This window comes from Actinoplanes sp. NPDC024001, from assembly GCF_040638955.1.
Classification (GTDB): Bacteria; Actinomycetota; Actinomycetes; order Mycobacteriales; family Micromonosporaceae; genus Actinoplanes.
Genome location: NZ_JBEZZB010000029.1, coordinates 1 through 55,817, shown reverse-complemented (window position 1 = coordinate 55,817; position 55,817 = coordinate 1). Strand labels below are relative to the sequence as shown.

Genomic DNA, 55,817 nt, shown 5'->3' with positions numbered 1-55,817 from the left:
CCCTAGCCACGAAAGCAGCCTACTGGGAGGGGTTCAGCGGGCCAGCCATCCGCCGTCGACGGCCAGGACGTGACCGTTGACGTAGTCCGACGCCGGGGAGGCGAGGAAGACCACCGCGCCGGCCACGTCGTCGGGCCGGCCCCACCGGCCGGCCGGGATGCGGGAGCGGATCTCCGGCTCCCGGACCGGGTCGGCCTGCAGGGCGGCGGTGTTGTCGGTGGTGATGTAACCCGGAGCGACAGCATTGACCTGCACCCCCTCCGCGGCCCATTCGCAGGCCAGCGCCTTGGTCAGCCCGGCGATGCCGTGCTTGGCGGCGGTGTAGCCGGGCACCTGCACGCCGCCCTGGAAGGACAGCATCGAGGCCACCGAGATGATCTTTCCGCGGCGGCGGGCCAGCATGCGGACGCCGATGGCACGGCTGAGCTGGAACACCGCGTCCAGGTTGACGTCGAGCACCGAGCGCCAGTCGTGGAAGGTGTGCTCGGCGGCCGGCGCCCGCCGGATGATGCCGGCGTTGTTGACCAGGATGTCGATCTCCGGCAGCACGGCTGCCGCCTCCGGGATGGCGGTCGTGTCGGCCAGGTCGAAGATCCACCGGCGGGCCTGGCCACCCACCCTGCGCACGTCCTTCTCGACGTCGTCCAGATCATCGGTACGGCCGTGCAGCACCAGATCGGCGCCGGCCCGGGCGAGGGCCACCGCCACGGCCCGGCCGATGCCGCCGCGTGAGCCGGTGACCAGCGCCGTCCTGCCGTGCAGGTCGAACATCGAGGTCACCGCAGCTCGCCGATCGCGACCGGCTCCATGTCGTCGTACGCCTGGTTCTCGCCGCCCATGGCCCAGACGAACGCGTAGCTGCGGGTGCCGAACCCGCAGTGCACCGACCAGTAGGGCGAGATCACCGCCTGCTCGGGCGCCACGATCAGGTTGCGGGTCGCGTCCGGCCGGCCCATCAGGTGCACCACCCGCTCGGACTCGGGCAGGTCGAAGTAGAAGTAGACCTCGGTGCGCCGCTCGTGGGTGTGGCACGGCATGGTGTTCCACATGCTGCCCGGCTCCAGCACGGTCACGCCGAGCACGAGCTGGCAGCTCTGGATGCCCTTGAGGTGGATGAACTTGTAGATCGTACGGTCGTTGGAGCCGTCCTGGGAGCCGAGCCGGACCGGCTCCGCGTCGTCCAGGGTCGCCTTGACCGTGGGGTGACTGGTGTGCGCGGGCGTGGAGACCAGGTAGAACCGGCCGTCGAAGCGCACCTCGCGGGCGCCGCGCCCGACGTAGAGGACCTCCTTGGGCGCCAGGTCGAACCGTTCGCCGTCAACGGTCACCGCGCCCGGGCCGCCGACGTTGACCACACCCAGCTCGCGGCGCTCCAGGAAGAACTCCGAGCGCAGCTCCCCGGGGCAGGGCAGGTCGACGGCGCCGTCCGCGCCGCCCACCACGATGCGGTCCTCGTGGGAGTAGGTGAGGCGCACCTCGCCGGGACGGAACAGGTCCTCCACGAGGAACCGCTCGCGCAGTCTCGCGGTGTCCATGCTCGCCAGTTGATCCGGGGCCGTGGCGGGTCGTGATTCCATCAGCGCTCCTCGTTGCGTCGAACTGCTTGTCGTCGGGGATGGGTGCGGCGGGACCCGGCGATCCCGCCGCACCTGCGTGGTCAGGTGGTGGGTACGGGCTTCGCCTCCTCCGCCGGGTCGGTGTCGAGGGAGTCGATCATGTCGTCGCGGTCCGCCGTGCGCTCCGGCTTGAGCAGGCCGATCGCCACGTAGAGGACCAGCGAGGTGACCAGCGGGACACCGACCACCATGGTCTGGCTGGTCTCCTCCAGCACCCACTTGACCACGACCCAGACGCTGAGGCCAGCCGCCCAGGAGACGATCGCCGCGGTCGGCCCGCTGCGCCGGAACCAGGGGAGCAGGCCGAGCATCAGCGGGATCGAGATCGGCCCCATGGTGGCCGCGACCAGATCGACCACGATCTTCAGGACCACGCCCTGGCCCTCGGTGCTGATCGCGATGATCATGCTGATCGCCACGAACGCGAACGTGGTGATCCGGGCGAAGGTCAGCGCCGCCTGATCGCTGAAGTTACGCACCGCCCGCACCAGCACCGGGGCGATGTCCCGGGTGACCACCGACGAGATCACGTTGGCGTCCGACGACACCATCGCCATCGTGTGCGAGAAGAAGCCGGCCAGCACCAGGCCGATGACGCCCGGCGGCAGCAGGGTCTTGGCCAGCTCGACGTACGCCTGCTCGGGGTTGTCGAGGCCGGGCACGATCAGCGGGGCGGCGAACATCGGCAGGAACAGGATCAGCGGCCAGACCAGCCACAGCCCGCTGGACAGCAGCGCGGACCGCTTGGCGGCCGAACCCGACGGGGCGGCCATGTAGCGCTGGGCCAGGTTCCACATGCCGCCGTTGTACTCGAACGTCTTGATGAACAGCAGCGCGAGGAAGAAGGTCAGCGTGTACGGCCCGTTGAACGGGTCGCTGTGTCCCTCCGGCAGGTCGTCCCACATGGTCCACAGCGCGGAGAAGCCGCCGAGGTGGGACAGGAAGGCGAAGAACATGGCCACCCCGGCCACGCCCTGGATGACGAACTGGCCGAAGTCGGTGAGCACGTCGGCCCAGAGGCCGCCGGCGGTGATGTAGACGAGCGTGACCGCGCCGGTGATCAGGATGCCCCAGAGGATGGGCACGCCGGCGAAGCCGCGCAGCAGGACGGCGATCGCCACCCACTTGGCCGCGATGTCGACGACCTTGAGCAGCGCGCCGCTGTAGGCCAGCACCTGCTGGGTGGGCAGGTTGTAGCGGCGGGCCAGGTACTCCAGCGGGGAGGCCACCCCGTGCTTGGAGCGCAGCCGGTTCCACCGGGCCGCGAAGACGAAGGCGCCGATCCCGACGCCGAGGCCGATCGTGAGGGCCCACCAGACGTACATGGCGAGGCCGTAGTTGTAGGCCACCGCCGCGAAGGCGACGAACATGATGGCGCTGTAACCGGACATGTGATGCGAGATCCCGGACAGCCACCAGGGGATCATGCCCCTCGCGGTGAAGAAGTCGGCGACGCTGTGGACGCGGCTCTTGGCCCACAGGCCGATGCCGACCATTACCAGGAAGTACCCACTGAGTACTAACCAATCGAGCGTGGTCATGTGCCCTCCCTCCGGTGCCGGGTTGCTTCGTGTCGAGCATGTTTCGTTACATGGAACGTGTTGTCAATACATGGAACACAAAGAAGCTCGTCCATGCCAAGGGCTTGACCTTGTTCCGTGTTACGGGACAATGTTCCTGCCTATGGAAAACAGGAGGGTCGATGCCCAACATCACCGTTGAACTGCTGTCCGGCCGCACGCTCGACCAGCGGCGCGAGTTCGCCGAGGCGGTCACCGCCGCGGCGGTCGACATCCTCAAGGCGCGCCGGGCCGCGGTGCGCATCCGCTTCGACGAGATCGAGCGGGCGGACGTCGCCAACGGCGGCACCTTGGAGTCCGACCGGACCTGAGACGCCCGGCGGGGGCCGCCGTTGGCGGCAGCCCCCGCCGCCGCCGATGTGGCAGCATGCGGCCATGGCGTACGACGAGAAACTCGCCACCCGGGTCAGGGAACTGGCCGGCGACCGCCCTGACATGACCCAGGTCCGGATGTTCGGTGGCCTGGCCTGGCTGATCAACGGCAACATGGCCGTGGTCGTGCGCGGCAAGGGCGGCCTGCTGGTCCGCGTCGACCCGGCCGACCACGACGACCTGCTCGCCGAGGACGGCGCCGACACGATGGTCATGCGCGGCCGCCCGATGCGCGGCTGGCTCACCGTGACCGCACCGGCCTGCGACGACCCCGCCACCCTCGCCACCTGGGTGCATCGCGGCGTCGATTACGCGGCCACGCTCCCGCCCAAGTGACGAAAGACCCTGGATCGCGGCGGCGTCAGGGGTCGGTGAGTTCGCGGCTGATGTCGAGGTGGCCCGCGTGCCGGGCGGTCTCCTGCAGCAGGTGCAGCAGCACCCACGCCGGCGTGGGCCGGACGCCGGTGCCGTAATCGCGCGCCGCGACGTCCTCGGGCCGGGCCCGGCGCAGCACCTCCAGCGCGTGCGCGTGCTCGTCGCGGAAGAAGCGAATGATCCGCTCGGCGGTGTCGTCGCCGGTCACCCGCCACTCCAGCTCGGGCGAGCCGGGCCAGTGGAAGGGCATGGTCGCAGCCTGCCCCCATCCGCCCGCTCGCCGCAACGACAATGGTCGTCCGGCGCGACGTCCTGCGCCGGCACAACCGTGAGGAGTTTCGTGTCCCGGATCCTTTCCCTGCTTCTGTTGCTGGGCGCGGTGCTGGCGCCGGCGTCGCCCGCCCGGGCCGCTGAGAGCACGCCCGGCACGCTGCCCAGCGTTCGCGTGCTCAGCTACAACGTCTGCGCCGTGAACGAACCCTGCAGCTACATGACCGGGCGGACGGGCCAGGAGGCGCAGGCCCGCGCCGCGTTCGCGAGCGCGGTGAGCGCGGCGGTGGACGCCTGGGACGCCGACGTGCTGATGCTGCAGGAGCTCTGCTCGCCGCAGTACGACCTGCTCACCGCGACGCTGAGCGCCCGCGGTTACGTCGGTGCCTTCCACGGGACGCTGAACCTGCTGCGCTGCGACGCCTGGGGCGGAGGCTCGGGTAACCGCGCGTTCGGCAACGGCGTCTTCGTGCGGTCCGCCTCGCTGCAGAAGTACGCCTACGACCTGACCGTTCCGGCCGGCGAGCAGCCGCGGAACCTGCTGTGCGCGCGGGCCGCCATCGACGGGCGCTCGACGCTGGCCTGCAACACGCACCTCGCGCGTTACCAGAACCCGGACGGCAACGGCGACTCCGGCGCGGGCGAGGCCATGCGGCACGTCAACAGCCTGGCCGGCACCGGCCCGGTGATCCTCGGTGGAGACTTCAACGAGCGGACCCCGTCGGCCACGATGCGGACCGTACGCAACGGAAAGTTCGTCGCGCCGGAGGCCGACTGCACGACCGGCGGATCGTGCCCGTTCACCGAGCTGGACGCGACGGTCGACACCTTCGATCACATCCTGGTCTCCACCGGCCACTTCCAGACCGGAACCGCTGACGAGGTCACCGAGGTGGTGACGGACCCCACCGGGACCGCCTTCTCGGATCACCCGTTGCTCATCGGCGGGGTGCAGCCCGGCCACGCCAGGGCGACGCCGACCGTGCCGGGCGACATGACCGGGGACGGCCGTACCGACCTGCTCGCGGTGCAGAACTCGGAGACCGGCAACCTGCGGCTCTACGCGGGCCTCGGCGACGGCCGGCTGGCCACCGCCCGGCAGATCGGCACCGGCGGGTGGGATCCGGCGGTGATCGGGCACCGCGGTGACTGGACCGGCGACGGCTGGGAGGACCTGGTCGCCAAGATCGGCGACAACCTCTGGGTGTATCCGAACAACGGCACCGGCGGTCTGGGCACGCGGATTCCGATGAAGAACCGGGCGACCGGCTGGGCGGCGGTCGAGCACCTGGCCTTTCCCGGCGACGTCACCGGCGACAAGATTCCCGATCTGCTGGTGCAGAGCGCCAAGACGAAACAGTGGTGGCTGTGGCGGGGCGACCCGGTCCGCCGGCCTGGGCTGCAGCCGTCCCCGACCGAGTTCGGCGGGGCCGACTTCGCCGACGCGGACCTGCTGCCGGTCGGTGACGTCAACCAGGACGGCCGGGACGACCTGTGGGCGCGCAACCGTGCCACCGGAGCTCTGGCGCTGTGGCACAGCAACGGGCAGAACAACGTGGTGAAGGCGGGCGCCGTCACCGGCGGCAGCTGGCCGGCCGCCGGCTATCCGCTGGTGGCGGCGCTCAGCGACCGGGCCCCGGGCCTCTGGGCCGCGGCGGTGCCGGCGAACGCCACCAGTTCGCTGCTGTTCCACGCGGGCATCGCCGAGGCCACCGGCGCGCAGCGCGGACGTGCGGTGAGCGGGACGCCGGCGGTGATCGGCTCCGGTGGCTGGGAGTGGATCCTGGCCCTGGCCTGACCCGGTCGTCCCCACGCTCCGGGTTCGCTGCCGGCCGGCTCAGCCGGCCGGCAGCGTTCCGGCGCCGTCAGAGCGTGGGGACGACCGGCTGGATGGTGCCGTCGGCGTTGAAGCGCAGCGGGTCGATCGTGACCTCGCGGTTGGTGCCGTTGCCCGCCGGGATCGCGAACCGGTGGTAGGCGATGTACCAGGTGTCCGAGGCCGGGGCCTTGACCACCGACTGGTGCGCCGGGCCCTTGATGCCGAGGCTCAGGTTCTTGGCGAGGATCGTGCCGCGGTGGGTCCACGGGCCGAACGGTGACGTGCCGGTGGCGTACTCGACGTGGTAGTTCTCCGAGCGGGTGTCGTCCACCGAGTAGGTCAGGTAGTAGGTGCCGCCGCGCTGGAACACGAACGGCGCCTCCCGGAAGTTGGGCAGGCTGAGCGTGCGCACCTGGGTGGCGTCGAAGGAGATCATGTCGGCGTTCAGGCGCACCGCGTACGCAGACCCGTTGCCCCAGTACAGGTAGGACTGCCCGTCCGTGTCGTTGAAGACATGCGGGTCGATCATCTGCCCGCTGCGGAACCCGGCCGGCACCAGCGGCCGTCCGAGCGGATCGGTGAACGGGCCGGCCGGGCTGCTCGAGACGGCGACGCCGATGCTGGTCGCCGCGCTGAAGTAGAAGTAGTAGCGGCCGTCGCGGTGGGCGATCGTCGGCGCCCACGCCCGGTCGTCGGCCCAGCTGATCTGCGGTCCGAGGTCGAGGATCGTGCCGTGGTCGGTCCAGGTGGTCAGGTCGGCGGAGGAGAACGCCTTGAACCGGCTCCCGCTCCAGCCGTTGTAGCCGTCGGTCGTCGGATACAGGTAGTAGCGGCCGTTGAGGTAGGCGATGTTCGGGTCGGCGTAGAGGCCCTTGATCACCGGGCTGCGGCGGCCGGCGGCCCACGGCGCGGTGACGCGGAACGAGCTGTCCGCGGCGAAGGTTCCCGGGTTCGTCGTCGACGGGTCCAGCCACAGCTGGTTGTCCCGGTGCCGCAGGAAACGGCCGGGATAGTTGAACGACTCCAGACGCACCGAGCCGGTGGCGGAGCCGTCCCGTACGCAGAAGGTGGCGTCCGCGAGGAAGACCGGCGTGCCGGCGTTGGCCTCCAGCCGGATCCGGTAATCGCGGTGGCGCAGCCACATGCCGTTCGCGGCCTGGAACGACACGCAGCCGGCGCCGCCGGCCAGACCGGGAGTCACGGTGAAGGTCGCGTCGCTGCGAGCCTGGGCGGAACTGCCCGAGCTGACCGCCGCGATGCTGCCGAGGTAATCGGCGTGCCGCAGGTAGGCGCCGGGCACGTTGACCGACTGCAGCGACCGCGCGCCGGTGGGTATCTCCGCCGCGTAGGCGGGTGGTGCGGCGACGGCCGTGACCAGACCGGCGCCGAGAACGACGGTCGAGGCCCGGGCCACCAGTGTGCGGCCGCTGCGAGTCGGGGTCATCGGTCGATCACTCTCCGGACGGTGCGGTCAGGGTGACGCCGAGGCGCACCGGGGTGCCGAAGTTGGGGGTGCCGTCCGCGTTCCAGGTGAACTTCTGGGCGCGGGTGGACCGGTTCATGTCGCAGCCGCCACCGGCCGAGTCGTTGGCGTGGTAGACGATCCAGTCCTCGGTGCCGTCGGGGCTCTTGAAGAACCCGTTGTGGCCGGGGGCGAAGACCCCGTTGGCGTCGTTGCGCTGGAACACCGGGTTGGGGCTCTTGGTCCAGTGCGCCGGGTTCAGCGGGTCGGTGCCGGTCAGCGTGAGCAGGCCCAGCTTGTAGTCGGGGCCCCAGCAGGCGGACGCCGAGTAGACGACCATGACCTTGCCGTTGCGGTACAGCGGCTCGGGTCCCTCGTTGACCGGGTGGGTCTGCCGTTCCCAGGACAGGGTCGGCGAGCTGAGCCGGACCCGGGAGCCGGTGAGCGTCCACGGGTTGGTCAGGCGCTGGATGAAGTTGCTCTGCCCGTAGGAGCCGCCGGCGTTGTAGGTGCCCATCAGGTAGAGGTTGCTGCCGACCTTGAGCACGCTGGCGTCGAGCGCCCACTCGCTGCCCAGGTCGGCCTTGAACGTGTACGGGCCCATCGGGTCACTGCCGGCCGACTCCAGCACGTGCAGCCGCTGGGTGGGGTTGTAGTCGGAGACGTTCTGCCCGGCGGTGTAGTAGAAGTACCAGCGGCCGTTGATCAGATGGAACTCCGGCGCCCACATGTTGCAGCAGCCGTTCGGCCGCCCGGACAGGTTGAAGATCACCTGGTCGGGAGCGGTGGCGAGCCCGGCCAGCGTGGCCGACCGGCGCATCGTGATGGTCGAGTTCCACGTGGTGGTCGCCAGGTAGTAGTAGCCGTTGTGAACCTGCAGCCACGGGTCCGGGCCACCCCGCTTGATCGGGTTGGTGAAGGTGCCCGCCGCGCTGGTCAGCGGGATCAGCTGCCACTGCTGGTTCGCGCCGTCCAGGTCCTGATACTGCGAGACCCGGGCGCCGTCGGCGGTCGACCACTCCCAGACCTCCACGGCCTTGCCGCTGTTGCGGTTGATCAGCCGGACCAGGCCGCCGGCCGAGTCGGCGAGGCGGAACTGCTGCCGGGCGTCATTGCGGTCGGTGTTCTGCACGAGCTGGATGCCGTCGGCGGTGGTGGGCAGGTCGAGGACCTTGCCGCTGTGCACCGACTGCACCCGGTACCACCCACCGCCGGAGTCGAGGAACTTCCACTGCTGCCAGGCGCCGTCGTTACGGGTGTACTGGTTGATCGCGGCGCCGTCGCCGGTGGCCAGGTTGTAGACGTCCAGGGCCTTGCCGCTGTTGCGGTTGACCAGCACGTACGGGGTGCCGGGCGTGACCGTGGCGGCCTCGGCGGCGACCGGCACCGCGAGTATGCCGACGGTCATGAGCAGGGCCGCCGCCATCTTGGTGAAGCGCATGGTTCAGTCCCCTCAGTAGACGAACGGCCAGCCGGCGCTGTCGTACCCGATCAGATTGATGCCGAGCAGCGAGGCGCCGTTGTCGGCGTAGTAGTGGTAGACGAGCGCGTCGGCGTCGGAGTCGGCGAGCACGGCCTGATGGCCGGGGCCGTGGATGCTGCCGTGCCCGGCGAGGACCTGGGTGCCGCCGCCGGAGTTCATCGCGGTGCCGTTGCGGGCGACGTACGGTCCGGTGACGCTGGTGGAGCGGCCCACCATGACCCGGTAGGTGCTCGACGCGCCCTGGCAGCACCGGTCGAAGGACACCCACAGGTAGTAGTAGGAGCCGCGCTTGACGATGACCGGCGCCTCGATCGCGCCGCCGCCGCGCCCGGCGATGCTGTGCATCGTGCTGCCGGAGCGCTTGCCGGTCGCCGGGTCGAGCGGGATCAGCTTGATCCCGGACCAGAACGAGCCGAAGCTCAGCCACCACCGGCCGTCGGAGTCGACGAACAGGTTCGGGTCGATGGCGTTGAAGTTGTCCGAGGTGCGCGACTCGATCACCAGGCCCTGGTTGGTCCAGCTCCCGGAGGCGCCGGTGGTGCTGGTGGCCAGGAAGATCGCCGACCGGTTCGAGCCGAAGGTGGAGGCCGAGTAGTACAGCCAGTAGCGCCCGTCGCGGTAGGTGAGGTCCGGCGCCCACAGGTTGCGGCTGCCGGCGGTGTACGTGGTGGTCCAGGGCGCGCCGTTGGGGAAGACGGCGCCGGCGTTGCGGAACGCGGTGCGGTCGGTGGAGGTCTTCAGGGCGATGTTGTTGCCGGTGTGCGCCAGCAGATAGCCGCCGGTGGGGCGGCGCACGATCGTCGGGTCGTGCACGCCGACGTCACCGGTCACCACGCCCGGGTTCGGGTAGGCGGCCGGCGGGGTGGTGGGGGTCGCCGCCACGAGCGGGACGGCGGCCTGCGAGGTGCCGGTCGCCGACACCAGGCCGGTGGCCGCGACGAGCGCGAACCCGGCGGCCAGGACGGCCAGCCGGGTTCGCGATCGGGTGGGGGAAGCGGACGAGATCATGACGATCCTTCCGTGGGTGGCACTGCTGTGATCCGTCGCCGGTCGGGCTCAGGGGGATGACCGGCGTGTTACGGATCTGGGGACCCATCGATGTTCTCGTTAACAAATCGACGCGTCAAGATGTCGAAAACGATTTCTGTAACGGGTTTTAAGCGCCATTCTCATCGCCGACCGACGATGTTAGCGCAACCAGCCAATGCGGCAGCGATGAGTTTCGGCCGGATGGCGAGTCACTGCTGGTGGACTCGACACCCTACGGAGGACAACCATGACCACCGCACCGCAGAACCGCCCGCCCGTCGTGGACCTGGCCACCTGGCAGGCCGCCCGCGACGAGCTGCTGATCCGGGAGAAGGCGCACACCCGCGAGGGCGACGCCATCGCCGCCGCCCGCCGCCGGCTGCCGATGGTCGAGTTCGACGGGACCCTCCCGGTCGTCGGGCCGGACGGCCCGGTTCCGTTCATCGACCTGTTCCAGGGCCGCGACGAGCTCATCGTCTACAAGCACATGTGGTACGACGGCGCCCCGCACCAGGGCCAGTGCGAGGGCTGCACCACCGCGGCCTGGCATCTGCGGGACGCGGTCTACCTCAACGCCCGCGGCGTCTCGTTCGCCATCCTGACCACCGGCGCGTGGCCGGAGGTCGCCGCCTTCGTCGAGTTCATGGGCTACACCCAGCCGTGGTACTCGGTGCGCGGCGTGGACGCGCCGGTCGGCAACGACATGGGCCACCTCACCAGCTATCTGCGCGACGGTGACCGCACGTTCCTCACCTACTCCACGACCGGCCGCGGCAACGAGGTGATCAACCCGACCTTCGGCCTGCTCGACATGACACCGTACGGCCGCGGCGAGGCGTGGGAGGACAAGCCCGAGGGCTGGCCGAAGGGCGGCAACGCCTGCTGGTACTGGCGCTCGGACGCGGACGGCAACCCCACCTGGGGCCCGGACAGCCGCCCGGTGCCGCAGTGGACCCGCCCCGGCGCGACCCCGGAGGAGACCCTCGGCCGCACGGGCGCCCACCACTGATGAGCGGAGGCCGGTTGCCCGTCGCGGGCAACCGGCCGCTCACCGGCCCGCGTGGTCCCGCGCGTAGTGGGCGCGGAGCAGGTCCGTGCCCCAGTCGTCGCGCAGGTGCCGCCACACCGAGTGCGCGTGGTTCGCGTCGTCCTGGGTGTTGTCGTACTCGATCAGGAAGTCCGGGCCGCGCACGCAGTAGTAGTGGCCGAGACCGACCTCGGTCGGCCCGGCCCAGGCGAAACTGATCAGATCGAGGCCGGCGGCCTCGGCGTCGTGCCAGCACCTTTCGGCGTACGGGGCGGGCGCACGATCCAGGTAGCGGCGCACCAGCCGGTCCAGAGTCTTCTGCTGTGCCGGCCGCAGCAGACCACGGCTGATGCCCTCGGGCAGCAGCGCCGGGTCAGCGACCGGGTCGTAACGGGTGAGGATGTCGTCGGGCGCGACGTCGGCGCTGACACCGAGGGTCCGCTGGTCCTCGTCGAAGCTCTCCGCGAGTTCACGTGCCAGGTCCTCCTCGGGTCCGAGGATGCGCCGCCCGGCCATCGGCCCGCGGTGGATCAGGGCCGGCTCGGAGCCGATGAAGTGCGGCGTGTACGTCACCCCGCCCGAGGCGACGATGACGTGCACCGCCAGGTGGTGGCCGTTGATCCGCCAGCCCCACGGCTCGCCGCTCTCCGGATCGCCGAGCAGCCGCAGCCAGTACCGGTCCCCGGTCGGCGGCGAGCCGGTCACCAGTTCCCGCCGCACCCGCTCCACCTCGATCGCGCCGACCGCGAGATCGCCGCCGTCCGGCGAGTGCGCGGACCGCAGCAGCTCCACGGCCAGGCCGTGCTGGGCCGCGCTGAAGTCCTCCATCGGCAGCCCGGGACGGTCGCCCGGCAGATAGGTCCACTGCCGCAGGTCCGGATCGGCGAGGTCGCCGCGCACCAGTTCCCGCTGCCGGCTGTCCAGCGCCGCCAGCAGCGCCAGGGCACACCGGGCGGCCTCGCTTCCGGGTTTCGTCATCGTCGCTCCCTCGAAGAGTCGCTACCCCGATCTTCCCCCTCCGGCGAGGCGGAGCTCTCGGCTGGTCAGGGGAATGCGGTGAGGAGCAGGTAGGCGGCGGACGCGGCGCCGGCGGCCGCGGCGCCGTAGCACACGGTGGCTATCGCCGGGTCGTACCGGCGCAGGCGCAAGGCGTGCTCGACGGTGAAACGCAGCCGGTGGGCGGCGTGCACCAGCGCGAGCGCGCAGACCCCGAACAGGGCGAGCCGGGTCAGCGGGTGGCGCAGCACGGCGAACAGGTGGTCGTGGTCGGGCGGCGCCACCCAGCCCAGCGGGACGGCCACCCCGAAGAGCACCAGCAGCACCGGCAGGATCAGCGCGGCCACCACGCCGCCCGCGCTGAACATCAGCCAGACGAACGGCTCCGGCGTGACCCGGTGCGGCGCGGTCATGACAGCACCAGCCAGGCGAGGAACGCGGTCACGGCCAGCCAGCCGAGGTAGACGCCGGCCAGGATCAGGCGCGACGGGACCCGCCGGCCGCGCAGCCGCACGACCATGGCGCGCGGCGTCAGGTTGGCGAAGGTGACGGCGTGCAACAGCACGAAGGCGAGCGCGACCAGGTTCACCGCGATCACGGCGGGGCGGGCCAGGGCGTCGAGGAAGCTGTCGTACGCGGCCGGGCCGCGCGCCACCGCCCGTACCAGAAGGAGCAGTTCCACGACGAACAGCGCTACGAACGCGCTGGAGAGCTCGCGCACCAGGAAGATCGCGTACGAGCGCCGGTGCGCCCACCAGAGCAGGGGCATCCGACGGCGGTAGTACCTCGCCTCCAGCGGGGAGATCATCGCGACCGCCAGGGCAGGAGCAGGTTCTTCACCGCTTCCTGGGCGGCGGCCAGTTTCGCCTGCTGGATCGCGCCGGCCGGGTCGACGCCCTTGGGGCAGGCCGTGGAGCACTCGCCGACGAACGTGCAGTCCCAGACGCCGTCCGGCTGGGCCAGGATGGTGAGCCGTTCCCGGTCGCCCTCGTCGCGCGAGTCGAGGTCGTAACGGTGCGCCAGCGCGATCGCCGCCGGGCCGACGAACGAGCCGTCCAGTCCGTAGACCGGGCAGGCCGCGTAGCAGAGCATGCAGTTGATACACATGCTGAACTGCTTGAACTCGTCGAGCTGGGCCGGCGTCTGCAGGTACTCGCCGTCCTCGACCGGCTTCTCGACCTCGCGGATCAGCCACGGCTTGACGCTGCCCAGCTTGTGCATGAAGTCGGTCAGGTCGACGACCAGGTCGCGGATCACCGGGAAGTTGGCGAGCGGTTCGATCCGGACCGGGCCCGGCGCCAGGTCGGACAGGAAGGTCGCGCAGCTCAGCTTCGGCTCGCCGTCGACCATCATGCCGCAGCTGCCGCAGATGCCCATCCGGCACGACCACCGGTACGACAGCGTGCCGTCCAGCTCGTCCTTGATGTAGTTCAGCCCGTCCAGGACCGCCCAATCGGGGCGCAGCGGCACGTCGTAGTCGACGAGCGCCGGTTCGGTCTCCTCGTCGTCCGGCCGGTACCGGGCCACCCGCAGCGTGATCTGCTCCATGTCACCTCCCGTAGACCCGTTTGCCGGGCGGCCAGCGGGTGATGGTCACCGGCAGGTACGACACCCGCGGCGACCCGTCGGCCTCGCGGTGCGCCAGCGAATGGGCGAGGAACCGGCGGTCGTCACGTTCGGGAAAGTCCGTGCGCTGGTGCGCGCCCCGCGACTCCTCCCGGCGCAGCGCGCTGTGCACGATGCACTCGGCCAGCTCCAGCATCCCGGCGAGTTCCAGGCCGGCCACCCGTTCGGTGTTGAAACGGTGACTGGTGTCGTCGACCGCCGCGGTGACCGCGCGTTCCTTGAGTTCCCGCAGCTCGTCGGCCGCCTTGGTGAGGCTGTCGCCGTCCCGGTAGATCCCGGCCGCGTCCTCCAGGATCGCCTGCATCCGGGTGCGGATGCCGGAGATCCGGTCCGGGCCGTCGATGCGGCGCAGCAGGTCCTCGTCGAGGCGGCGGCGTTCGTCGTCGCCCTGCAACTCCACGATCGGCGGCGGGGGCGGGGCGTCCACGGCGTACTCCGCGGCGGCGCGCCCGGCGCGGGCGCCGAACACCAGGCATTCCGGCAGCGAGTTGGAGCCGAGCCGGTTCGCGCCGTTGATGCTCACGCAGGCGGTCTCACCGGCGGCGAACAGGCCGTCCAGGCCGGTCGCGCCCTCCGGATCGGTGTGGATGCCGCCCATCATGTAGTGCACGACCGGCCGCACCGGGACCAGCTCGTGGACCGGGTCGATGCGCTCGTAGCCGCGGCACAGCTCGCGCACCATCGGCAGTTTCGCGTCGATCGTGCGCTCGCCGAGGTGGCGCAGGTCCAGGTGCACCACCGGCCCGTACGGTGAGCTGATCGTGCGGCCCCGCTCCATCTCGTGCACGAACGCCTGCGACAGCCGGTCCCGCGGGCCCAGCTCCATGCTGCGCAGCACCGGGCCGGGCTCGGGTCTGCCGAGGTCGTAGTCCTGCAGGTAGCGGTAGCCGTCCTTGTTGAGCAGCCAGCCGCCCTCGGCACGGGCGGCCTCGGTGATCAGGATGCCGGTGAACGGCAGTCCGGTCGGGTGGTACTGGACGAACTCCATGTCCTTGAGCGGCGCGCCGGCCCGGTAGGCCAGGGCCATCCCGTCGCCGGTCTTGATGGCGGCGTTCGTGGTGAAGGGAAAGACCCGCCCGCCGCCGCCGGTGGCGATCACCACGGCCCGGCCGGTGATGGTCTCGATCAGGCCGGACATCAGCTCCAGCGCGACCACCCCGCAGACCCGGCCGTCGTCGACGAGCAGGCGGCTGGCGTACCACTCGTCGTACCTGGTGATGGTGGGGTGTTTCAGGGAGGTCTGGAAGAGCGTGTGCAGCAGGTGGAAGCCGGTCTTGTCGGCGGCGAACCAGGTGCGCTTCTTCTTCATGCCGCCGAAGGCGCGCACCGCGACGTGCCCGTCCGGTTCGCGGCTCCACGGGCAGCCCCAGTGCTCCAGGCGCAGCAGTTCGCGCGGGGCCTCGGCGACGAAGGTCTCCACCGCGTCCTGGTCGCAGAGCCAGTCGCCGCCGGAGATCGTGTCGTAGGCGTGCTCGTCGAGACTGTCCTCGACGCTGATCGCACCGGCGGCGCCGCCCTCGGCCGAGACGGTGTGGCTGCGCATCGGGTAGACCTTGGACACGAGCGCGATGTCGAGGCCGGGCGCGCTCTCCGCCACGGCGATGGCAGCACGCAGCCCGGCTCCGCCCGCACCGACGATGACGACGTCGTGAGACAGGCTCATCGGCTCTCCTCCCGCTGCGGCGTCAGACGGGGTGTTCGGAGTGCTCGTCGGAGAGCACCCGGTGCCGGCGGCCGTGCCGGATCGCCTGGGTGGTGACCGTGCCGTCGTGGTATTCGTGCCGGGTGCGCCGGCAGCCGCAGGAGTAGGAGAGGTCGTAGACGACGAGGCCCTCGCCGTCGCTGTCGCGGTAGCAGTCACCCCCGACGAACTTGCCGCACGGGGCCTGCTCGGGCTCGAACGAGGACCGGGAACCGACTATGTCGACCTCCATCGAGGGACTCGGTCAGTCCAGACTCCCACCACGCGAACATGAACAGAAGACGCGCGCAGACCTGATCGCATGCACAACCTTGCATAGCGTAGCCGCGCGACCACGTTCGGGTCATGATCCTCTTGGTCGAGGCCCGTCCATGGATTACGTTGGGGTGGGCCGGCGAGGTCGGCACCGAGCACGACACGTCTCGGAGGAGGTTCCGCATTCTCGGCGACTCGGAGAGTGTGATGACGCCTTACCTGCAGCCGCGCGTCGACGGTGATCTGCGGTCCCTTGTGGAGGACCACGCCTGGCTCCACCAGCTCGTCGACGCGCTCGGCTCACCGGTGAACGTGGTGCTGCCCGACCAGCTGGTGCGCAACGTGCAGCGGTTCCGCGAGGTCTACCGGACGCACCACCTGAGCGGGGGCATCTTCTTCGCGCACAAGGCGAACCGGTCGCACGCCCTGGTCCGGGCCCTCGCCGCCGTGGACGCGGGCATCGACGTGGCCTCACTCGGTGAGCTGCAGCACGCTCTCGCGTCGGGTTTCGGCCCGTCGCGGATCATGGCGACCGGTCCCAAGAGCCGCGAGTTCCTGTGGCTGGCGGCTCGGACCGGGGTGACCGTCAACGTCGACTCGGTGGCCGAGCTGACCGAGCTCGCCGGCATCATCGCCGCCCACCGGCTGCCCCGGGTCACCGTGCTGGCCCGGCTCTCCGGCTTCGTCGCGGCCGGGGCGAACGTGATGACCCGCACCAGCCGCTTCGGCATCCCGGCCGGCAACCTCGGCATGCTCTGGGAGACCCTCGCCAAGCACCGCGACGAGCTGGACTTCGCCGGCGTGGCCTACCACCTCGACACGGTCGGCCTGCCGGAGAAGGCCGCCGCGCTGGAGAGCTGCCTGCAGGCGATGGACGAGGCCGGCGCGCAGGGGCTGCGGCCGCGCGCGGTGGACGTCGGCGGCGGCTTCGGCGTCAGCTATCTGGCCGACGAGCGGCAGTGGGACGCCTGGACCACCGAGCTGACCGGCGCCGTGCTCGGCAAGCGGCCGCCGATGACCTGGAACAACCATGGGTACGGCCTGCGCAACGAGGGCGGCAAGATCCGCGGCACGCTCAGCGCCTACCCGGGCTACCGGCCGACCGCCGGACCGGCCTATCTGGACCGGTTGCTCACCACCGCGTCCACGGCGCACCGGCGACCGTTGGGCACCCTCCTGCTGGACAGCCTCTACGACCTGCACGTCGAACCGGGCCGGGCACTGCTCGACCAGTGCGGCGCCGTCGTGATGCGGGTGGCCGAGGTCCGCGACGACGGCTACGGCGAGACCCTGGTCCGGCTCGCGGGCAACGGCGGCGACGTCGCGCTGGAGCAGCACGGCGTACTGATGGACCCGGTGCTGCTCAGCCGGGGGCGGCCCGCCGAGGCCGTACCGATCGGGGTCTTCCTGACCGGGAATCTCTGCCTGGAGGCCGACCTGCTCACCCGGCGCAAGGTCTTCCTGCCGCACCGGCCGAGCCCCGGCGACCTGCTGGTCTTCGTCAACACCGGCGGCTATCTCATGGACTTCAGCGCGGGACAGGCGCTGATGCAACCCAGCGCCCGCACCGTGGCCGCCCACCGGCGGCACGGCGGCTGGCGGTGGTGCCTGGACGAGCAGTTCTGGCCCGTCGAGGACCGGGAGGAGACCCAGTGAGGTACGACAACGTCACCGACGTCATCGGCAACACGCCACTGGTGCGCATCGACGCGGCTGTGCACGGCCTTCGCAACATCGACCTGTACGCCAAGATGGAGCTGTTCAACCCGTTCGGCTCGGTCAAGGACCGGGCCGCCTGGAACATGGTCCGCGACCGGATCGCCGGAGCCGCCGAGCGCGACGAGACGGTGGTCGAGCTCTCCAGCGGCAACACCGCCAAGGCGCTCGCCGTGATCGCCGGGATGTACGGCCTGCCGTTCCGCAGCGTCACCAACCGGATGAAGGTGCCCGAGGTCAAGGACCTGCTGCTCCTGCTCGGCGCGCAGATCGACGAGCTGCCGGGGCAGTCGGAGTGCCTGGACCCGACCGACACCGACGACCCGCTCACCCGGATGTACCACACGGTGTCCGCGGCCGGCGGCGGCTACCTGCACACCGACCAGTACTTCAACGACCTCAACGTCGAGGCGCACGCGACCGGCACCGGCCCGGAGATCATCGCCGACCTGGACGGCCGGGCCCCCGACTACTTCATCGCGTGCGTCGGCACCGCCGGCTCGTCCACCGGGGTGGCCCGGGTACTGCGCCGCCACGACCCGGGCGTGACGGTGGTCGGTCTGGTCGCCGAGAAGTCCGACCTCATCCCGGGCATCCGCAACATCGACGAGGTGCACGAGGTCGGGCTCTTCGACCCCGGCGTCTACGACGCCATCGAAGCGGTCAGCTCGGACGAGGCGATCGACGGCCTGCTCACTCTGGTACGCCGGTGCGGAACCCTCGCCGGCCCCACCGGCGGAGGCGCGTACCAGGGTGCCGTCCGCTACCTGCGCAGGATCGACGCCGAGCTGACCGAACGCCGCACCGCGGTGTTCATCGTCTGCGACCGCGTCGAGATCTACCTGAGCTATCTGAAGGAGCGCCGGCCCGAGCTGTTCGCCCAGCCGGCCCGCGCCCACTCGCTGCGCACCCTCACCGGCGACGACCTCGCGGCGGCCCGCACCATCGGCGTCGACGACGCGCAGGAGTGGATCGACAAGGAGGATCCCCTGGTCGTGGACCTGCGCAGCCCGTTCGCCTACCGGGCGCTGCACATCGACCGGTCGATCAACATCGTCGACGACCTGTTCGGCGAGATGCTGCACGGCGGCCTGCCGTTCGGCCGGCAGCGCCCGGTCCTGCTGGTCTGCCCGGTGGGGGAGAAGTCGGCCCGCTACGCCGCCCTGCTCACCCGGATGGGCCACCAGGACGCCCGCTCGCTGGATGGCGGCGTCATCGCCTGGCGTGACGCCGGAGCTCCGCTGGTGAGGGACTGATCATGACGGTGCTGTCCGTGCTCCCCGACGAGTTGCGGGTCTGGCAGGCGCCGCTGCGCGACGAGTTCCCGATCATCGCGGCGAACCCGGGCCTGGCCTACCTGGACAGCGCGGCGACCGCACAGAAACCGCAGGCCGTGCTGGACGCCGTGCAGACCTACCTGACCACCGGCAACGCGAACGCCGGGCGCGGCACCTACCCGTGGGCCAACCGGACGACCGCGCTCATCGAGCACGCCCGGGACCGGCTGCGCGCCTTCCTCGGCGATCCGGAGCCGGACCGCTCGGGCGTGCACTTCGTCAGCGGGACGACCGAGGGGCTGCGCGCGATCGCCCGGGATTGGCTGGCCGGGGTGCTGCGCGACGGCGACGAGATCATCGTGCCGTTCGCCGACCACGCCGCGAACACCGAACCGTGGCAGGAGGCGGTGCGGTTGCTCGCCGGCCGGGGTGTGCGGGTGCATATCCGGTCGATGCCGTACGACCCGGCACACGACTACGACAACGCCCGGCTGGCCGCGATGATCACCGAGCGGACCCGGTTCATCGCCACCACCCACGTGCACCACGTCTACGGCGGGGACATGAACGTGTCCCGGATCCGGGCGGTGGCCGGCCCGGACGTGGTGATCTGCCTCGACGCCGCGCAGGGGGTCGGGCACCTGCCCCTGTCGGTGGCCGAGCTCGACGTCGACTTCGTGGTCTTCTCCGGGCACAAGGCGATGGCGCTGCCCGGCACCGGCGCGGTCTGGGCGCGCAACCGGCGCGGCCCGCGGTTCGAGCCGGCCGGCTGGAGCGGTACGCCGAACACCGCCGGGATCGTCAGCCTGACCGCGGCGCTGGACTGGCTGGAAAGGGCCGGCGTGGACCGGATCGAGCGGTGGACCGTCGCGCTCGGCGCCCGGCTCACCGACGGGCTGCGGCGGCTCCCGGCATATGAGGTGCTCGGCTGTCAGCGCAGCCTGGCCGCCGACTCGGTGGTGCAGCAGCGGCACGGCATCGTCACCTTCCGGCACCGCCGGATCGGGTCGAACGATCTCGGGTTCATCCTGGCCGCGGAGGGCTTCATGGTTCGCGCCGACGGGCACTGCCAGGCGGAGCAGGGCGAGGAGACCGCTTCGGTACGGGTCAGCGTGCACGTGTACAACACGGTGGAGGAGATCGACCGCCTGCTGGAGTTGCTGGAGCGACTCGACGCCGAAGCCTGAGTTGCTGAAAACGAATTCCGTTACAGTGTGGTCCGTGGCGTCCCGATCTTCTGCTGTGCCGGCCCTCGACCGGGTGATCGTCGACCGCTGGCGCGGCTCCTGGGACGAGGTGATGGCCGGCTTCCTGCCCGGCGCGCAGAGCTGCGAGGCCGCGCTGCTGGCCGTGGCCGAGGCCGTCTGCGGCGGCGCGCCCGCCCGGGTGCTCGACCTCGGCGGCGGTCCCGGCGTCTTCGCCGAGCGGATGGCCGCCCGGTGGCCGAACGCCGGCGTCGGCATGGTCGACCTCGACCCGGTGCTGCTCGCCCTCGCCGCCACCGGCGCCGGCGGCCGGATCAGCGTGCATCGCGCCGACCTGCAGAGCGGCTGGCCGGACGTGGTCGCCGCCGGCGGGCCCTACGACCTGCTGACCGCGGTGATGACCATCCACTACCTCGCCGCCGACCGGGCGCTCGCCCTCTACCGGGCCGCCCGCCGGCTGCTGCGCCCCGGCGGCCTGCTGCTGGTCGCCGACCTGATGCCGGAGCCCGGCCTGGACGGCGTGACGGGCCGGCTGCACCCGGCCGCGGACGAGGCCGCCGCCGGCCTGGCCTGGACGCGCTGGTGGGACGACCTGCGCGCCGACGGCGCGCTGCGGGCCCTGATGCGGGAACGGCAGACGGTCTTCGGCGACCGGATCCCCGCCGAGTTCACCCCGAGTGTGAGCTGGCACCGCGACGCGGCCCGCGAGGCCGGATTCGCCGAGGCCGGCGTCGTGTGGCGATGGGGCGCGCACGCCGCGCTGGCCGCCGTGGCGTGACGGCACGCAGTGAGCACATGCTCACCCATGCATAATTGCCGGGACCGCCGCGGCGCCCGCGCCGCCCAACCCGTGACGGAGCCGCACCCGTGAAGCCAACACCGCCCGCGACCCGCAGCACCCGCCAGCGAGGCGAGGTCATGGCACTGCTGCAGGAGATGGACGGGGCGCGCAGCGCTCAGCAGCTGCACATGATGCTGCGCGAGCGCGGCGCCAAGGTGGGCCTGACCACGGTGTACCGCACGTTGCAGCTGCTGGTCGACGCCGGCGACGCCGACGCCACCCGGCTGCCCGGCGGCGAGCAGCTGTTCCGGCTGTGCAGCCGGACCCATCATCACCACCTGGTCTGCCGCGACTGCGGCAAGACCGTCGAGGTGGCCGGCCCGGCGGTCGAGCGGTGGGCCGACCAGGTCGCCACCGACAACGGTTTCACCGACGTCAGCCACACCATCGAGATCTTCGGCACCTGCCGGGACTGCGCCGCACGCTGAGGGCCCGCCCCGATCGGAAACCGGAGCGGGCCCTCTGCGTCGTTGCTACTGAACGGCGCCGATCAGCACGGAGCCGTTGCCGACGACCGCACCCTGGTCGGTGACCAGGCTCATCCGGCCGAACAGGTTACGACCCTCCTGCGGCGCGGCGGCCGCCGTGACCGAGCCGGTCACCGTGGTGCTCTGCCCGGCGTTCAGGACCACCGGGGTGGCCGGAACCGCGACGTTGCCCAGCGAGCCGCTGAAGAAGACGTCCAGGTAGTCGTACTCCGTGGTGCCGCTCGGCACGGCGTAACCGTCGACCACGACCGTGTAGGTGCCGGCCGCCGGGTTGACGATGGAGACCGACTCCTCCGAGTCGCCGTCGGCGTCCTGCCCGACGACCGCGCCGTTGAGCTGCACGGTCAGGTCCAGGTCGGCGGCCGGGTCGCTGACGTTGCCGATCGACACGTCGAGCCGCTGCGCGCCGGCCGGGACCGCGACCTCGTACTGCTGCGAGGCGCCGTTGGCGATGGTGGGCCGCTTGCTGGCCGCGCTGCCCAGCGCGCCGCCCTTCGGGATCACCGTGACCGGGCCGAACTTGTTGGTGACCGTCCAGCTCACCGGGGTCGGCTGACCCGCGGTGACGCTCGGCAGCTCCACCGTCGCCGGCTCCACGGCCACGCCCTGGACGCGGGCGGTCACCTGGAACGGGTTGTTCAGCACCGGCGAGGTCCGCCGCGACTCCACCTCGAGCTCCCACACACCGGGGATCGGGTTCTCGTAGGACCGCTCCGACGGCTTGCACGCCGAGGTGTCCGACGGGTCCGAGAAGTTGGTGTAGCAGAGCGGGGTCGAGGTCGGGTCGGCCGGGACACCCCACGGGTTGATCGCGATGAAGCGGGTCTGCGAGCCCGTCGCGATGCCGGACAGGTTGACCTGCAGCGCCGCCGCGCCCTCCGGCACGGTCACGAAGAACGACGTGGTCGAGTTGCGGTCCACGGTGCCCTCGAACGTCGACGCGAACGACGGCTTCGCCGGCACCGTCGAGGTGATCACGGTGTTCATCACCTCGAAGTCGACCGTGCTGGTCGCCGGGTCGTCGACCCGCAGCATCGCGCTGTTGAGACCGGTCTTCGCGGCGACGGTGACCGGGATGGTGACGGCCTTGTTCAGCGGCAGCGAGACGCTGCCCGCGGAGCGGAAGGAGCTGTCACCGGTCCAGGTCAGCCGGTGCGTGACGTTGCGGTCCGGCCCGGACGTACGCGTGATCTTGACGTTGTAGACCTTGCTGGTGCCGGCGCGCTGGCCGCCCTCACCCGCCGCGCACCGGTTGTAGATGCCGGTGCCCCGGTTCGGCGTGGCGAACAGCTCGGAGAACGGCGTGCAGACCGGCGCCGACGCGGTGTAGTTGCGGGTCTGCACGTTCTTCGACAGCAGGTCCCACGCGCCGTTGACGTCCATCAGGCCGTTGCCCTGCCCGGTGACGGGGACGCCGGGGATCCGGTCGGCCGAGGTGTACAGCGCCCGGCGCAGCTGCGCCGGGGTGACACCCCGGTCGGTGGCGAACGCGGCCGACAGCAGCAGCGCCGCCGCGCCGGCGGCCTGCGGCGAGGCCATCGACGTGCCGTTGAACATGGCCAGGCCGATCGGCAGGGTGTAGCCCGCCTCGGCCAGGTCGGGCTCCTTGATCCAGGTGTTCACCGTGGAGATCGCCGAGCCGGGGGCGGAGATGTTCGGCTTGAAGCCGCCGTCCTCACGCGGGCCCCGCGAGGAGAACGGGAACAGCGACATCGGCGTGCGCACCACCGAGCCGTAGTTCGCCAGCCAGGTGTCCTTGCTGACGCTGGCGGCGACGCTGACCACGTCGGAGGCGACCGACGGGTCACCGATGGTGTTCACACCCGGGCCGGAGTTGCCGGCCGAGATGAACATCTGCACGCCGTAGTCGTTGATCAGGCGGTTGTAGAGCTGCGCCCGCGCGTTGCTGCCGTCGTTGAGCGCGGGCAGGCCACCGATCGACATGTTGATCACGTCGACGCCCCGGTTGACCACCAGGTCGACCATGCCGGTGGTCAGCGCGGCCGCGGTGCAGCCACCGCCCCACGAGCAGGCGCGCGCGGAGACCAGCTTGGCGCCCGGCGCCTGGCCGTCGAACGCGGCGTTGCCGAGCATGTCGTTCGCGGCGGTGATGCCGGCGACGTGCGAGCCGTGCGTGCTCTCCGAGATGCCGATGTTGACGAAGTCGGCGACCTGGTCGAGGCCGGCCGGCGTCAGGTCGACGTCCTCGCGGAACTCGACCACGAACGGCATGCGCTCGGCGATCGGCGTCTCCGGGTTGTCGGTGCCGAAGTGGCCGACGTCGAACTTCTCCTTGTACGGCCGCATCACGGCGTCGTCGGTGAAGTTGCGGTTCTGGTTGGTGTCGACCCGGATGTCGTGGCTGGCCGGGTCGTACAGGATGCCGAAGACGTCGGTGGTGTCGCCGTCGCGGTTCACGTCACCGGCCGGGTCGCTGGCCGCGGTGATCGACTCGGAGAACGTGTTGAACAGGTACGTTCCGGCCGGCACCTGGTAGGTGGCCGGCGGCGCGCTGAGCATCGGGCGCCAGGTCCGGTCGTTCTCCAGCAGCGGGTCGGTGGCGGTCACCCAGTCGACGATCTTGCGCTCGCCGGTCGAGGTCGTCTTCAGCGCCGGGTTCTCCAGGTCCACACCGGAGTCCATGATGCCGATCGTGACGCCGCGCCCGTCCCAGGTGGGGTGCTTGCGCTTGAACTCCACCGAGCCGATCTCGGAGGTCGGCATGTACGGGTTCGCCGCCGGCGTGCTCGGGTCCGGCCCGGGCAGCGTCGCCGCCTGCCGGGCCGCGGCACGCGTGCCGCGGTCGGCCGCCGGGTCGGGCAGCTTGATCGTCTCGTCCAGGTCGATCGCGGCGACACCGGGCAGGGCGGCGGTGCGCTCCACATTGGTGGTCGGCACCTGCGCCAGAACGTACCCGACCTTGTCGAATCGGCGGGCGACCGTGCCGCCGAGCCGCTCGACGTCGTCAGCCACGTCATCCGCCTGACCGGAATCGGTCGCGATGATGACGGTGACGTTGCGCTTGCCGCCCTGCCGGGCCTCGGCCAGCAGGTCGGCGTCGTGCGCGCCGAGCGTCTCGGACGGGGTGTCCTTGGGCGTATCGCCTGGCTCGGCGACCGGGCTCGGCGCCGCCGGCTCGGCCACCGCCGGGGTGGCGGCGCCGAGAACGGCGAGGCCCAGGACGGAGACGGCGGCCAAAGACCGCCGTCTCCAGGTGAGTCGGTGCTTCACGGTGGGGTCCTCCGCGGGAACGGCGCCCGCAAGGGTGGCGGGCGCATTGTGCGGATCTTCTCCGGACCGTGATGATGCAGTCACTACAGTCGATGCTTTCGATACCTTGCTGTTATATATGTAGATGGCCCGATTGGGCCATCCGGGCGTCAGGCGCCCTTGACCCAGTCGAGGCTGAAGCGGCTGAAATAGATGCCGCCGGTGTTGCCGACCTCGTAAAGGTTGCCGATCTGCCCGTTGCCGAGCACCGCCATGGTCGAGTAACCGGCACCGCCCGGTTTGATCAGCGCCCGGGCCGGCCAGCTCGCCCCGTCGTCGGTGGACAGCCGGACGGTGAGGTCGCTGCGCCCGTTCGGGTTCGCGTTGTTGCTGAACAGCGCCGTACGGCTGCGGGACGGCGCCCCGTTCGCCCCGACGTCGGCCGGGCGCAGGTAGGAGATCTCGTCGGCGTTGCACAGTGGATCGGGCAGCGCGGCGCTGGCCGTGGCCGCTCCGAACGTGGCCGCGCCGTCGGTGGACGTGGCGTAGTACCGGCTGCGGACGGAGTTGTGCCGCATGTTCTGCACGACGGCACCGGTGCCCCGCTCGACGGCCTTGCTCTCGTTGATGTTCGCGCCGGCCGACCCGCCGCGCCGCCAGGTCACGCCGTGGTCGTCGCTGTAGATGTCGGCGGCGTGGCTGGTGCCCGCCGCGTCGCGGTAGGCGATCGGCTGGATCAGGCGGCCGGTGCTGGTCTGGATGCCGTGCCCGGAGGAGAAGAACACCTGCTGCCAGGCCGGGTCCTTGACGGCCGGGTTCAGCTCCACCGGGGCGCTCCAGGTGGCGCCGTGGTCACGGCTGCTGATGTATTGCAGGCGCAGGCTGTTCGGGTCGGTGGCGGAGTTGCTGCCCGAGGACCCGGACCAGAAGCTGATGCCGGGCCGGTTGGAGTAGGTGAAGAAGCAGTAGACGGTGCCGGTGACCCGGTCCACCAGCAGGCTCGGGTCGCCCGCGCCCTCCCGGGTGGTGGCCGGGGCGTGGATGACGCGCGGTGACTCGAAGGTGCGGCCCCCGTCGGTGCTGCGCAGCATGGCGATCTGGATGTTGTTGGTGCCGCCGCCCAGGTCGTAGGAGCCGTCGACCCGGGCGTCCGCGACCGCGATGACGGTGCCGTTGTTGGTGACCGCCATGCCGGGGATGCGCACCGAGGCCACCGTGCCGTCGTAGCGGCCGTTCGGGCCGTTGAGGCCGCGGATGACGGTCTGCGTGGTCAGCAGCGTCGTGGTGTTCAGCTGCGGGGTTCCGGTGGCCAGGCCGCATCCGGCGGTGCCGCGCTGGGTGGTGTCGAAGCCGGGAGCGGTGATCCGCAGCGAGTACGGCGTACCGGCCGGGACCGTCCAGTGGTGCAGGTGGTTGCCGCCCGCCGCCACCGTCGTGGTCCACGGCGAGTTGGTGCGGCCCGGCCAGGTCACGGTGAAGGCGCGGGCCGTCGTGGTGCGGTTCTCCAGGGTCAGCTGCAGCCGCCCGGCCGTGCAGTCGTAACCGGTCAGTGCCGACATGCCGGTGCCGCAGTGGAAGATGCCGGCGGCGGTGTCGTCCAGCCCCGTCGCGGTGGTGGTGCGCAGGCTGTAGGCGGTGCCGGCGGCCAGTGTCCAGTACAGCTGGGCGCTGCTGCCGGCGGCGACGGTCCGGGTCCACGGTGAGCCGGTGCGCCCGGCCCAGCTGACGGTGAAGGTCTGGGTGCTGGTGCTGCGGTTGTCGAGCAGCAGGGTGAGCCGGCCGGTGGTGCAGTCGGCGCCGGCGGTCGCCGTCACGCCGGCGGGCGCGGCGGCTTGAGCGGGCGTAGCCGGGGAGATCGCGGCGAGGCCGAGAACGGCCGCCAACACGGTCATGGCGCGAAGCACGAGGGTCCTTTCGCGGGGGAATGACGTCAGACGTCTGACAACCACCGACCGTAGAGTGGCGCGCTTCGAGCCGTCAAGAGAGCGATCGATGCGACCCTCCTCGATCGCCGGGCCGGCCCGGGTGCGGACGCAAGCGGCGGGCCGCCGCGCGCAGGCGCGGCCAGCGGTCGCTCGGCGGGACGACCTCGGCGTGGGGCAGCGCTGACTCCATGTCGCGCCGGGCCAGTCGGATGGCCAGCACCACTGCCAACATGTCCATGATGTCCTCCTCTGTCTGCCGTTAACGGTCACGTGACCGTTAACGGCAGTCTCGGGCATGTGCCGGGGGAAGGGCAACCGGTAAACGGATTACGATGCGGAGATCGTGGAAACCGAACCTCAGGACACCGCTGCGAACGCCGCCAAGCGGGTGACGCTGCGCGACGTGGCGCGTCTGGCGGGCGTCTCCCACCAGACCGTGTCCCGGGCCATCAACGACAAGGGCGAGATCGACCCCGAGACCCGCCGCCGGGTGCTCGACGCGGCCCGGCAGTTGCGCTACCGGCCCTCCAGGTTCGCCCGCGGTCTGGTCCGGCCGGACACCACCACCGTCGGCCTGATCGTGGGTGACGTGGTGAACCCGTTCTTCCCCGAGCTGATCGCCGGAGTCATCGACGCGGCCGAGCAGCGCGGCTGGAAGACCCTGATCAGTACGACGCAGTACGACACCGCCCGCGAACCCGACCTGCTGCGCTCACTCGCCGGCCAGGTGGACGCCTTGATCGGCTACCTGTTCCAGCCCGAGGACGTGATCGCGACCGCGGTCGAGGGCACCCCGCTGGTCGTGATGAGCCGGCGACCGCGCGATCCGGCCTTCGGCGGTGTCGACATCGACGTGCGGACCGGCGTGCGGGCTGCCGTCGAGCACCTGGTGTCGCGCGGGCACCGCCGGGTCGCGATGATCGACTGCCCGGCCGCCTCGGATCCGGCGCGCCGGGAGTCCTTCGCCGCCGCGGCCGGCGACCTCGGCGTCGCGATCATCGACGTCGAGCAGTCCATGGCGGGCGGGGAGGCCGGCCTCGCCGAGCTGCGGCGGGCACATCCCGAGGTCACCGCCGTCTTCGCCTTCAACGACATGGTCGCGACGGGCGTGCACCGCGCCGCCCGCCGCGCCGGTCTGTCCGTCCCGGAGGATCTCGCGCTGGTCGGCTTCGACGGGCTCAGCCTCGGCGAGCTGCTCGAACCGCCGCTGACCACGGTCGCCATCGACAAACGCCAGATGGGCGAACTGGCTGTCGCGCAGGTGCAGCGGCTGCTGGCGGGGGAGACCCCGCCCCTGGCGCTGGTGCGGGCCGGGCTGCTGGTCCGAGGGACCACCTGACCGGCCCGCACCGGGCCTTTCAGAAGAGCGGTTCGCCGGTGGGCGCGCTGCCGATCTGGGTACGGGTGGCGTAGCCGCCCGTACCGTTGCCGCGATAGAACCAGAGCGCCCCGGCGGCGTCGCGCCCGAGGAAGTCCTGGTTGCCGTCGCCGTCCACGTCGCCGGTCGCCGCCATGGCCGAATAGACCTGCCAGTTCGTGCCGATCTTCGTCGCCGGGCCGTATCCGCCCCGGCCGTCGCCGCGGTGCAGCCACAGGCCACCGTCCGCCGTGCGCCCGAGCAGATCGGGGGCGTTCGCGGCGTCACGGGCGAAGTCACCCGGGGCGAGCAGCAGGTCGTACGTGCTCCAGGCGGTGCCCGCCGCCGCCACCGTGACCGGCGCGCCGTAGCCGCCGTCGGCGGTGCCCGGGTAGCGCCGCAGCACACCCTGCGTGTCCCGCACGACGAGGTCGGGCAGGCCGTCGCTGTCGACGTCGCCGGGCGTCAGCAGCGCGTTCGCCGACCCGAACCCGGTGCCGGCCCGCACCCGGGTGCCGCCGGAGTAGCGGCCGTTGACCGGGTCGGCGGGGTAGCGCCAGAGGACGCCGTCCGGGTCGATCGCCACCAGGGTGGTGTCCTGGCGGGCGATGTGGCGCAGATAGCCCCAGCCGTATCCGCGTTTGCACGCCGGGCCCAGGGCGCCACCGGAGCGGCCCGTGTAGTGGAAGAGCATGCCGGCCGAGTCGACGCGGAACATGCCGGCCGCGCCGGGGCCCACCGGACCGCAGTCCGCCCAGGCTGCGGCGCCGCGCAGCAGCCGGTGGTCGGAGACCGTCGCGTCCTGCGGGAGCGAGTCGCCGACGACCTCCCGGACGAAGCGGGACGTGGCGAAGAGGTAGTCGAGCTTGCGGCCGTCGTGGAAGGTCGGCTCACCGGCGCGGCACGGACCGGTGGGGCAGTAGTCCGAATCGGACTCGTCGACCTCGGTCATGGTGCCGGCACCCTGCTGTGTGCCCGGGGTGTAGAAGGGCAGCGTGGTGGTCGTCCCGGGCTGGCCGTTGAAGTCGCCGCCGAGCACCACCGGGATGCCGGCGTCCTCCCACGCCCTGGTCTGCGCGGCCAGGGTCCGCCCGTTCGCCTCGTTGTAGACGCGCTCGTTCCAGTACAGGTGCACGGAGCAGGCCCAGGTGCGCCGGTTCTGCACCCAGCTCTGGATGCAGGGGCTCTTGATCTGCTCGGACTCGCCACCCGCGGTCAGCGTCAGAACGGTGCTGGAGACCGGGGTGCCGCGTACGAAGACCGCCTCACCGAACGCGGAGCCCTTGCAGACCTTCTTGCCGCCCCGGCTCTCACCCGCCGCGATCAGCTCGGCGAACAGGCCGGTGAAGCCGGCCGGCAGCTTCGCCTTGATGTCGTCGAACTGGTACTTGCAGACCTCCTGCAGGAAGATGTAATCCGCCCGCCAGCCGCTGTTGGCGGCCTCCGCGACGACCGTGGCCGTCCGGTGGGCGTCGTCGGGGCCGGTGCCGTTGACGACACACACGTGCCCGCAGATGTTGTAGGTGACGAAGCGCAGCGGCGGCGCGGTGCCGGGCGCCGGGGCATCGGCGTACGCGGGCGGCGCCGCGACCGCGATGCCCAGCAGCAGCAGGAGACTTCCCAGCAGGGTGGTCAGCCGTCTCATTCGACTCCTTCGGATCGGGGTCCGCACCATACACGGACGACGATGTTCCGAGATCGTCCGGAGTGGCCGGTTCAGGCGACGGCGAGCCGGCCCGCCCGGTTGACCAGATAGCCGCAGGCGATCAGCGAGGACGCGATGACCCCGGCGGCCAGCGGGTTGGCGATCTGGTTGCCGAGCGGGTACATGAAGTCGGCGGCGAGCAGCACGCCGGCGGTGTGCGGGTTCGGAACCATGCTGAGCACGTTGTCCAGGGTGTTGACGCCGCAGGCGATCAGCGCGGGCAGGCCCAGCAGCAGGACCAGCCGCCGGGTCGGCGGCGGGGTCCGGGCGGCCCGGTGGGCCAGCCAGGTCATCGCCTGCCACACCGCGATGCCACCGACGGCGAAGGCCGCGAGCGCGGCGGCGAGCACACCGGCCGGCTCGACCGGGTACGCGCTGACGGTGAGGCCGGTCTGGTCGTCGTACGCGGACACCCGCAGCAGCATCCCGTCGCGGTGGGCCCAGAGCACCCCGTTCGGGCCGTCCGGACCGGCCTGGCTGTTGATGCCGCCCCGGCTCAGCGGGCCGGTCTGCCAGCCGGCGCCCGTCAGGCGCTCGCGGGCCTCGGCCAGGACGGCCGGCGCGGCGGGAACCCGCTCATAGATGCGATGCCGTCCCATCGGCGCGGGCAGCACGCCCTCCCAGCCCTCCTCGGCGTACGACTGGAAGTTGCCGGCGGTCTGATGGGCGTAACCCATGTCGAGCAGGCTGGCGGCCTCGTCGTCGTAGGCGAACGTGGGCTGCCGGCCGGCCAGGCTGTCGCTCAGCGTGGCAAGCTCGGGCGTCTGAGGGTCGTCGACCGCCCAGACGGCGAGGGCGCCGGCGCCACTGAGCACCACGGCGGCCCAGATCGTCACCAGGCCGGCGGCCACCTTGCCGATCCAGGTGGGCGGCACGAAGCGGAACCGCAGGCCCATCACCAGCAGGTGGGCAGCTTCCCCGTACGACGGCCGGACCTGCCCGGGCTCGGCTGCGTCGAGCAGCGTGGTGAGCATCTCCAGCCCGCGTTCGCGCCGGTAGAAGGCGGGGTAGGCGAGGAGCAGGCGGCGGTAGGAACGCTCCAGCTCAGACATGCTGAACTCCCCCGATGAAGCCGAACGCCTCACGCAGCCGGGTGGCGGCCACCTGCGCGTTCGACTGGAGACGCTCCACCGCGGTCTCGAGCACCGCCCGGCCCTCGTCGGACAGCACGTAGTAGCGGCGCAGCCGCCCACTCACCGCCTCTTCCCGGTCGACGACGATGAGGCCGTCCGCGGCGAGCCGGTCGAGCGCCGCATACAGCGTCCCGGCCTTGAGCATCACCCGCCCGCCGGACAACTCCTCGACGGCCTTGATGATCCCGTAGCCGTGCAGGGGTGTTCGCACCAGCGCGGTCAGGATGAAGAACGTCGGTTCCTGCATCGTCATGGCTGCAACTATAGACCATCTGTATATGCAGTCGATCTGAGCATGGCAGTCCGGCTCGGGCGGTCACTCGCAGTAGATGCGCACGGTGGAATCAGGGGAGTCGATGTCCATGGTCAGGTCGTCGAGGGCCTCCACCAGGTCCTCCAGTTGCTCGGGCTTGAGCTGGCCGAGGTCGAACGGCACACCCGCCCTGCTCAGTTCGGCGTTGGCGCGGTCGATCGCCACCGGCGGGATCAGGGCCGCCAGTTTCACGCCGGCTCGCAGCAGTTGCAGCGGCACGCGGATGTTGACCGCGACCGGCTCGCCGTCATCGTTGGAGTCGATCATCACGCGCAGATATTTCGGCCGGCCCTTCGCCCGGGTGTCGACGGCCGTCGCCACCCGCGACTGACCCCGCTCGAGCGCGGAGAGCAACTGCTCCGCCTCGGCTGCGGTGATCTTGCCGGCGGCCAGCATGTCGAGGATGTCCTTGCGCTCTTCGTTCATGGCAGCTTCCTTCTGCTAGCGGATGATGACGAGCACGGCGGTGCGGCCCTCGTCGAGGCTGAACCGGGTGCCCGGCAGGGCGGCGACGACGCGCCAGAGGGTGGCGAGCGCGCGGACGGCATCAACGCGATAGATGACGCAGGCCACGACCACGCCCAGGGTGACGAGCGGCGCGAGCAGGAGCGCCACCGGCAGCACGGGGATCCAGAGCCGGATGGTGCGGCCGGCCGAGCGCTTGACCCGGACGGTCACCAGCTGGGGAATCATGTGCGGCCCTCCAGCTCGGACACGGCCTGCTGTGCGGTGATCTCGCCGCGGCGGAGCCGGTCGATGACGTCGCTGCGCGGCGGCGCCGGGTCGGTCTCGACGAAGTCGAGCATCTGAGTGATCCGGTTCAGCCGGGATTTGATCGTCGGGTAGCTCACCCCGAAGATCCGCTCCATCTCCTTGATGGAGCCGTGGCACCGCACGAAGGCCGTGACGAAGACCTGGTCCTCGACGTTGAGCTGAGCCAGCTGGGGCAGCTCGAACTCGCCCTCGATCGCGACGCCGTTGCCGGCCAGCCGGACCCGCTCGACGACGAACGGCCGGCCGCGGGTCAGGTTCGTCAGTTCCTGCCAGTCCAGCGGCTGATCTGTCATATGTAAATGTATACCCGGACAGATATTAACTTTCTAGATGTCGGCCTTAACTTTCTCAAGATTGTCCAGCCAGTCGGCGATGACCTGGGCAAGCACCGCCAGCGGCGGCACTGGGGCGCGCAGCCGCCGCTCCAGCGAAGGGAAGCCCACCAGCTCACCGAACAACCGCACGGCGTTGACCGGGGACGTCGAGGATCTCCAGCAGGGCCCAGGCCAGCGACGGACGTGCACGAGCGGCGTCGAGCCGGGCACCGCCGGACCCAGCCGTACGAAGATCGGCCGCCCGTGCACCGTGATCCGCAGCTTCCGCCAGCCCATGCGCCCGCCCTGGCCGGACGGCGGGTCCGCGGATCACCCGCAGCGGAGGAGCGGTCTCCAGGCACGCGACGGTGTCAGCGGCCGTGTCAGGGCCGTGGCGGTGCGGTGTCAGGGTGGCCCGTGACCGTGGACCTCGTGATCAAATCATTGGCGAAACGAACGACAGTCATCGCGCTGACGGCCACGCTGGTGGCCGGAGCGTCCGCTCCCGCCACGGCGCACCCGCCGCAGCGCCCCGACTATCAGGCCGCCATCCAGGCGTTCGTCGACGCCGGGTTCGCCGGCATGCACATGCGGGTGCACGACGAGCGCGGCGAGTGGGCCGGCAGCGCCGGGGTCCGCCGGCTGGGCACGGCCGCGAAGCCGCCGGTGAACGGGCACTTCCGGATCGGCAGCACCACCAAGACCTTCACCGCGACGATGGTGCTGCAACTGGTGAACGAGGGCCGGATCGGGCTGGACGACCCGGTCGCCGACCACCTGACCCGGTTCGGCCTGGACCGGCGGATCACGGTGCGGATGCTGCTGCAGCACACGAGCGGGCTGTTCAACTACACCGGCGAGTTCTATCCGGACGGAACGTTCGTGCCGGGGGTTCCCGCCGGCGGCAAGGACTGGGTGGACCACCGGCTCCGCACCTATCAGCCCGACGAGCTGGTCCGGCTCGCGCTCGCCAAGCCCGCGCGCTACGCGCCCGGCACCACCTTCCACTACACCAACACCAACTACACCCTCGCCGGGCTTCTGGTCGAGCAGGTCAGCGGTCATTCGTACGCCGAGGAGCTGCGCCGGCGGATCCTGCGGCCGCTCGAGCTGCGGGGCACGGTGGCGCCGGGCGCCTGGTCCGGGCTGCCCGCGCCGTACGCCCACGGCTACTACCGTTATCAGGACGCCAGTGAGTGGCGGACGATCGACGTCACCCGGCAGAACCCGTCGCTGCTCTTCGCCGCCGGCGACATGATCTCGACCACCGAGGATCTGCACCGGTTCTTCTCCGCGCTGATGAGCGGCAAGCTGCTGCCGGCCTCGCTGCTCGCCGAGATGCGCACCCCGAACCCGGTGCTCGGTTACGGGCTCGGCGTGTTCGTGCAGAACCTCAGCCCGGCCTGCGACGTCACGGTCATCCACCACAACGGCAGCCCGCCCGGCGGCTACGGCGCGCTGATGTACAGCACGCCCGACGGTCGCAAGACCCTCACCGCCTCGGTGACCACCGGCGACGCCGCGATCGACCCGGGCACGGCGTTCAACCGGTCGCTGCCGGGGCTCCTCCGGACGGTGTTCTGCGGCGGCTCGGGCCCGCGGGGGATCAGCCGCTGACAGTGGCTTCCCGCCGGGTGCGGGGTGGGCAAGTCCACCACCATCCGCCCGCTCCTCGGCCTGGCCCGGCCCACCGCTGGGCGGGCCGGGGTGTTCGGCGCCGACGTCGCCGGCTATCGCCGGCGGGATCTGGGCTCGTGAGCGATGTCGGTGGGCTCACCCATCCGGCGTTGGCGGCGGGATCTGCGTTCGTGAGCGACGGCGGCGAGCTCACCCGCCCGGCGTTCGTGCTGGGCCCCGGAATGCCCGGCGTGCTCCGTAGGCGAGGGCGCCGGCGGCCAGGACCGAGGCTCCGGCGATGACCGACGGCAGGGGCAGGGCGAAAGCCAGGACGAGGCAGCCGGTCAGGCCGAGCGCCGGGATGAGCCGGACCGGCCGGCCCTCGCCGGGGCGCAGGGTCCAGGCGCTGGCGTTGGCGACCGCGTAGTAGACCAGCACGGCGAACGAGGAGAAGCCGATGGCGGAGCGCACGTCGGCGACGGCCGCGACGGTGGCGACCACCGCGCCGACGGCGAGTTCCGCGTGGTGGGGGACCTGGAACCGGGGATGGACCGCGGCGAGGGTGTGGGGCAGGTGCCGGTCGCGGGCCATCGCCAGGGTGGTGCGGGAGACGCCGAGGATCGCGGCGAGCAGGGAACCCGCCGCGGCGACGGCGGCCCCGACGCGGACCAGGGGCGACAGCTGCGGCCAGCCGGCGGCGCGGACGGCGTCGGCCAGCGGGGCGGCTGAACCGGCCAGCCGGTCGCCGAGGACGGTGAGGACGGCGACGGCCACGAGCGCGTAGACGGCGAGGGTGATGCCCAGGGCGATCGGGACGGCCCGGGGGATGGTGCGGGCCGGGTCCCGCACCTCCTCGCCGAGGGTGGCGATGCGCGCGTACCCCGCGAAGGCGAAGAAGAGCAGGCCGGCGGCCTGCAGCACGCCGGCCGGGGTGGCGTCGCCGCCGGCGGTGAGCCGGGCGGCCGCGGCGGACGGGGAGGTCAGGCAGGCCACCACGACGCCGGCCAGGACGGCCAGCACGATCGCGACGATGACCCGGGTCAGCCACGCCGACTTCTGGATGCCGGCGTAGTTGACCGCGGTCAGGGCGACGACCGCGGCGACCGCCACCGCGTGGGCGTGCTGCGGCCAGGCGTACAGCCCGACGGTCAGGGCCATGGCCGCGCAGGAGGCGGTCTTGCCGATGACGAAACCCCAGCCGGCCAGGTAGCCCCAGAACGGGCCGAGGCGTTCGCGGCCGTACACATAGGTGCCGCCGGAGGCCGGATAGCGGGCCGCGAGGCGCGCCGAGGACGTGGCGTTGCAGTAGGCCACCACCGCGGCGAGGGCCAGCCCGAGCAGCAGGCCGGGCCCGGCCGCCGCGGCGGCCGGGGCGAGGGCGGCGAAGATGCCGGCGCCGATCATCGAGCCCAGCCCGATGACGACCGCGTCGAACAGCCCCAGCCGCCGGGCCAGCTGCCCGCCGGTTGCTGCGGGAACGCTCACCGAGCACCCTTCGCGGCGTTCAGGTCGGCGAGCAGGGCTTCAACGCGGGTCTTGATCTCGTCACGGATCGGGCGGACGGCCTCGACGCCCTGGCCGGCCGGGTCCTCGAGCTTCCAGTCCTCGTAGCGCTTGCCGGGGAAGACCGGGCAGGCGTCGCCGCAGCCCATCGTGATGATGACGTCGGACTCCTGCGCGGCGTCCCAGGTGAGTTTGGTGGGGGTCTGGTCGGTGATGTCGATCCCGGCCTCCTTCATCGCCTCGACCGCGGCCGGGTTGATCGTCTCGGCGGGGGCGGAGCCGGCGGAGCGGACCTCGATCGTGTCGCCGGCGAGGTGGCGCAGCCAGCCGGCGGCCATCTGGGAACGGCCGGCGTTGTGGACGCAGACGAACAGGACGGTGGGCTTGGAGTCGCTCATGGTCGGGCTTCCTTGCTGGTCGTGAGGGTGTGGTGGTCAGACGGCGCGGCTGGGTTCGACGACGATGTCGTCCGCGGTCTCGCCCGCGGTGGGGTAGAGGGCGAGCAGCACCTCGACGCCGAGGATCAGGCCGGCGATCTGGGCGATGACGAAGCCCGGCACCGACGCCGGGGCGATGCCGGCGAAGGTGTCGGTGAAGGCGCGGCCGACGGTGACGGCCGGGTTCGCGAAGCTGGTGCTGGAGGTGAACCAGTAGGCGGCGCCGATGTAGGCGCCGACCGCGGCGGGCGCGACCGAGGCGCGCCTGGACCGGCCCAGCGCGAAGATGAGCAGGAGCAGGCCGACGACGGCGACGATCTCGCCGAGCCACAGGTGCCCCGCGGCGCGGTCCTTGGTGGAGAGGGTGACCGGCGCGAGGTCGAACATCAGGTTCGCCAGGATCGAACCGGCGATGGCGCCGGTGGTTTGCGCTACGGCGTACCCCGCCAGGTCTTTGATCGTGAGGCCGGTGCCGAGGCGGCGGCCGAGGAACCAGTCGGCGGCCGACACCAGCGGGTTGAAGTGGGCGCCGGAGACCGGGCCGAAGGTGAGGATGAGCGCGCCGAGCGCGAACGCGGTGGCGACCGAGTTCTGCAGCAGCTGCAGGCCGATGTCGTTCGGCGACAGCGTCGCCGCCATGATGCCGGAGCCGACGACGGCGGTGACCAGCAGTGCGGTGCCGAGGAACTCGGCGAGCAGCCGCCGCCAGAGGGTGATCGTGGGCATGAAAGGTGACTCCGGTGGGTCAGCGGGTGGGTGTGATGCGGTCGATGCGGTCGGCCAGGTCGGTGAAGGTGGCTTCGAACGCCTCGTCGGTGTCGATGCGGCCGGGGTCGGGCACCGACCAGTGCAGCCGGGGCCGGACGCGGGCGGTGAGGTCCTCGTGGGCGCTGTCGCAGACCGCGATGATCAGGTCACCGTCGCCGACCACGTCGTCGACGTGGTGGGTGCCGGCCGGGTCGAGGGCCAGGCCGTGCTCGTGCGCGACCCGGACCGCGCGCGGGTGCACCCGCGGCGCCGGGTGGGTGCCGGCCGAGGCGACGTCGCCGCCGACGCGGTCACGCCAGAGGGCGGCGGCGAGCTGGGAGCGGGCGGAGTTGCGGGTGCAGACGAAGACGACCCGGTCGGTGGCGTCGAGGCGGGGCGCGGTCAGCGACGACAGGACGCCCGGCACCAGGCGCAGGTAGGTGCGGCGGCGGTCGCCCTCGGACCGGGTGCGGGTCAGCAGGCCGGCCTGCTGCAGCACGTTGACGTGGTGGGCGACCAGGTTGGTGGGCATGCCGAGCTCGGCGGAGATCTCGCCGGGGGAGGCGTCGCCGAGGGTGAGCGCGTCGACGATCGCGAGGCGGGCCGGGTCGCCGAGCGCGGCGTGGACCCGGGCCCGCGCCTGCAGCGACGAAGCTTCAGCCGTCATTGACTCAATCTATGCTGAGCTTTCTCGTCGGAGCAAGCGAACAGTGGGTGAACGGTGACCGTGCCGGCGGTCCCGTCGACGGTGATCCGCTGGCCGGTGCGCAGCCGGTGGGTGGCGTCACCGGTGCCGACGACGGCGGGGATGCCGTACTCGCGGGCGATCAGCGAGGCGTGCGCGGCCAGGCTGCCGGTGTCCGTGACCACCGCGGCGGCCCGGGCGAACAGCGGGGTCCAGGCCGGGGTGGTGGCCTTGGCGACGAGCACCTCCCCGTCGCGCAGGGCGGCGAACTCGGCCGGCCCGGTCAGGATCCGGGCCGGGCCGGTGGCCCGGCCGGCGGAGGCGGGGTGCCCGGCGATCATCCCGGCCGGGATCGGGGCCGGGCCGCGGGCGCGGGTCACCGTGCGTTCGATGACGTCGCCCACCAGCCGGGGTGGCCGGCCCAGCGTCAACGGTGCGGCGAGGCGCCGCTGTCGCTGCCAGCGCTCGCGGCGCTCAGCGACCGGCGGCGCGGGAGACCCGGCCGTCAGCTCGTCGCGCGTGCAGAAGTAGGCGTCGTCGCCGAGGTGCTCGCCGAGGCGGCGGACGCAGGCGCGCAGCACCGGCCAGGCGAGCGTGAGCAGGCGGGCCTGCTCCTCGCGGATCACCGCGTAACGCTGGGTCACCGCCAGCAGCTCCCGGAAGGCGGCGAGCAGGCGGGGACGCGCGGCCAGGGCGGCGGCGCACTCGCGCTCGGCGCGCTCACGCTGGGCGGTCAGTTCGGCACCGCGGCGTACGGCGACGTCCGGGTCGACAGCCGGCCGCGGCGACTCACCGGCGGTCGGATGGAACCAGTCCAGCGTGTACACCTCGTGGCCGGCGGCCGGCCGCATCGTGCCGGGCAGGCCGCGCAGCAGCACCTGCGCCCCGCCGTCGTAGCGGTCCAGCACGGCGGGCAGGTGCCGGCGGCAGAACCGGGTCAGGCAGGCCTCCATCTTCCAGGCGGAGCCGCCCACGATCGCCAGGAACCACAGGGCAGCCCCGGCCTCCCGGGCCAGCGCGTCAATCAGAGCGGGCAGCTGCGGCACCGCGACGGACTCCTCCCGCGCCCCGGCGACCAGCCGCCGGTAGCGCGGCAACTGCTCGTCACGCCACTGCCGGTGCAGGCCGGTCAGGACCGCGCGGTCGGCGGCGACCGGGTCCCGGCCGACCCCGATCAGCGCGTGATAGAGGATCCGCACGGTTCGGCCGCGCCGCAGCACACCGGCCAGCAGCCGGGCGTCCGGTATCGGCGTGGCGTTGTAGTACCAGCCGTTGACCAGCGCATACCGGAACGGCGCCACCACACCGATGCTCTGCCGCATGCCGTCGAGAAAACCGGCCTCCAGGGCCGGCAGCAGCCAGGTCGCGAACAGCGGCGTGACCGCCTCGGGCAGCCACTCGCCGAGCCGGAAGTTGCGCATCCAGAGCCCGGGCCCCGGGGCGTCCCAGGCGGCCGGCTCGGGAACCGCGGTCATCGGCCGCGCCTGCAGCAGCCAGAGCCGGCCGTCCCGGTCGAAGGCCCACTCGACGTCCTGCGGGCCGCCGCAGTGCTCCTCGACCCGGCGGGCCAGCGCGGCGACCGCCGTGGCCCGCTCCCGGGTGAGGACCGGCGTGCCGTCGGCGGCGGGCCGGGTCAGGGCCGTGCCGGTGGCGGTGGCGGCCCACTCCTCGCCGCCGGTCTCGCCGGAGACCAGCGGCTCGCCGAGCCCGGCGACGGCGGTCACCACCGTGCGCTGCCGGTCGCCGGTGACCGGGTCGGCGGTGAACGCCACGCCGGCCGCCGCGGCGTCGACCATCACCTGGATCAGCACCGTCATGCCGGCCGGGCCGCCGGCTCGGGAACCCCGGTAGGCCCGCACCCGGTCGGCGGTGGCCGCGGCGAAGCAGCGCCGCACCGCCCCGGGCAGCTCGTCGGCACCGACATCGAGATACGTCTCGTAGAGGCCCGCGAACGAGGCGTCCGGCAGATCCTCGGCGAGCGCGGAGGACCGCACCGCGAACGGGCCGCTGCCCAGCCGGCGGGCAGCGTCGCGGACGGTCGTGTCGAATGCCGGATCGTCCAGCTCAGCGGGGCGGATGGTGACGGCGGGCGGGACGGCGAGGCCGGCGGCGGACAGCCGGGCGAGGGTGGCGGCCTTGCCGCCGGAGATCTGCTCCATCACGGCTCCTCGGTCGAGGTCCGGTCTGATAGGTAGCGTCACAAAGTATTGCGTCACTACGCTACGCCTGCTGGGTTGAGAAGGGCAACGCCGCGAAAGGGAGGCTGGCTCGTGGTGCCGATACGGCCGGAGGTGCTCAAAGGGCACCTCGACGCCCTGCTGCTCGCCGCGCTGGAGGACGAGCCGCGCCACGGTTACGCGGTCATCGAGGCGCTGCGCACCGGCAGCGGCGGGACGCTGGACCTGCCCACCGGCACGGTCTATCCGGCGTTGCACCGGTTGCAGAGCGCCGGGCTGATCAGCAGCGAGTGGCACACGGTGGGCGGGCGGCGCCGCCGGGCCTATCAGCTCACCGCGTCCGGCCGGGCCGCGCTGGCCCAGCACCGCGACGTCTGGGACCGCTTCTCCGCCGCCGTGACCGCCCTGCTCGCCCGGCCCGCGCCCGGATGAGGCAGCCGTGGACGGCTGGGGTGATCCCCGGATCGACGCCTACCTCGCCGAGGTCGCGGGGCATCTGAGCGGGCCTCGCCGCCGCCGCGAGCGCATTCTCGACGAGTTGCGCGACGGCCTCCACGAGGCCGCCGCCGGATTCCCCGGCGAGCGGGCCGTCGACGCGGCCATCGCGGAGTTCGGCCCGCCACGGCGCGTCGCGGAGGCGTTCGCCGGTGAGCTCGCCATCGCGTACGGGCGCCGCACGCTGACCGGGCTCCTGGTGACCGGACCGCTGATCGGTGCGCTCTGGCTGCTCGCGCTGCGCCTGCCGCCGTGGCGCACCGGCCTCGTGGTGCTTCTGGTGGCCCTGCCCGTGCTGCCGCTGGTCGCCGTCGCGGTGGTGGTGGCGGTCCGGGCGGTGGCCACGACCGGTTCGCTGATGCGGTGGCTCCCGGAGACCGGGCCGCGTCAGGCCCTGCTCGCCACGGCCGTGGTGGCCGCCCTGGCCGTGGTCGCCGACGCGGTGCTGATCGCCCGATACGCCGGGCGCGGCTCAGCCCTGACGGCGCTGGCCGTCACGGTGAGCGCGGCGCGCCTGCTGGCCGGCCTCGCCGTCCTCCACCGGCTCGCCACCTGGCCGAGCCGGCTCGAGAAGTAGGGCCGGCGCAACTCTCCCCTGGTCCCGTCCGTCCTGGCTCGCCTCGCCGCGCGTGCTGCGTACCGAGGTGCTGGCCGGGCTGGTGGTGGCGCTGGCGCTGATCCCGGAAGCGATCTCGTTCTCCATCCTGGCCGGCGTCGACCCGCGGGTCGGCCTGTTCGCGTCCTTCACCATGGCCGTCACGATCGCCTTCACCGGCGGCCGCCCGGCCATGATCAGCGCGGCCACCGGAGCGATCGCGCTGGTCGTCGCGCCGCTGGTCGCGTCGCACGGTCTGGACCATCTGATCGGCGCGGTCGTCCTCGGCGGCCTGCTGCAGGTGGTGCTGGCCCTGCTCGGGGTGGTCAGGCTGATGCGGTTCATCCCGCGCAGCGTCATGATCGGGTTCGTCAACGCGCTGGCGATCCTGATCTTCACGGCCCAGGTGCCGCACCTGATCGGGGTGCCGTGGCTGGTCTACCCGCTGGTCGCGGTCGCTCTCGCGATCATGGTGTTCCTGCCGCGGGTCACCACCGTGGTGCCCGCGCCGCTGGTCGCCATCGTCCTGCTGACCGCCTTCACCGTGCTCGCCCACGTCGCGGTGCCGACTGTCGGTGACGAGGGGACGCTGCCCGACAGCCTGCCCACCCTCGGCCTTCCCGACATCCCGTTCACGCTGGACACGTTGCGGGTCATCGCCCCGTACGCGCTGGGGGTCGCCCTGGTCGGCCTGATGGAGTCGCTGATGACCGCGAAGCTGGTCGACGACATCACCGACACGCACTCCGACAAGACCCGGGAGTCGTGGGGGCAGGGCGTGGCGAACATCGTCACCGGCTTCTTCGGCGGCATGGGCGGCTGCGCGATGATCGGGCAGACGATGATCAACGTGAAGGCGTCCGGCGCCCGTACCCGGCTGTCCACCTTCCTGGCCGGCGCGTTCCTGCTGGTGCTGGTCGTCGTGCTCGGCGACGTGGTCGCCATGATCCCGATGGCCGCCCTGGTCGCCGTCATGATCATCGTGTCGGTGAGCACGTTCGACTGGCACAGCGTCGCCCCGGCGACGCTCAAGCGGATGCCCTGGGGCGAGCTGATCGTCATGGCCGTCACCGTCGCCGGAACCCTGGCCACCCACAACCTCGCCGTCGGTGTCGTCCTCGGCGTGCTCGCCGCGATGGTCGTCTTCGCCCGCCGGGTCGCGCACTTCGCCGAGGTCACCAGCGAGAGCGAGGGCGACACCCGGGTCTACCGCGTGCACGGCGAACTGTTCTTCGCCTCCAGCAACGACCTGGTCTACCAGTTCGACTACAACGGCGACCCGGACTGGGTCGTGATCGACCTGAGCCGGGCGCACATCTGGGACGCCTCGTCGGTGGCCGCGCTGGACGCGATCACCACCAAGTACACCCAGCGCGGCAAGACCGTCGAGATCACCGGCCTGAACGAGGCCAGCGCCCGCATGCACGAAACCCTCGCGGGACAACTCAAGGCCGGGCACTGAGACACTGACCCGATGACCGCGGGACTGATGCAGATCGGCGAGGCCGCCGAACGGGTGGGGCTGAGCATCCGCACCATCCGCCACTACGAGGAAGCCGGCCTGGTCCTGCCGTCGGCGCGCAGCGAGGGCGGGTTCCGGCTCTACACCGAACCCGACCTCGACCGCCTGCGCGTCATCAAGCGCATGAAGCCGCTCGGCTTCACCCTCGACGAGATGCGCGACCTGCTCACCACCCTCGACGCGCTCAGCGACCCGGCCGTCACCGGCGGCGACCGGGCCGCCCTGCGGGAGCGGCTCGCCACGTTCCACACCGCCGCCCGCGACCGCGTCCAGGCGCTGCGCGACCAGCTCGACATGGCCGAGGGTTTCGCACGGCAGATCGAGGAGCAGATCGACCGCTACAGCGGCGACCGATAGCCACGGCGCGGCCCGAGCCCTGGACGGCAGCGCGGCTGGACCCTCCGGCGGGGCGTCGGTGATGCTGTGGGCGTGGAGTACGTGTCCAGAGTGCCGCGACCGCCGCTGGACGGGCTGATCGACGACCTCTACTACCTGGCGGGCGCGCCGCCGTACGCCCTGCTGACGCTGCCGGCCGCGCCGTCGCCGCTGCTCGTCCTCAACCTCGGGACGCCGTTCCGGATCCGCGGCGGCGCCGAGGTCGAGACGGCCGAGTACTCCGACGGCTGCGTGGTCACCACGCCCACCCGCGCGTGGGAGTTCGGCTACCCGCCCCGGACCCGGTCCGTCGGCGTGCACTTCAAGCCGTGGGGGCTGGCGCCGTTCCTGCCGATGCCCGCGGCCGAGCTGTGCGACCGGCCGGTGCCGGTGGAGCAGGCGTGGGGCCGGCCCGCCGTTGCCGAGCTGCGCGACCGGCTGGCCACGGCGGACGGACCGCACGAGATGCTGACCCTGCTCGAACAGGAGCTGAGGCGACGGCTGTGCGAGACCCCCGGCCTCGGGCTGGTCCGTCAGATGAGCAGCGTCATCGCGGCGACCAGCGGGGCGGTGGCGATCGGCGACCTGAGCGCGGCGGCCGGTGTCAGCAGCACCCACCTGGCACAGCGGTTCAAGGAGCTCGTCGGCGTCACGCCGAAGCGGCTGGCCCGCACCCACCGCTTCACCGCCACCGTGTTCGCGATCAACCCCGCCGCACCGATCGACTGGGGCGACCTCGCCGGTGGCGCGGGCTATTTCGACCAGGCCCACTTCGGCCACGAGTTCCGGGCGTTCACCGGGCTCACGCCGACCCGGTACGTCGAGGTCCGGCGGCGGTTCCTGCGCGAGCATCCCGGCCACGTGCTGGACGGCTGGCCGCTGCCGGCCGATTGATTTCTTACAAGAGCGGCAGCTCACGGCACGCTAGTTTGGGGCATCGGCGAAGCAGAGGAGAGCCCCGTGGGCAAGGTGGTCATGTACGGCTCGGTGTCGGTGGACGGCTTCATCGCGGACGAGAACGACCAGCCCGGGCCGCTGTTCGACTGGCTGACCAGCGGTGACGTCCCGCTGGACGACAGCGGCGTGCTGAAGGTGTCGCAGGCGTCCTACGACCACACCCGGGCGTACTGGGACCGGATCGCGGTGACGATCGCCGGCCGCCACGTCTTCGACATCACGGACGGCTGGGACGGCAAGCCTCCGAGCGGGGTCGACCACGTGGTCGTCGTGACCCACCGGCCGCCGCCCGAGGGCTGGGACCCCGAGGCGCCGTTCCACTTCGTCGACAGCGTCGAGGCAGCCGTGGCCAGGGCGCAGGAGCTCGCGGGTGACCGGATCGTCGAGGTCGCCGCCGGCGACGTCGGTGGCCAGGCGCTCGCCGCGGGACTGGTCGACGAGGTGCGCATGGACGTCGCGCCCGTCGTGCTCGGGTCGGGCAAGCGCTTCTTCGGGCCGGTCCAGGCACAGCACCTGCTGGAGGACCCCGACGTGGTCATTGCGGGCAACCGGGTGCTGCACCTGAGCTATCGGGTGCGCCGCTGACCGCATTCGGCGGGCGCGCCCGCTCAGGCGCGGCGGCGCAGCACGGCGACGCCGTCGCCGTCGAGGTCGGCGAAGGCGGCCTCGCGTCCGGCGAGAGCGAGCATGACGGCTTCGCCGGTCCCGCGTACGGCCGGGCCGGCGCCATGGGCCCAGTCCAGGTCGGTGGTCTCGAACCGCAGCCCGGCCGGCCGTTTCTTCGGGGTGAAACCGACGGCCCGGCCGCCGACGAGGAAGTCGAGCGAGATCCGCATCCGCTCCGGTCGCAGCTGGTGGGGCAGGCCGAGCGGCCGGCGGATGTCCTGGCTGTGGATCTGCAGGTCGGTGAGCGCGCCGGGGTGGCCCACGACCGGCGGCCGGAACGGGTTGGTGGCGTGCTCGCGCAGCAGGGCGGCGAGTTCCGGTGCGGGCCGCTCGGCGGTCTGCGCGGCGAGCCGGGCGTTGGCCTTGTGGATGCTGAAGCCGCTGGTCAGCAGCAGCTTCAGGGCGGCGGTGTTGGACGCGGCGACCACCGCGACGAGGTGGCCGACGACCTCTTTCGCGGTCCAGGCCGCACAGAGGCTGCGGGTTTGCAGCTGCTCCTCGGTCAGGGAGTCGACCAGGTCCGCGAGCCGGCGCCGTTCATCGGCGATCATCTCCAGGATCTCCACCCGCTGGACGATACCGAGTGCGCCCCGCACCCGGGTGAGCTACTCGACTCCCTCGGCGTCGATGCGGGAGCAGCATTGACCGATGTGAATGTTGTCAGCAGGCTGGAGGCATGCTGACAACACGTTCCGCGGCCAGGCTGCTGGTGGCGGTCATCGTCGCGGCCGCCGTGACGCTCGCCGGCCTGCTCACCGTCACCGGTGCGTACGGCAGCCCGGTCCTGCCGAGTGTCCCGGCGCCCACCCCGTCCATGTCGCCGTTGCCGCCGTCGGCGCCGAGCGGGCTGGCCGCGACCGTGATCAGGTCCACCGCGATCACCCTCAGCTGGACACCGTCGCGGCCCGGGTGCTGTGCGGTCGCCGGTTACCACATCACCTGGAACCAGGCGTTCGACGACATCTACCGGGCCACCGACGCCGGTGACGGCACCAGTTTCACGATCGCGGAGAACATCCGGCCCGCGCAGCAGTACACCTTCCGGGTCTTCGCCTACGACAGCGCCGGGCACCGGTCGCTGTCGTCCGAGGCGGTCACCGTGGTCACCCCGCTCTCGGACAGCAGCGCGGACACCACGCCGCCGCAGGCTCCGGCGGGACTGACCGTCACCAGCGAGACGCCGCGGAGTGTCGCTCTCAGCTGGTCGCCCGCCACTGACGATGTCGCCGTGACCGGATACGACGTGTACTGGTTCGACGGGTGGTTCACCTCGCGGCTGCTGGCCACGGTCGGCGGGACGTCGTACACGGCGCCGCTGTCCGCGGAGCGCAACGTCTTCTACGTGCGGGCGCGCGACGCCGCGGGCAACGTGTCGATCGCGTCCGGCACGGTGACGGTGGGATCCACGAATCCCACCAGCGGCCCGCCGTCCAGCCCGCCGCCACCCCCGCCGGCCTGCGCGGTGAGCTATCAGCACACCGCGCAGTGGGACCGCGGGTTCGTGGCCGCTCTGCGGATCACCAACACCGGGGCGGCTCCGGTCGACGGATGGGCACTCACCTTCGACGTCGCCGGCGACCAGCGGATCACGTCGGCCTGGAACGCGGCCTACGCGCAGGACGGCGCCAAGGTCACGCTGCGCAACGCGCACTGGAACGGCTCGCTGGCGCCGGGCGCGAGCCGGGACGTCGGGCTGATGGGCAGCTGGACGACCGTCGGCCCGGCGCCGGCGGCATTCGTCCTCAACGGTCAACCCTGTCGGAAGGACTGACGATGATCCGGCCTTGGCTCCGATCCGCATCCGCGTGCCTCAGTCTGGCGCTGCTGTCCTCGCTCGGCGCGGCCGGTGCCGCGCGGGCGACCCACCACCCCGGCGGCCAGGACTGTCTCGACCGGAGCGTGCCGCTCTCGGTCGAGGAGAGCCGCCTCACCTTCGCCCTTCCGGGCTACGCCCCGTTCTCCCAGCTGATGATCGAGGGGGCGGGCTTCCAGGACTTCACGCCGCGGCTCGTCCAGCAGCTCTGCGGCGCCCGCTCGCGGGAGGCTGCCGAGAAGATCGTGGCCCGTAACGCCGGCCGGCTGTGGGACATGGCGGTCGACCGGGCCCAGCGGCGCGGGCCGGTGCGGGGCACGCTTCCGTACAGTGACGACCGGCCGCTCTACTGGACGCGGGTGCAGGCCATGGCCGCGATCCGGCAGTGGGCGCCGTCGTTCGCGCTGTTCGCGGGGCACCGCCTGGAGCTGATCGAGAAGTTCGACCGCACGTCGCGCGGGATGTCCGAGATCAACCTGCCGGCCGGTGGCGCCGTCAAGCGGGTGATCGTCAGCGGCTTCGATCCGTACACGCTGGACGGCGGGACGGGCGGCAACAACATCCGGCACGGCAATCCGTCCGGAGCCACCGCGCTGTCGCTGGACGGCACCCGTCACCGGACCTCCGACGGCAGGGTCGCCTTCATCGAGGCGTACACACTGCCGGTGAGCTTCCCCGAGTTCCGGCGCGGCTATCTGGAGGACACGGTCGGCCCGTTCCTGCTGCCCGGCCCGCGGCGGGCCGACGCGTCCATCACGGTCAGCCAGGCCGGGGGAGCGGTCTTCAACCTGGAACAGTGGAACGCCCGCTACCACGGCATCACGCTGGGCAACGACCGGTTCCGGCCGTGCCCGCCGGTCGGCGGCGTGCCGCAGCTGGCGATCAACAACCCGGAGTGCAACACCGTGGTGGTGGACCGCTGGGGTGGCCCGCCGACGTTCGACCTGCGCAATCCGCCGCAATGGACCGCCGCGACGCTGCCCGTCGAGCAGATGATCGCCGCCCGGACCGGTGTGGGCGTGCCGCGGCCGCCGGGCGACACCTGGCCGGACGAGTCGGAGGCTTTCGGGGTGCAGTGGCGCACCACCAACACCCGGTTCCCGGACTGTGCCTCGACGGTCCGGGAGACCAGCGACAGCCCGCCGGATCCGGCCTCCTGCTCCTACAGCGGCAGCGGTGGCAACTACCTGTCCAACGAGAGCGCCTACCGCAACACGCTGCTGCGCGACCGGATGGGCCTGACCATTCCGGCCGGGCACATCCACACCCCGGACATGCAGCACTTCGAGACCGATTACGCCCCGAGCGACGCGACGTTCGACGCGTGGCGGCTGTCGATCGCGCAGCAGGCCCGCAGGCTGATCCACGTGGTGGCCGACGAGGCGTGAGCTCACGCGCGGCGGGCGCGCATCGCCCGCAGCTTGTGCCGGTTGCCGCAGCGCTCCATCGCGCACCAGCGGCGGGCGTTGGGGCGTGACGAGTCGACGAAGACCAGCGGGCAGTTGTCGCCGGCGCACACCCGGAAGCGTTCGGCGAGCGGCCCGGCGAGCAGCTCGATCATCTCCCGCGCCAGGGTCGACAGGGCTTGGGCGGTGTGCACCGGCGCCGCCCAGCTCACCGTCCTACCGTCAGGGCCGAGTGCGGGGGCGAGGGGTGCCGCGGCCGCGACCCGGTTGATGGTCGCGACCGCTTCGGCGGGCAGCGGCCGGCCGGCGGCGCGGGCCTGCGCCGCCTCCCAGATCGCCTGGCGCAGGGCCTTGGCCTCGGCCAGGTCGGCGGGGGTCACCGGGACGGTCAGGACCGCGTCGAGGGGCGGCTGCGCGAGCCATGCGGCCAGGTGGGCCGGCTCGTGCAGGGTCTCGAAGACGGCATAGCGGCCCTCGCCGCCGGTGTGGGCGAAATCGAGGCTGACGGCGCCGGCGTCGAACCGGAACGACGCGCCGCGGGGATCGGTGAGGACCCGTCCGGTTGCGTTCGTGCGCATGACACCACTATAACTGGTGTCAGAGAGAAACCTGTTTAACCGGTTTCCTGAGCCGAGGAGGAACGATGAGCGTTCGGCACATCAACCCCGAAGGAATGCACCGCAGCCCGGCCTTCAGCCAGGCGGTCGTGGTCGAGCAACCGGCGAAGACGATCTACATCGGTGGGCAGAACGGCGTCGATGCCGACGGCAAGCTCGTCGGGCCCACCGTCGGCGAGCAGTCCCGGCAGGCGTTCCGCAACCTGAGGACGATCCTGGAGAGCGAGGGCGCCACCCTGGCGAACATCGTGCACTGGCGGATCGCCGTGGTGGACGGTCACTCCTTCGACGAGGGGGTGGCCGCCTTCCAGGAGGTGTGGCACCGCGAGGACCCGCCGCCGGCGATCACGGTGCACGTCGTGGCCGGCCTGAACCCCGGCTTCCTGGTGGAGATCGACGCCGTCGCGGTGGTGTGAGAGCTTCAGCCGGTCAGCGGGGTGAAGCCGAGGCGCAGGTCCTGGATCTCGTTCGCGGCCCGGACGCAGGCGAGCGGCGCGACGTGCCGGGCCGGGCCGTGCGGGGCCCGCAGCACCGGCCGTCCGTCCTCGCCGGCCGGCCATTCGATGCCGCCGGTGAGGGTGCGGGCCGGGATCAGCCAGTGGTCGCCCGGCCGGTATGCCGCGTCCGGCTCGAACCAGACCTCCACACCGTCCTCCAGATCCAGCCAGGAGCCGGTCTCCAGCGGGATGGCGCCGTCCGGCTCGTCGCTGGCGGGATGGTCCCAGCGGCGCAGCAGCGGGTGCCGGGCGGGCAGCCGCCCCACGCCGGCGGGCGGATCCGCGTCGAGCAGCACACGGCGGTCCGCGACGTCGACGTCCTCGACGCGCAGCACCACGCCCGCCGTACCCCGCAGGGTGGTGGCGTCGTCGGTGAGCGTGACCGCGTCGCCGACATGGAGGTCAAGCTTGTCGTCGCGGCCGAGCGCGGCGAGGGTGACCCACCGGCCGTCGACGGAGTCGACCGGGAAGGTGACCGAGCCGTTGTCGCGCGACCAGACGAACGAGTCCTCGTTGAAGATCTCGACGCGGAACAGCTGATTGTCCTGGCCGCGGTAGCGGGACTCGGGGGCGACCACACAGGGGTCCTCGTCGGCGCCGGACGGGCGTTCCACCCGGGCGGCGAGCCGGCCGCCGCCGGTGCGCGACTCGGCCCAGGTGGCGAAGCGCTCGCGGATCTGGTCGGCGGAGTCGGTGCCGGCCAGGTCGACCTCGGTGGTGGCGCGGACCTGCCAGACGACACGGCTGCGGGCGGCGGTGTCCGGCATGGTGGCGCCGAGCGCGGCCTCCCGCAGGCGGGAGTCCTGCACGGCGGTGACCAGTTCCTCGCCGACGGCCAGATAGACGACGTACGGGAACGCCTCCGGCAGCGCGTCGTCGTCGTTCTCCGGGTCGAGATACGCCCACGGCTGGCTCCAGTACGTCCACGGGCCGGGCGCCGCGGGGTTCGGCACCGTACCCGAGTCGGGGACCGTGACCGGCGCCGGCCGGCGCGTGGCGTCGACGGCGATGCCCTCGACGTAGTAGCGGCCGCCGCCGATCGACAGGTCCGGCGGCTCGTCGTCGCCGGCCTCCACCGCGCCGATCGGGAAGCCCGGGCCGCCGTGCGGCCCGATCAGGTCACGGGCCAGCGTGCGCAGCGCGTGCACCTGGATCGCGGCGTGCTCGTTGAAGTCCGCGTCGAGCAGCACCCGGCCCTGCTGGAGCAGCACGGCACTGTACGCGTCGGCGGGGTCGAACGTCTGCCGGGTGAAGTCGCCCTTCATCGGGATCCTTTCGCGGAAACCCCCGGCTTCAGCCGTGGGGAGGAAGTGGAACCCCTGCGGAGCAGGTCAGGGGTAGCCCATCCCCCGCCTGGGCGGATGGGTGTCTGGTCAGGCGTTGCGCTGGTTCTCGACATATCTCTTCACGATCTTCTGGGTCGCGCCGCGGGATCGTTGACGCGGTCCTTTCAGGTGACGTAGACGATGCCGGCGTCGGTGTCCGCCGGGGAGAACTCGGCGAGCCGGGCGGTCAGCCCGTCGGCGCGCATCGGCTGGTAGAGGTCGTGGTAGACGCCCATCTCGGAGCCGTCCTCGGCGCCGCGGGCGATCGCCGGCGGGCAGTCGGCGGCCAGTTGCAGGTACGCCGGCGTGCCGTAGTCGACCGACGTGAACCGGGGCCGGTCCGCCGGGCAGCGGTAACGCGGCGGTGTCCGCGATCCGGCCGGCACCGCGCTGAACCGCAGGCACCCGATGCCGCGCCGGGCCACGTGCATCAGCCCGTCGAAGATGCTGTTCTCGCCGATGCGCACCGCGTGCGTGTGCACCTCGCCGATCACCGTGCTGCGGTGGACGTGCAGGATCGCGTGCGCGTGCCGGCAGTCCGGGGCGGACAGCGCCTCCCGGTCGCGGCCGGTCGCGTCGAGCACGCTGTCGGTCAGGTGGATCGGCAGCGGGTCGGTCCGCACCTCGTCGGCGATCACCAGGATGGTGCCGAGGATGCTGCGTTCGGCCTGCACGCACGCGGTGGTGTTCTCCAGCACCAGGCTCGGCTCCTGCGGGTGGGCGGGCCGGCACTCCGGTTCGATCGCCCAGCCCGGCACCAGGGTGGTGTGCCGCAGCGTGAGCGCGCCGAGCACCCCGGTGACGCTGACGCCGCGGCCGGTGATGAGCAGGCCGTCCAGCACGACCCGGCCGGGCGGGCGGTCGTCGTCGGCGCACTCCTCCGGCAGCGGGCCGCGGATGTGCAGCGAGTCGGGGCGGTTGCTGTACCAGTCGAGCAGCCGCAGCACCGGCCGGGAACCCTCGGCGGCGCGCACTTCGAGCCGGTCGCCGTGCCCGACGGTGAACTCCAGCTGTTCCTGGTAGGCGCCGCTGCCGGTGATCTCGATGATCGCCTCGGGCACGTCACCGCCGGCGTTGTCGTCGCGCCACCGCTCGTACGCCTGGGTGATCCTCTCGAACTCGCCGTCCGGCCCGCCGACGCGGTAGACGCGTGGCCCCGTGCTCAGGTCGCGCGGGTATTCGCCGCCGCCCAGCTCGTCCGGGAAGACGTGGTGGTAGGTGACGCGCACCCCGCCGCGCGGCGCGGTGCGCGAGCCGAACGCGATGCGCCCCAGCTCCGGGTCGACCACCACCTGCCCGCGCCGTGGCCGGTACGCCCACCCGGAGAGGTCGGCGACCACCACCTGGGCGAGCGGGATCGGCTCGTCCGCGCCGTCGCGCCAGATCGCGAAGCTCTTGCCCGGCCCGTAGAAGTCGGCGAGCCGGTCCTGCAGCGCCCGCCGGCCGATGAACACCGGCACGTTGTCGGCGGTGGCGATGTGCGTGGCCGACGGCTCCGGGATCGGTTCGGCGACCAGCGGCACGTCGTTGCCGAGGATGGAGAACGTGTACTGGTTGCGGGCCCGGTCGATCGAGTAGGCCGGCGCGTGGGTGATCGAGAACGGTCGCAGCCGCCACACGAACAGCGCCACCGAGGGAAGCCGGTACGGCCCGGCCGACGCGGGGAGGCGGGCCTGCGTGTCGAACGGGCCGCCGAGCGTGCCCAGCGCGCCGGCGTCGCGCAGGCTGACGGTGGCCGGCGTCCACCCGGCGCCCCCGGTGCGCAGCGGCGCGGTGCCGGCCAGCAGCCTTCGCATCTCCACCGCCCGGGCCGGCCAGTCCGCGACCGCGGCCGCGATCTCCTCCAGCAGCGGCAGCGTGCCCTTGCGCCGGCGGGTCGCGATCGTGTCGGCGACGTCGCGGCGCGGCGCCAGCCGGGCCGCCAGACCGGGCGGCACCTCGCCGCCGGTCCCGGCCGGCGTGCGATAGCCGACCAGATCACCGAGGTACGGTACGGCCCACTCCTCGCAGGTCTCGATGAACCAGTTGTCGTAGAGCCGTCGCAGATCGTCCTCGACCAGGTCGAGCTGCTCGGCGACCACGGCGAGCAGCGCGCGCAGCGGCTCGCCCACCTCCGCGTCGCGGCGCCGGTGGACCTGCGGGAGCAGCGGGTAGAGACGGTCGCTCACCGCGCCTCCTTCAGAATCAGGGTGTCGGGGATCCGCGGCGACAGCAGCACCAGCTGCGCCGGCCGCACCCCGCGGAAGACGATCAGGGTCCGGCCGGCCGGCAGCTCCTGATCCGGGCCGGTCAGGCCGGGGTTGAGCCGCTGCAGCTCGCCGACCGTGGTGCCGTGCCTGGCGGCGACCGCGGCGACCGTCTCCGGCTCGCTCACGGTGTAGCGGGCCTCCTCGAAACGGGCGGGCCGCGCCGGCACCACCGGCCGTGCGCCGGTCAGGTCCTGCCCGAGCCGGTCCAGGGCGTCCGGGGTGAGGCTGCCCGGCACCCCGGCGAACAGGTCCACGTCCACCCAGTCCACGCCGGGCACCGCCTGCGCCGCCGCGATCACCTCGGAGAGGTAGGCGGGCTGCGCCAGCTCCCGCCGCTCGAAGCCGAGCCGGTCCAGCAGGGCGGCCCGCACCGCCGGTTCGACGATCGGCCACGAGTGGTCCGGGTGCACCCGGACGTTCGCCGCGATGACGAGCAGCACCGGTTCGCGGATCGCGACGGCCACCGGCAGCTGCGGGTCGCCGAAGGTGGCGAGGGAGGCGCGCAGCGCCCGGACGATGCCGTCCTCGGCGAGCGGCTCGTCGTCGACGCCGGCCACCGTGACGTGCACGATCTCCCGCCCGCCGGCGCCGATCCGCCGGGCCGCGGCCCGCCCGATCCCGGCGCGGGCCCGGGCGAAGTCCTCGTAGTCGGCGACCGAGACCAGCCGGTCCAGCGCGGTCACCGACAGCGGGATGTTGCGCCGCGCCTGGGCGGGGCTGTCCGGTTCCGCGCCGCCTGCCGCAGCCACCGGGTTGGTCACCTGGGAGACCCAGAGCGGCCGGATGAGCAGCTGCGAGATCCGGCCGGCGCCCACGTTGGCGGCCCGGCCGATGCCGACCCGGTACGCCGCCCGCACGTTCTGATATCCGGTCGGCAACCGCGCCCCGTGCACCCCGTCGCCGAACGTCACCACGGTCCGCCCCTGGTCGTCCACGCCGGTGGTGTAGACCCGCTCGTCCGGTCCACGGCCGGCCAGGCTGTCCACCTCGTGCCAGAGCACCCCGTCGACCCGGACCTGCAGGGTGCTGCGGGCCCCGCGCGGGGTGTCCGCGGCCAGCCAGGTGAGTGGCCCCTGGAACAGGCGGAACGTCTGGTTCGCCTGCCCGGCGTCGCCGCTGCCGATCGGCTCGTCGCGGGACGCGCCGTGCGAGGCCGGCACCACGTTCGCCAGCAGGTGCACGGTGTCGCGCCGGTACGTGAAGGCCAGCGGCGCGGCCAGGGTCAGCACGGTGTGCACGGTCTCGCCGGGGCGTTGCGGGTCGACGTACTGCCGCACCCCGGCGATCATCGACAGTTCGGTGCCGGTCACGCCGGGGGTGCCGGGCAGGTCGGTGCGCTCGCCGGTGACCACGAGCCGGCGGCCGGGGGTGAGGCCCTCGTACAGCTCGGCCAGCTCGATCTCGGCGCCGGCGACGTCGGCGGTGACCGGCTCGGTGGCCGGGGTCAGCGCGTCCCCGCGTGCGTAGACCGTGGTGTCGCGGATCTGGGAGAGCTGGGTGTCGTCACCGTCCAGCCAGTCGGTGGCCAGCACCAGCTCGGTGACCTTGCCGGTGATGCCGAAGTCGGCACGCGAGACGACCCGTGACGACACCACCCGGGTGATCAGCAGGCTCAGGTCCGGGTTGCTCTTGCCGGGCCGCTGGATCACCACCCACGACTCCGGGCCGATGCCCTCGTAGACGGCGTCGAGAGCGAGCACGTTGCGCGAGTCCAGCGCGAGGGTGGCGCTCAGCGCGAAGGTGACCGTTTCCGCGGTCCGGGTGAGCACCAGCCGCAACGACCCGACGGGTGCGGTCACCCGCTGGCCCGGCTCCACCAGCTGCGTCACGTCGCCGACGGTGACTCGCACGGCGTTGTCCTCGACGGGCCGCGAGACGATCACCGTCCGCCCGAGCAGCGCGTCGTCGAAGACGAAGGTCACCTGGCCTTCCGGGCCCTCGATCTGCGGCGCCTGCACGCTCACCGTCACCGTGCCCGGCCCGAGCTGGACCGCCGGCTCGATCGTGCCGTCCTCGGGCAGGGTGACCAGAGCCGGTACCGTGTTGTCCGATTCGGTCCAGGCCAGGCGTGCCCGCACCGGCCGGCCGTCGCCGGCGAAGGTGACGGTCGCTTCCGCGGTCTGGCCGCCGCGCAGCGGCCAGTCCACGAAACGGATCACCCGCCCGTCCGGGCCGAACTCCGGTTGCAGCGGCGCGGTGGCCCCGAACGGGGTCGCCACGGTCCGCATCACCCGCAGGTCGGTGACGGCCAGCGGCGCGGTCAGGTCCACCCGCCGCCACGCCGGGTAGAGCGACTCGGCGAGCCTCGGGTCGAGCGCGGCGAGCAGTTGCACCCCGAGGTCCGAGCCGGGACCGAACAGCTCGGCCGGGTTCCGGTCCAGGTCGGCCGAGCCGGCCGGGGACACCGACGGCGGCACCCGCAGCCCGCCGAGCAGCGCGCCCAGCCCGGTGACCGCGGGGTTCGGGTCGTCCAGCCGCAGCGCCTCGTGCAGCGGCGCGGCCCGGGTCTCGGCGGGCGGCAGCAGCGCGCTCACGCGCCGATGGAGACCGCGCAGCCGCGGTTGCAGCCAGCCGGTGAGCCAGCCGTGCACATTCGGGTACGGCTGAGCCGCCGCGACCGTTGCGTCCAGCGCGTCCAGCGCGCCGCGCAGGTCCCGGGTCAGCCGCTCGGGGGTGCGGGCACCGGCCTCGATCGGCTCCAGGGCCGCGGTCACATACCGCTGGACGATCCGGCTGCGGGAGAAGTCCCGCGCCTGCGCGACCAGGTCGCCCAACTCGGCGGTCAGCTCCTCGGTGGACGGTGCCGGAGGGCGTTCCAGCGCCACCACGGTGACGCCCTCGCGCGGGTCGACCTCGACGGTGCGCACCACGAGAAGTTCCGGGTCGGCGTCGGCGAAGACGATGAGCAGCCGGTCGGCGGGCCGGATGTTCGCGGACGTGCCGGCCAGATGCAGCACCCCGGCCTGCCGGATGCTCTCCGGCGTCATCCGCACCGGCCGGCGCAGCAGCACCCGCAGGTCGTTGAAGGACCACCGGGCCGGCAGGTCCTCCGCGGTCTCGAACGGCTGCGGCTGCTCGCCGTCCTCCGGCACGCTCTGCGCCCGGGCGCCGCGCGGGATGGTCACCGCCGAGTCCGCGTCGGTGCGCGCGTCCCGGTCCAGCGTGTAGGCGAGCACGGTCTCCGCCGCGATCCCCGGCCGGGGCAGGTGCCCGACCAGGCGGCCGAGCAGGCGCAGCGACCGTTCCTCGGTGGCGGTGCGCAGGTAGCCCTCGTGCGCGATGCGCTCGGCGTAGAAGGTGAGGATGTCGGCGAGCACGGCGGCCGCGTCGAGCACCGCGATCGCCGGGTCGTCGGTGGAGCGGACGGTCAGTCCGGCCAGCGCCGGGTAGGCCGGGCCGGAGAGCCGGGCCAGCATCGCGTCGAGGAACTCCGGGTGGGTGCCGGTGCGGTAGTCGAACGTGTCCCGGCCCGGCGGTCGGCTGCTCATGATCCACCTCCGGTCGTCACGGTGAGCCGGCCCGCCTCCGGCCGGTCGGGGTCGTCGTCGAGCTGGGCGACCTCCAGCGGGCCGACGTGCAGCACACCGGCGTCCAGCTCACCGGCGTCCGGGCGGAACAGCCGGCGCAGCCGGGTCACCCGCACGCTGGTCACGCCGGCCACGGCGGCTGCGGCGGCGACGATGCGGCTGGCGCGTACCGGCTCGGCGAAGGTGACCGCGTCCGGCGCGAACAGCGCCCGCACCGCGCGGACTATGTCGTCGCGGACCCGTTGCCGGTGGTGGCCGGGCGTCACGCAGACGATGAGCGCCACCTCCAGCGGCACCCGGGTCGCCGGGACCACGACCAGGTCGTGACCGATCCGCCGGTATCTCTCCAGGTCAGCGCGGACCCGTTCGAGCAGCGCGGGCGGCGCGGCGCCGGTGCCGAGCGGGTCGACCGCCACGTGCGCCTGCCGGCCGGAGCCGGTCCAGCGCAGCTGCGCGGCGGCCCGCTGCACGCCGGGCACGGCGGACGCCAGCTCGGCGTAGTCCTCGGCGGTGACGGCCCGCAGCCGGCGGCGGCGCAGCGCGAGCGGGGCGAGCTGGCGGACCTGCTCGACCGGTTCCGGGTCGGTGCCGCCGGCCGCCGGCAGGGGATTGCGTACCCGCCGGACCCCGGGCTCCTCGTCGCCGTCGCAGACGACCAGGTGGGCGATGGCGTCGGCGCCCACGTTGCCGGCGATGCCGCTGCCGACCCGGTAGCGCACCGCCAGCACCGCGCCGGG

The 55,817-nt window shown here is 72.2% G+C and carries 55 protein-coding genes (1 of these 55 running past the window's edge); 20 read left to right on the top strand and 35 right to left on the bottom strand.

Annotated features, from left to right (window positions below; translation table 11 throughout):
- The 4 genes from AB0F81_RS14195 to AB0F81_RS14180 form a co-directional block, all read right to left on the bottom strand.
- Positions 1-10, bottom strand: partial view of an IclR family transcriptional regulator gene (locus tag AB0F81_RS14195; protein WP_360196221.1) — the start only. 755 nt of this gene lie to the left of the window's left edge; the window shows 10 of its 765 coding nt (coding positions 1-10); the start codon lies at positions 8-10; its stop codon lies off the left edge, out of view.
- Positions 11-33: 23 nt separating this feature from the next.
- Entirely contained in the window at positions 34-771 is a 738-nt protein-coding gene (locus tag AB0F81_RS14190) for an SDR family oxidoreductase (protein WP_360196254.1), read from the bottom strand.
- A gap of 5 nt (positions 772-776) precedes the next feature.
- A complete protein-coding gene (kduI, locus tag AB0F81_RS14185) occupies positions 777-1,577 on the bottom strand; it encodes a 5-dehydro-4-deoxy-D-glucuronate isomerase (protein ID WP_360196218.1) in 801 nt (266 codons plus the stop codon).
- Positions 1,578-1,657: 80 nt separating this feature from the next.
- A complete protein-coding gene (locus tag AB0F81_RS14180) occupies positions 1,658-3,157 on the bottom strand; it encodes a sodium:solute symporter family protein (protein WP_360196215.1) in 1,500 nt (499 codons plus the stop codon).
- 161 nt (positions 3,158-3,318) lie between these two features.
- On the opposite strand from AB0F81_RS14180, the gene AB0F81_RS14175 reads away from it, so the two are divergent.
- Together AB0F81_RS14175 and AB0F81_RS14170 are read left to right on the top strand one after the other, a co-directional pair.
- On the top strand, positions 3,319-3,507 hold the full coding sequence (locus tag AB0F81_RS14175) for a tautomerase family protein (protein ID WP_360196212.1): 189 nt from the start codon (positions 3,319-3,321) through the stop codon (positions 3,505-3,507).
- 64 nt (positions 3,508-3,571) lie between these two features.
- Positions 3,572-3,904: a TfoX/Sxy family protein gene (locus tag AB0F81_RS14170; RefSeq protein WP_360196209.1), complete on the top strand. Its 333-nt coding sequence runs from the start codon at positions 3,572-3,574 to the stop codon at positions 3,902-3,904.
- Between the two features lie 25 nt (positions 3,905-3,929).
- On the opposite strand, the gene AB0F81_RS14165 is transcribed toward AB0F81_RS14170, so the two are convergent.
- Positions 3,930-4,229, bottom strand: a complete 300-nt coding sequence (locus AB0F81_RS14165; protein ID WP_360196251.1) for a DUF664 domain-containing protein — start codon at positions 4,227-4,229, stop codon at positions 3,930-3,932.
- A 54-nt stretch (positions 4,230-4,283) separates the two neighbouring features.
- On the opposite strand from AB0F81_RS14165, the gene AB0F81_RS14160 reads away from it, so the two are divergent.
- Complete coding sequence (locus AB0F81_RS14160) at positions 4,284-6,011, top strand: FG-GAP-like repeat-containing protein (protein ID WP_360196206.1); 1,728 nt, start codon at positions 4,284-4,286, stop codon at positions 6,009-6,011.
- 67 nt (positions 6,012-6,078) lie between these two features.
- Here the strand turns inward: AB0F81_RS14160 and AB0F81_RS14155 are convergent, their stop codons facing one another.
- From AB0F81_RS14155 to AB0F81_RS14145, 3 genes are read right to left on the bottom strand one after another with little or no spacing between them, the layout of a single operon-like run.
- A complete protein-coding gene (locus AB0F81_RS14155) occupies positions 6,079-7,476 on the bottom strand; it encodes a family 43 glycosylhydrolase (protein WP_360196203.1) in 1,398 nt (465 codons plus the stop codon).
- A 7-nt stretch (positions 7,477-7,483) separates the two neighbouring features.
- A complete protein-coding gene (locus tag AB0F81_RS14150; protein WP_360196200.1) occupies positions 7,484-8,935 on the bottom strand; it encodes a family 43 glycosylhydrolase in 1,452 nt (483 codons plus the stop codon).
- A 12-nt stretch (positions 8,936-8,947) separates the two neighbouring features.
- Complete coding sequence (locus tag AB0F81_RS14145; RefSeq protein ID WP_360196197.1) at positions 8,948-9,985, bottom strand: arabinan endo-1,5-alpha-L-arabinosidase; 1,038 nt, start codon at positions 9,983-9,985, stop codon at positions 8,948-8,950.
- 268 nt (positions 9,986-10,253) lie between these two features.
- On the opposite strand from AB0F81_RS14145, the gene AB0F81_RS14140 reads away from it, so the two are divergent.
- Positions 10,254-11,015, top strand: coding sequence for a DUF899 family protein (locus tag AB0F81_RS14140; protein ID WP_360196194.1), 762 nt, complete (start codon positions 10,254-10,256; stop codon positions 11,013-11,015).
- A 39-nt stretch (positions 11,016-11,054) separates the two neighbouring features.
- Here AB0F81_RS14140 and AB0F81_RS14135 read toward each other — a convergent pair whose 3' ends face one another.
- From AB0F81_RS14135 to AB0F81_RS14110, 6 genes are all read right to left on the bottom strand, one after another.
- Positions 11,055-12,011: a DUF3500 domain-containing protein gene (locus AB0F81_RS14135; RefSeq protein WP_360196191.1), complete on the bottom strand. Its 957-nt coding sequence runs from the start codon at positions 12,009-12,011 to the stop codon at positions 11,055-11,057.
- Positions 12,012-12,076: 65 nt separating this feature from the next.
- Positions 12,077-12,442 carry a fumarate reductase subunit FrdD gene (gene frdD, locus AB0F81_RS14130; protein ID WP_360196188.1) on the bottom strand — a complete coding sequence of 122 codons (366 nt, stop codon included), beginning with the start codon at positions 12,440-12,442 and terminating at the stop codon, positions 12,077-12,079.
- The gene (locus AB0F81_RS14125) at positions 12,439-12,837 is read right to left on the bottom strand and encodes a hypothetical protein (protein ID WP_360196185.1); all 399 of its coding nucleotides are present in this window, start codon (positions 12,835-12,837) and stop codon (positions 12,439-12,441) included. Before AB0F81_RS14125 ends, frdD begins: the two co-directional genes overlap by 4 nt.
- Positions 12,834-13,577, bottom strand: a complete 744-nt coding sequence (locus AB0F81_RS14120) for a succinate dehydrogenase/fumarate reductase iron-sulfur subunit (RefSeq protein ID WP_360196182.1) — start codon at positions 13,575-13,577, stop codon at positions 12,834-12,836. The genes AB0F81_RS14125 and AB0F81_RS14120 overlap by 4 nt, the downstream gene beginning before the upstream one ends.
- A gap of 1 nt (position 13,578) precedes the next feature.
- Complete coding sequence (gene frdA, locus AB0F81_RS14115; RefSeq protein ID WP_360196179.1) at positions 13,579-15,318, bottom strand: fumarate reductase (quinol) flavoprotein subunit; 1,740 nt, start codon at positions 15,316-15,318, stop codon at positions 13,579-13,581.
- A 22-nt stretch (positions 15,319-15,340) separates the two neighbouring features.
- Positions 15,341-15,589, bottom strand: a complete 249-nt coding sequence (locus AB0F81_RS14110; protein ID WP_360196177.1) for a hypothetical protein — start codon at positions 15,587-15,589, stop codon at positions 15,341-15,343.
- A 230-nt stretch (positions 15,590-15,819) separates the two neighbouring features.
- Between AB0F81_RS14110 and AB0F81_RS14105 the strand changes: the two genes are divergently transcribed.
- The 5 genes from AB0F81_RS14105 to AB0F81_RS14085 all read left to right on the top strand — a co-directional run bounded on the left by AB0F81_RS14105 (position 15,820) and on the right by AB0F81_RS14085 (position 21,079).
- A complete protein-coding gene (locus AB0F81_RS14105) occupies positions 15,820-17,268 on the top strand; it encodes a Y4yA family PLP-dependent enzyme (protein WP_360196174.1) in 1,449 nt (482 codons plus the stop codon).
- Entirely contained in the window at positions 17,265-18,584 is a 1,320-nt protein-coding gene (locus tag AB0F81_RS14100) for a pyridoxal-phosphate dependent enzyme (RefSeq protein ID WP_360196172.1), read from the top strand. The genes AB0F81_RS14105 and AB0F81_RS14100 overlap by 4 nt, the downstream gene beginning before the upstream one ends.
- Positions 18,585-18,586: 2 nt before the next feature.
- Positions 18,587-19,792 (top strand): aminotransferase class V-fold PLP-dependent enzyme, encoded by a 1,206-nt coding sequence (locus AB0F81_RS14095; RefSeq protein WP_360196169.1) that lies wholly within the window; start codon positions 18,587-18,589, stop codon positions 19,790-19,792.
- Between the two features lie 34 nt (positions 19,793-19,826).
- Positions 19,827-20,588: a class I SAM-dependent methyltransferase gene (locus AB0F81_RS14090; protein ID WP_360196167.1), complete on the top strand. Its 762-nt coding sequence runs from the start codon at positions 19,827-19,829 to the stop codon at positions 20,586-20,588.
- An 89-nt stretch (positions 20,589-20,677) separates the two neighbouring features.
- Complete coding sequence (locus tag AB0F81_RS14085) at positions 20,678-21,079, top strand: Fur family transcriptional regulator (protein WP_360196164.1); 402 nt, start codon at positions 20,678-20,680, stop codon at positions 21,077-21,079.
- A 45-nt stretch (positions 21,080-21,124) separates the two neighbouring features.
- Here AB0F81_RS14085 and AB0F81_RS14080 read toward each other — a convergent pair whose 3' ends face one another.
- From AB0F81_RS14080 to AB0F81_RS14070, 3 genes are all read right to left on the bottom strand, one after another.
- On the bottom strand, positions 21,125-24,283 hold the full coding sequence (locus tag AB0F81_RS14080; RefSeq protein WP_360196248.1) for a S8 family serine peptidase: 3,159 nt from the start codon (positions 24,281-24,283) through the stop codon (positions 21,125-21,127).
- 236 nt (positions 24,284-24,519) lie between these two features.
- Complete coding sequence (locus AB0F81_RS14075) at positions 24,520-26,241, bottom strand: exo-alpha-sialidase (protein WP_360196161.1); 1,722 nt, start codon at positions 26,239-26,241, stop codon at positions 24,520-24,522.
- Positions 26,242-26,326: 85 nt separating this feature from the next.
- Positions 26,327-26,512 (bottom strand): hypothetical protein, encoded by a 186-nt coding sequence (locus AB0F81_RS14070; protein WP_360196158.1) that lies wholly within the window; start codon positions 26,510-26,512, stop codon positions 26,327-26,329.
- A gap of 105 nt (positions 26,513-26,617) precedes the next feature.
- Between AB0F81_RS14070 and AB0F81_RS14065 the strand changes: the two genes are divergently transcribed.
- Positions 26,618-27,613 carry a LacI family DNA-binding transcriptional regulator gene (locus AB0F81_RS14065; RefSeq protein ID WP_360196156.1) on the top strand — a complete coding sequence of 332 codons (996 nt, stop codon included), beginning with the start codon at positions 26,618-26,620 and terminating at the stop codon, positions 27,611-27,613.
- Positions 27,614-27,632: 19 nt separating this feature from the next.
- On the opposite strand, the gene AB0F81_RS14060 is transcribed toward AB0F81_RS14065, so the two are convergent.
- The 7 genes from AB0F81_RS14060 to AB0F81_RS14030 form a co-directional block, all read right to left on the bottom strand.
- Complete coding sequence (locus AB0F81_RS14060; protein ID WP_360196153.1) at positions 27,633-29,276, bottom strand: endonuclease/exonuclease/phosphatase family protein; 1,644 nt, start codon at positions 29,274-29,276, stop codon at positions 27,633-27,635.
- 71 nt (positions 29,277-29,347) lie between these two features.
- Positions 29,348-30,388 carry a hypothetical protein gene (locus tag AB0F81_RS14055; RefSeq protein WP_360196150.1) on the bottom strand — a complete coding sequence of 347 codons (1,041 nt, stop codon included), beginning with the start codon at positions 30,386-30,388 and terminating at the stop codon, positions 29,348-29,350.
- Positions 30,381-30,716 (bottom strand): PadR family transcriptional regulator, encoded by a 336-nt coding sequence (locus tag AB0F81_RS14050; RefSeq protein WP_360196245.1) that lies wholly within the window; start codon positions 30,714-30,716, stop codon positions 30,381-30,383. The genes AB0F81_RS14055 and AB0F81_RS14050 overlap by 8 nt, the downstream gene beginning before the upstream one ends.
- 69 nt (positions 30,717-30,785) lie before the next feature.
- A complete protein-coding gene (locus tag AB0F81_RS14045; RefSeq protein WP_360196147.1) occupies positions 30,786-31,208 on the bottom strand; it encodes a hypothetical protein in 423 nt (140 codons plus the stop codon).
- A gap of 15 nt (positions 31,209-31,223) precedes the next feature.
- A complete protein-coding gene (locus AB0F81_RS14040; protein WP_360196144.1) occupies positions 31,224-31,475 on the bottom strand; it encodes a hypothetical protein in 252 nt (83 codons plus the stop codon).
- Positions 31,472-31,849, bottom strand: coding sequence for a DUF2089 domain-containing protein (locus AB0F81_RS14035; protein WP_360196142.1), 378 nt, complete (start codon positions 31,847-31,849; stop codon positions 31,472-31,474). Before AB0F81_RS14035 ends, AB0F81_RS14040 begins: the two co-directional genes overlap by 4 nt.
- Positions 31,850-31,882: 33 nt before the next feature.
- The gene (locus tag AB0F81_RS14030) at positions 31,883-32,167 is read right to left on the bottom strand and encodes a hypothetical protein (RefSeq protein ID WP_360196140.1); all 285 of its coding nucleotides are present in this window, start codon (positions 32,165-32,167) and stop codon (positions 31,883-31,885) included.
- A 120-nt stretch (positions 32,168-32,287) separates the two neighbouring features.
- On the opposite strand from AB0F81_RS14030, the gene AB0F81_RS14025 reads away from it, so the two are divergent.
- Positions 32,288-33,487 (top strand): serine hydrolase domain-containing protein, encoded by a 1,200-nt coding sequence (locus tag AB0F81_RS14025; protein ID WP_360196137.1) that lies wholly within the window; start codon positions 32,288-32,290, stop codon positions 33,485-33,487.
- A gap of 210 nt (positions 33,488-33,697) precedes the next feature.
- Here AB0F81_RS14025 and AB0F81_RS14020 read toward each other — a convergent pair whose 3' ends face one another.
- Genes AB0F81_RS14020 through AB0F81_RS14000 form a run of 5 tightly spaced genes read right to left on the bottom strand, consistent with a single transcriptional unit; the run spans position 33,698 to position 39,018 of the window.
- Positions 33,698-34,972 carry an APC family permease gene (locus AB0F81_RS14020; protein WP_360196134.1) on the bottom strand — a complete coding sequence of 425 codons (1,275 nt, stop codon included), beginning with the start codon at positions 34,970-34,972 and terminating at the stop codon, positions 33,698-33,700.
- The gene (locus AB0F81_RS14015) at positions 34,969-35,388 is read right to left on the bottom strand and encodes an arsenate reductase ArsC (protein WP_360196131.1); all 420 of its coding nucleotides are present in this window, start codon (positions 35,386-35,388) and stop codon (positions 34,969-34,971) included. Before AB0F81_RS14015 ends, AB0F81_RS14020 begins: the two co-directional genes overlap by 4 nt.
- Positions 35,389-35,424: 36 nt before the next feature.
- Complete coding sequence (locus AB0F81_RS14010; RefSeq protein ID WP_360196128.1) at positions 35,425-36,153, bottom strand: MIP/aquaporin family protein; 729 nt, start codon at positions 36,151-36,153, stop codon at positions 35,425-35,427.
- Between the two features lie 19 nt (positions 36,154-36,172).
- Complete coding sequence (locus tag AB0F81_RS14005) at positions 36,173-36,841, bottom strand: helix-turn-helix domain-containing protein (protein ID WP_360196125.1); 669 nt, start codon at positions 36,839-36,841, stop codon at positions 36,173-36,175.
- The gene (locus tag AB0F81_RS14000; protein WP_360196122.1) at positions 36,838-39,018 is read right to left on the bottom strand and encodes a PEP/pyruvate-binding domain-containing protein; all 2,181 of its coding nucleotides are present in this window, start codon (positions 39,016-39,018) and stop codon (positions 36,838-36,840) included. Before AB0F81_RS14000 ends, AB0F81_RS14005 begins: the two co-directional genes overlap by 4 nt.
- A 120-nt stretch (positions 39,019-39,138) precedes the next feature.
- On the opposite strand from AB0F81_RS14000, the gene AB0F81_RS13995 reads away from it, so the two are divergent.
- The 6 genes from AB0F81_RS13995 (at position 39,139) to AB0F81_RS13970 (ending at position 43,565) form a co-directional block, all read left to right on the top strand.
- The gene (locus AB0F81_RS13995; protein WP_360196242.1) at positions 39,139-39,468 is read left to right on the top strand and encodes a PadR family transcriptional regulator; all 330 of its coding nucleotides are present in this window, start codon (positions 39,139-39,141) and stop codon (positions 39,466-39,468) included.
- A gap of 7 nt (positions 39,469-39,475) precedes the next feature.
- A complete protein-coding gene (locus AB0F81_RS13990) occupies positions 39,476-40,108 on the top strand; it encodes a hypothetical protein (protein WP_360196119.1) in 633 nt (210 codons plus the stop codon).
- Positions 40,109-40,160: 52 nt separating this feature from the next.
- A complete protein-coding gene (locus AB0F81_RS13985; RefSeq protein ID WP_360196116.1) occupies positions 40,161-41,588 on the top strand; it encodes a SulP family inorganic anion transporter in 1,428 nt (475 codons plus the stop codon).
- Between the two features lie 12 nt (positions 41,589-41,600).
- Positions 41,601-42,005 (top strand): MerR family transcriptional regulator, encoded by a 405-nt coding sequence (locus AB0F81_RS13980; RefSeq protein ID WP_360196113.1) that lies wholly within the window; start codon positions 41,601-41,603, stop codon positions 42,003-42,005.
- A 72-nt stretch (positions 42,006-42,077) separates the two neighbouring features.
- A complete protein-coding gene (locus tag AB0F81_RS13975) occupies positions 42,078-42,917 on the top strand; it encodes a helix-turn-helix domain-containing protein (RefSeq protein ID WP_360196110.1) in 840 nt (279 codons plus the stop codon).
- A 66-nt stretch (positions 42,918-42,983) separates the two neighbouring features.
- Positions 42,984-43,565 (top strand): dihydrofolate reductase family protein, encoded by a 582-nt coding sequence (locus AB0F81_RS13970; protein WP_360196107.1) that lies wholly within the window; start codon positions 42,984-42,986, stop codon positions 43,563-43,565.
- Positions 43,566-43,588: 23 nt separating this feature from the next.
- Here AB0F81_RS13970 and AB0F81_RS13965 read toward each other — a convergent pair whose 3' ends face one another.
- Positions 43,589-44,212, bottom strand: a complete 624-nt coding sequence (locus AB0F81_RS13965) for a maleylpyruvate isomerase family mycothiol-dependent enzyme (protein WP_360196104.1) — start codon at positions 44,210-44,212, stop codon at positions 43,589-43,591.
- A 110-nt stretch (positions 44,213-44,322) separates the two neighbouring features.
- On the opposite strand from AB0F81_RS13965, the gene AB0F81_RS13960 reads away from it, so the two are divergent.
- Together AB0F81_RS13960 and AB0F81_RS13955 are read left to right on the top strand one after the other, a co-directional pair.
- Positions 44,323-45,417 carry a cellulose binding domain-containing protein gene (locus AB0F81_RS13960; RefSeq protein ID WP_360196101.1) on the top strand — a complete coding sequence of 365 codons (1,095 nt, stop codon included), beginning with the start codon at positions 44,323-44,325 and terminating at the stop codon, positions 45,415-45,417.
- A gap of 2 nt (positions 45,418-45,419) precedes the next feature.
- Positions 45,420-46,847 carry a hypothetical protein gene (locus AB0F81_RS13955; RefSeq protein ID WP_360196099.1) on the top strand — a complete coding sequence of 476 codons (1,428 nt, stop codon included), beginning with the start codon at positions 45,420-45,422 and terminating at the stop codon, positions 46,845-46,847.
- A gap of 2 nt (positions 46,848-46,849) precedes the next feature.
- Here AB0F81_RS13955 and AB0F81_RS13950 read toward each other — a convergent pair whose 3' ends face one another.
- Positions 46,850-47,443, bottom strand: coding sequence for an ABATE domain-containing protein (locus tag AB0F81_RS13950; RefSeq protein WP_360196097.1), 594 nt, complete (start codon positions 47,441-47,443; stop codon positions 46,850-46,852).
- A gap of 65 nt (positions 47,444-47,508) precedes the next feature.
- Here AB0F81_RS13950 and AB0F81_RS13945 point away from each other — a divergent pair, with 65 nt between their 5' ends.
- On the top strand, positions 47,509-47,898 hold the full coding sequence (locus AB0F81_RS13945) for a RidA family protein (protein ID WP_360196094.1): 390 nt from the start codon (positions 47,509-47,511) through the stop codon (positions 47,896-47,898).
- Positions 47,899-47,903: 5 nt separating this feature from the next.
- On the opposite strand, the gene AB0F81_RS13940 is transcribed toward AB0F81_RS13945, so the two are convergent.
- From AB0F81_RS13940 to AB0F81_RS13925, 4 genes are all read right to left on the bottom strand, one after another.
- The gene (locus AB0F81_RS13940) at positions 47,904-49,244 is read right to left on the bottom strand and encodes a DUF6519 domain-containing protein (RefSeq protein ID WP_360196091.1); all 1,341 of its coding nucleotides are present in this window, start codon (positions 49,242-49,244) and stop codon (positions 47,904-47,906) included.
- A gap of 185 nt (positions 49,245-49,429) precedes the next feature.
- On the bottom strand, positions 49,430-51,472 hold the full coding sequence (locus AB0F81_RS13935) for a hypothetical protein (protein WP_360196089.1): 2,043 nt from the start codon (positions 51,470-51,472) through the stop codon (positions 49,430-49,432).
- Positions 51,469-55,041: a putative baseplate assembly protein gene (locus AB0F81_RS13930; protein WP_360196086.1), complete on the bottom strand. Its 3,573-nt coding sequence runs from the start codon at positions 55,039-55,041 to the stop codon at positions 51,469-51,471. The genes AB0F81_RS13935 and AB0F81_RS13930 overlap by 4 nt, the downstream gene beginning before the upstream one ends.
- A partial coding sequence (locus AB0F81_RS13925) for a putative baseplate assembly protein (protein WP_360196083.1) occupies positions 55,038-55,817 on the bottom strand: 780 nt, incomplete at its 5' end. The genes AB0F81_RS13930 and AB0F81_RS13925, both read right to left, overlap by 4 nt.

Coding starts and splice junctions, on each gene's coding strand:
- AB0F81_RS14175 (WP_360196212.1), top strand. CDS start 3,319: ATGCCCAACATCACCGTTGAACTGCTGTCCGGCCGCACGCTCGACCAG.
- AB0F81_RS14140 (WP_360196194.1), top strand. CDS start 10,254: ATGACCACCGCACCGCAGAACCGCCCGCCCGTCGTGGACCTGGCCACC.
- AB0F81_RS14035 (WP_360196142.1), bottom strand. CDS start 31,849: ATGACAGATCAGCCGCTGGACTGGCAGGAACTGACGAACCTGACCCGC.
- AB0F81_RS14070 (WP_360196158.1), bottom strand. CDS start 26,512: ATGGACATGTTGGCAGTGGTGCTGGCCATCCGACTGGCCCGGCGCGAC.
- kduI (WP_360196218.1), bottom strand. CDS start 1,577: ATGGAATCACGACCCGCCACGGCCCCGGATCAACTGGCGAGCATGGAC.
- AB0F81_RS14110 (WP_360196177.1), bottom strand. CDS start 15,589: ATGGAGGTCGACATAGTCGGTTCCCGGTCCTCGTTCGAGCCCGAGCAG.
- AB0F81_RS14040 (WP_360196144.1), bottom strand. CDS start 31,475: ATGATTCCCCAGCTGGTGACCGTCCGGGTCAAGCGCTCGGCCGGCCGC.
- AB0F81_RS14075 (WP_360196161.1), bottom strand. CDS start 26,241: ATGACCGTGTTGGCGGCCGTTCTCGGCCTCGCCGCGATCTCCCCGGCT.
- AB0F81_RS14055 (WP_360196150.1), bottom strand. CDS start 30,388: ATGTCTGAGCTGGAGCGTTCCTACCGCCGCCTGCTCCTCGCCTACCCC.
- frdD (WP_360196188.1), bottom strand. CDS start 12,442: ATGACCGCGCCGCACCGGGTCACGCCGGAGCCGTTCGTCTGGCTGATG.
- AB0F81_RS13950 (WP_360196097.1), bottom strand. CDS start 47,443: ATGCGCACGAACGCAACCGGACGGGTCCTCACCGATCCCCGCGGCGCG.
- AB0F81_RS14170 (WP_360196209.1), top strand. CDS start 3,572: ATGGCGTACGACGAGAAACTCGCCACCCGGGTCAGGGAACTGGCCGGC.
- AB0F81_RS14010 (WP_360196128.1), bottom strand. CDS start 36,153: ATGCCCACGATCACCCTCTGGCGGCGGCTGCTCGCCGAGTTCCTCGGC.
- AB0F81_RS14145 (WP_360196197.1), bottom strand. CDS start 9,985: ATGATCTCGTCCGCTTCCCCCACCCGATCGCGAACCCGGCTGGCCGTC.
- AB0F81_RS14135 (WP_360196191.1), bottom strand. CDS start 12,011: ATGACGAAACCCGGAAGCGAGGCCGCCCGGTGTGCCCTGGCGCTGCTG.
- AB0F81_RS14015 (WP_360196131.1), bottom strand. CDS start 35,388: ATGAGCGACTCCAAGCCCACCGTCCTGTTCGTCTGCGTCCACAACGCC.
- AB0F81_RS14095 (WP_360196169.1), top strand. CDS start 18,587: ATGACGGTGCTGTCCGTGCTCCCCGACGAGTTGCGGGTCTGGCAGGCG.
- AB0F81_RS14045 (WP_360196147.1), bottom strand. CDS start 31,208: ATGAACGAAGAGCGCAAGGACATCCTCGACATGCTGGCCGCCGGCAAG.
- AB0F81_RS14060 (WP_360196153.1), bottom strand. CDS start 29,276: ATGAGACGGCTGACCACCCTGCTGGGAAGTCTCCTGCTGCTGCTGGGC.
- AB0F81_RS14050 (WP_360196245.1), bottom strand. CDS start 30,716: ATGCAGGAACCGACGTTCTTCATCCTGACCGCGCTGGTGCGAACACCC.
- AB0F81_RS14180 (WP_360196215.1), bottom strand. CDS start 3,157: ATGACCACGCTCGATTGGTTAGTACTCAGTGGGTACTTCCTGGTAATG.
- AB0F81_RS13930 (WP_360196086.1), bottom strand. CDS start 55,041: ATGAGCAGCCGACCGCCGGGCCGGGACACGTTCGACTACCGCACCGGC.
- AB0F81_RS14005 (WP_360196125.1), bottom strand. CDS start 36,841: ATGACGGCTGAAGCTTCGTCGCTGCAGGCGCGGGCCCGGGTCCACGCC.
- AB0F81_RS13955 (WP_360196099.1), top strand. CDS start 45,420: ATGATCCGGCCTTGGCTCCGATCCGCATCCGCGTGCCTCAGTCTGGCG.
- AB0F81_RS13945 (WP_360196094.1), top strand. CDS start 47,509: ATGAGCGTTCGGCACATCAACCCCGAAGGAATGCACCGCAGCCCGGCC.
- AB0F81_RS14150 (WP_360196200.1), bottom strand. CDS start 8,935: ATGCGCTTCACCAAGATGGCGGCGGCCCTGCTCATGACCGTCGGCATA.
- AB0F81_RS14190 (WP_360196254.1), bottom strand. CDS start 771: ATGTTCGACCTGCACGGCAGGACGGCGCTGGTCACCGGCTCACGCGGC.
- AB0F81_RS13940 (WP_360196091.1), bottom strand. CDS start 49,244: ATGAAGGGCGACTTCACCCGGCAGACGTTCGACCCCGCCGACGCGTAC.
- AB0F81_RS14125 (WP_360196185.1), bottom strand. CDS start 12,837: ATGATCTCCCCGCTGGAGGCGAGGTACTACCGCCGTCGGATGCCCCTG.
- AB0F81_RS14000 (WP_360196122.1), bottom strand. CDS start 39,018: ATGGAGCAGATCTCCGGCGGCAAGGCCGCCACCCTCGCCCGGCTGTCC.
- AB0F81_RS13980 (WP_360196113.1), top strand. CDS start 41,601: ATGACCGCGGGACTGATGCAGATCGGCGAGGCCGCCGAACGGGTGGGG.
- AB0F81_RS14120 (WP_360196182.1), bottom strand. CDS start 13,577: ATGGAGCAGATCACGCTGCGGGTGGCCCGGTACCGGCCGGACGACGAG.
- frdA (WP_360196179.1), bottom strand. CDS start 15,318: ATGAGCCTGTCTCACGACGTCGTCATCGTCGGTGCGGGCGGAGCCGGG.
- AB0F81_RS14105 (WP_360196174.1), top strand. CDS start 15,820: ATGACGCCTTACCTGCAGCCGCGCGTCGACGGTGATCTGCGGTCCCTT.
- AB0F81_RS13960 (WP_360196101.1), top strand. CDS start 44,323: ATGCTGACAACACGTTCCGCGGCCAGGCTGCTGGTGGCGGTCATCGTC.
- AB0F81_RS14155 (WP_360196203.1), bottom strand. CDS start 7,476: ATGACCCCGACTCGCAGCGGCCGCACACTGGTGGCCCGGGCCTCGACC.
- AB0F81_RS14030 (WP_360196140.1), bottom strand. CDS start 32,167: ATGGGCTGGCGGAAGCTGCGGATCACGGTGCACGGGCGGCCGATCTTC.